The 57,671-nt window shown below is 62.5% G+C and carries 48 protein-coding genes (2 of these 48 running past the window's edge); 14 read left to right on the top strand and 34 right to left on the bottom strand.

The window, feature by feature from the left end; all coding sequences use genetic code 11:
• The 5 genes from AAEZ09_RS04870 to AAEZ09_RS04850 all read right to left on the bottom strand — a co-directional run.
• A protein-coding gene (locus tag AAEZ09_RS04870; protein ID WP_350598376.1) for a sigma-54-dependent transcriptional regulator crosses the window boundary here: on the bottom strand, positions 1-99 show its 5' end (the start). 1,329 nt of this gene lie to the left of the window's left edge; only the first 99 of its 1,428 coding nucleotides appear in the window; its start codon is at positions 97-99; the stop codon falls past the left edge of the window.
• Positions 68-1,558, bottom strand: coding sequence for a sensor histidine kinase (locus AAEZ09_RS04865; RefSeq protein ID WP_350598375.1), 1,491 nt, complete (start codon positions 1,556-1,558; stop codon positions 68-70). The genes AAEZ09_RS04870 and AAEZ09_RS04865 overlap by 32 nt, the downstream gene beginning before the upstream one ends.
• An 87-nt stretch (positions 1,559-1,645) precedes the next feature.
• Positions 1,646-2,674, bottom strand: a complete 1,029-nt coding sequence (locus AAEZ09_RS04860) for an SCO family protein (protein ID WP_350598373.1) — start codon at positions 2,672-2,674, stop codon at positions 1,646-1,648.
• Positions 2,671-5,409: a multicopper oxidase domain-containing protein gene (locus AAEZ09_RS04855; protein ID WP_502947565.1), complete on the bottom strand. Its 2,739-nt coding sequence runs from the start codon at positions 5,407-5,409 to the stop codon at positions 2,671-2,673. Before AAEZ09_RS04855 ends, AAEZ09_RS04860 begins: the two co-directional genes overlap by 4 nt.
• 253 nt (positions 5,410-5,662) lie before the next feature.
• On the bottom strand, positions 5,663-7,111 hold the full coding sequence (locus AAEZ09_RS04850; protein ID WP_350598369.1) for an ATP-binding protein: 1,449 nt from the start codon (positions 7,109-7,111) through the stop codon (positions 5,663-5,665).
• A 281-nt stretch (positions 7,112-7,392) separates the two neighbouring features.
• Between AAEZ09_RS04850 and AAEZ09_RS04845 the strand changes: the two genes are divergently transcribed.
• From AAEZ09_RS04845 to AAEZ09_RS04830, 4 genes are read left to right on the top strand one after another with little or no spacing between them, the layout of a single operon-like run.
• Entirely contained in the window at positions 7,393-8,739 is a 1,347-nt protein-coding gene (locus AAEZ09_RS04845; RefSeq protein WP_205893968.1) for a hypothetical protein, read from the top strand.
• A gap of 35 nt (positions 8,740-8,774) precedes the next feature.
• Positions 8,775-11,021 (top strand): Ig-like domain-containing protein, encoded by a 2,247-nt coding sequence (locus AAEZ09_RS04840; RefSeq protein ID WP_350598366.1) that lies wholly within the window; start codon positions 8,775-8,777, stop codon positions 11,019-11,021.
• A 60-nt stretch (positions 11,022-11,081) separates the two neighbouring features.
• Positions 11,082-11,543: a curlin gene (locus AAEZ09_RS04835; RefSeq protein ID WP_045058809.1), complete on the top strand. Its 462-nt coding sequence runs from the start codon at positions 11,082-11,084 to the stop codon at positions 11,541-11,543.
• A gap of 27 nt (positions 11,544-11,570) precedes the next feature.
• A complete protein-coding gene (locus tag AAEZ09_RS04830; RefSeq protein ID WP_350598364.1) occupies positions 11,571-13,019 on the top strand; it encodes a curlin in 1,449 nt (482 codons plus the stop codon).
• 439 nt (positions 13,020-13,458) lie between these two features.
• On the opposite strand, the gene AAEZ09_RS04825 is transcribed toward AAEZ09_RS04830, so the two are convergent.
• From AAEZ09_RS04825 to AAEZ09_RS04730, 20 genes are all read right to left on the bottom strand, one after another.
• The gene (locus AAEZ09_RS04825) at positions 13,459-14,325 is read right to left on the bottom strand and encodes a CsgG/HfaB family protein (RefSeq protein ID WP_045058811.1); all 867 of its coding nucleotides are present in this window, start codon (positions 14,323-14,325) and stop codon (positions 13,459-13,461) included.
• Positions 14,326-14,352: 27 nt separating this feature from the next.
• A complete protein-coding gene (locus AAEZ09_RS04820; RefSeq protein ID WP_045058812.1) occupies positions 14,353-14,787 on the bottom strand; it encodes a curli assembly protein CsgF in 435 nt (144 codons plus the stop codon).
• Complete coding sequence (gene csgE, locus AAEZ09_RS04815; RefSeq protein WP_350598362.1) at positions 14,784-15,176, bottom strand: curli production assembly/transport protein CsgE; 393 nt, start codon at positions 15,174-15,176, stop codon at positions 14,784-14,786. Before csgE ends, AAEZ09_RS04820 begins: the two co-directional genes overlap by 4 nt.
• Positions 15,173-15,712 (bottom strand): type II secretion system protein, encoded by a 540-nt coding sequence (locus AAEZ09_RS04810; protein ID WP_045058814.1) that lies wholly within the window; start codon positions 15,710-15,712, stop codon positions 15,173-15,175. The genes csgE and AAEZ09_RS04810 overlap by 4 nt, the downstream gene beginning before the upstream one ends.
• Complete coding sequence (locus AAEZ09_RS04805) at positions 15,687-16,061, bottom strand: type II secretion system protein (protein WP_045058815.1); 375 nt, start codon at positions 16,059-16,061, stop codon at positions 15,687-15,689. Before AAEZ09_RS04805 ends, AAEZ09_RS04810 begins: the two co-directional genes overlap by 26 nt.
• A gap of 4 nt (positions 16,062-16,065) precedes the next feature.
• Entirely contained in the window at positions 16,066-16,539 is a 474-nt protein-coding gene (locus AAEZ09_RS04800) for a type II secretion system protein (RefSeq protein ID WP_045058816.1), read from the bottom strand.
• Between the two features lie 2 nt (positions 16,540-16,541).
• Positions 16,542-18,374: a type II secretion system protein GspD gene (locus AAEZ09_RS04795; RefSeq protein ID WP_045058817.1), complete on the bottom strand. Its 1,833-nt coding sequence runs from the start codon at positions 18,372-18,374 to the stop codon at positions 16,542-16,544.
• Entirely contained in the window at positions 18,371-18,889 is a 519-nt protein-coding gene (locus tag AAEZ09_RS04790) for a hypothetical protein (RefSeq protein WP_045058818.1), read from the bottom strand. Before AAEZ09_RS04790 ends, AAEZ09_RS04795 begins: the two co-directional genes overlap by 4 nt.
• Positions 18,889-19,437: a GspMb/PilO family protein gene (locus AAEZ09_RS04785; RefSeq protein WP_045058819.1), complete on the bottom strand. Its 549-nt coding sequence runs from the start codon at positions 19,435-19,437 to the stop codon at positions 18,889-18,891. The genes AAEZ09_RS04790 and AAEZ09_RS04785 overlap by 1 nt, the downstream gene beginning before the upstream one ends.
• Positions 19,424-19,969 (bottom strand): PilN domain-containing protein, encoded by a 546-nt coding sequence (locus AAEZ09_RS04780; RefSeq protein WP_350598357.1) that lies wholly within the window; start codon positions 19,967-19,969, stop codon positions 19,424-19,426. Before AAEZ09_RS04780 ends, AAEZ09_RS04785 begins: the two co-directional genes overlap by 14 nt.
• Position 19,970: 1 nt before the next feature.
• Positions 19,971-20,774, bottom strand: a complete 804-nt coding sequence (locus AAEZ09_RS04775) for a hypothetical protein (protein WP_225568722.1) — start codon at positions 20,772-20,774, stop codon at positions 19,971-19,973.
• The gene (locus AAEZ09_RS04770) at positions 20,755-22,461 is read right to left on the bottom strand and encodes a GspE/PulE family protein (protein WP_350598355.1); all 1,707 of its coding nucleotides are present in this window, start codon (positions 22,459-22,461) and stop codon (positions 20,755-20,757) included. Before AAEZ09_RS04770 ends, AAEZ09_RS04775 begins: the two co-directional genes overlap by 20 nt.
• Before the next feature lie 82 nt (positions 22,462-22,543).
• On the bottom strand, positions 22,544-23,062 hold the full coding sequence (locus AAEZ09_RS04765) for a response regulator (RefSeq protein ID WP_045058823.1): 519 nt from the start codon (positions 23,060-23,062) through the stop codon (positions 22,544-22,546).
• A 232-nt stretch (positions 23,063-23,294) separates the two neighbouring features.
• Positions 23,295-24,248, bottom strand: a complete 954-nt coding sequence (locus AAEZ09_RS04760) for a peptidylprolyl isomerase (protein ID WP_350598354.1) — start codon at positions 24,246-24,248, stop codon at positions 23,295-23,297.
• Positions 24,249-24,261: 13 nt separating this feature from the next.
• Positions 24,262-25,812 carry a cytochrome c/ABC transporter substrate-binding protein gene (locus AAEZ09_RS04755; protein ID WP_045058825.1) on the bottom strand — a complete coding sequence of 517 codons (1,551 nt, stop codon included), beginning with the start codon at positions 25,810-25,812 and terminating at the stop codon, positions 24,262-24,264.
• A 9-nt stretch (positions 25,813-25,821) separates the two neighbouring features.
• On the bottom strand, positions 25,822-26,469 hold the full coding sequence (locus AAEZ09_RS04750) for an SCO family protein (protein WP_350598352.1): 648 nt from the start codon (positions 26,467-26,469) through the stop codon (positions 25,822-25,824).
• On the bottom strand, positions 26,466-27,122 hold the full coding sequence (locus tag AAEZ09_RS04745) for an SCO family protein (RefSeq protein WP_350598350.1): 657 nt from the start codon (positions 27,120-27,122) through the stop codon (positions 26,466-26,468). The genes AAEZ09_RS04750 and AAEZ09_RS04745 overlap by 4 nt, the downstream gene beginning before the upstream one ends.
• A gap of 13 nt (positions 27,123-27,135) precedes the next feature.
• On the bottom strand, positions 27,136-29,166 hold the full coding sequence (locus AAEZ09_RS04740) for a YncE family protein (RefSeq protein ID WP_350598349.1): 2,031 nt from the start codon (positions 29,164-29,166) through the stop codon (positions 27,136-27,138).
• Between the two features lie 116 nt (positions 29,167-29,282).
• Positions 29,283-35,117, bottom strand: a complete 5,835-nt coding sequence (mnxG, locus tag AAEZ09_RS04735) for a manganese-oxidizing multicopper oxidase MnxG (RefSeq protein WP_350598425.1) — start codon at positions 35,115-35,117, stop codon at positions 29,283-29,285.
• 203 nt (positions 35,118-35,320) lie between these two features.
• Entirely contained in the window at positions 35,321-35,932 is a 612-nt protein-coding gene (locus AAEZ09_RS04730) for a lytic transglycosylase domain-containing protein (RefSeq protein WP_502947563.1), read from the bottom strand.
• Positions 35,933-36,124: 192 nt separating this feature from the next.
• On the opposite strand from AAEZ09_RS04730, the gene gspG reads away from it, so the two are divergent.
• Genes gspG through AAEZ09_RS04715 form a run of 3 tightly spaced genes read left to right on the top strand, consistent with a single transcriptional unit; the run spans position 36,125 to position 38,361 of the window.
• Positions 36,125-36,574 (top strand): type II secretion system major pseudopilin GspG, encoded by a 450-nt coding sequence (gspG, locus tag AAEZ09_RS04725; RefSeq protein ID WP_205893978.1) that lies wholly within the window; start codon positions 36,125-36,127, stop codon positions 36,572-36,574.
• Positions 36,575-36,588: 14 nt separating this feature from the next.
• Positions 36,589-37,776 (top strand): type II secretion system F family protein, encoded by a 1,188-nt coding sequence (locus AAEZ09_RS04720; RefSeq protein WP_045058829.1) that lies wholly within the window; start codon positions 36,589-36,591, stop codon positions 37,774-37,776.
• Positions 37,777-37,803: 27 nt separating this feature from the next.
• The gene (locus AAEZ09_RS04715) at positions 37,804-38,361 is read left to right on the top strand and encodes a hypothetical protein (protein ID WP_350598347.1); all 558 of its coding nucleotides are present in this window, start codon (positions 37,804-37,806) and stop codon (positions 38,359-38,361) included.
• A 145-nt stretch (positions 38,362-38,506) separates the two neighbouring features.
• On the opposite strand, the gene AAEZ09_RS04710 is transcribed toward AAEZ09_RS04715, so the two are convergent.
• Complete coding sequence (locus AAEZ09_RS04710) at positions 38,507-39,403, bottom strand: LysR family transcriptional regulator (protein WP_350598345.1); 897 nt, start codon at positions 39,401-39,403, stop codon at positions 38,507-38,509.
• Positions 39,404-39,605: 202 nt separating this feature from the next.
• Between AAEZ09_RS04710 and AAEZ09_RS04705 the strand changes: the two genes are divergently transcribed.
• A complete protein-coding gene (locus AAEZ09_RS04705; RefSeq protein ID WP_350598344.1) occupies positions 39,606-40,625 on the top strand; it encodes an alpha/beta hydrolase in 1,020 nt (339 codons plus the stop codon).
• A gap of 131 nt (positions 40,626-40,756) precedes the next feature.
• Positions 40,757-42,190, top strand: a complete 1,434-nt coding sequence (locus AAEZ09_RS04700) for a mechanosensitive ion channel domain-containing protein (protein ID WP_350598341.1) — start codon at positions 40,757-40,759, stop codon at positions 42,188-42,190.
• Positions 42,191-42,253: 63 nt separating this feature from the next.
• Here the strand turns inward: AAEZ09_RS04700 and ycaC are convergent, their stop codons facing one another.
• The 4 genes from ycaC to AAEZ09_RS04680 all read right to left on the bottom strand — a co-directional run bounded on the left by ycaC (position 42,254) and on the right by AAEZ09_RS04680 (position 46,466).
• Positions 42,254-42,880, bottom strand: coding sequence for an isochorismate family cysteine hydrolase YcaC (gene ycaC / locus AAEZ09_RS04695; RefSeq protein WP_045061273.1), 627 nt, complete (start codon positions 42,878-42,880; stop codon positions 42,254-42,256).
• A 69-nt stretch (positions 42,881-42,949) separates the two neighbouring features.
• Complete coding sequence (locus AAEZ09_RS04690; protein WP_350598339.1) at positions 42,950-44,788, bottom strand: amidohydrolase; 1,839 nt, start codon at positions 44,786-44,788, stop codon at positions 42,950-42,952.
• On the bottom strand, positions 44,785-45,396 hold the full coding sequence (locus tag AAEZ09_RS04685; protein ID WP_205893717.1) for an antibiotic biosynthesis monooxygenase: 612 nt from the start codon (positions 45,394-45,396) through the stop codon (positions 44,785-44,787). Before AAEZ09_RS04685 ends, AAEZ09_RS04690 begins: the two co-directional genes overlap by 4 nt.
• Before the next feature lie 149 nt (positions 45,397-45,545).
• Positions 45,546-46,466: a LysR substrate-binding domain-containing protein gene (locus AAEZ09_RS04680; protein ID WP_045061270.1), complete on the bottom strand. Its 921-nt coding sequence runs from the start codon at positions 46,464-46,466 to the stop codon at positions 45,546-45,548.
• A 145-nt stretch (positions 46,467-46,611) separates the two neighbouring features.
• Between AAEZ09_RS04680 and AAEZ09_RS04675 the strand changes: the two genes are divergently transcribed.
• Complete coding sequence (locus AAEZ09_RS04675; protein WP_205893715.1) at positions 46,612-47,052, top strand: helix-turn-helix domain-containing protein; 441 nt, start codon at positions 46,612-46,614, stop codon at positions 47,050-47,052.
• Positions 47,053-47,237: 185 nt separating this feature from the next.
• Positions 47,238-50,036, top strand: a complete 2,799-nt coding sequence (locus AAEZ09_RS04670) for an ATP-binding protein (protein ID WP_350598337.1) — start codon at positions 47,238-47,240, stop codon at positions 50,034-50,036.
• Here AAEZ09_RS04670 and AAEZ09_RS04665 read toward each other — a convergent pair.
• Together AAEZ09_RS04665 and AAEZ09_RS04660 are read right to left on the bottom strand one after the other, a co-directional pair.
• Positions 50,010-51,485, bottom strand: coding sequence for an ATP-binding protein (locus AAEZ09_RS04665; protein ID WP_350598334.1), 1,476 nt, complete (start codon positions 51,483-51,485; stop codon positions 50,010-50,012). The genes AAEZ09_RS04670 and AAEZ09_RS04665 overlap by 27 nt on opposite strands.
• A gap of 147 nt (positions 51,486-51,632) precedes the next feature.
• Positions 51,633-52,583, bottom strand: coding sequence for a GlxA family transcriptional regulator (locus AAEZ09_RS04660; protein ID WP_205893712.1), 951 nt, complete (start codon positions 52,581-52,583; stop codon positions 51,633-51,635).
• A gap of 245 nt (positions 52,584-52,828) precedes the next feature.
• Between AAEZ09_RS04660 and AAEZ09_RS04655 the strand changes: the two genes are divergently transcribed.
• The 3 genes from AAEZ09_RS04655 (at position 52,829) to AAEZ09_RS04645 (ending at position 55,769) form a co-directional block, all read left to right on the top strand.
• Positions 52,829-53,551, top strand: a complete 723-nt coding sequence (locus tag AAEZ09_RS04655) for a pirin family protein (RefSeq protein WP_350598332.1) — start codon at positions 52,829-52,831, stop codon at positions 53,549-53,551.
• Positions 53,552-53,659: 108 nt separating this feature from the next.
• Positions 53,660-54,658 (top strand): NAD(P)H-quinone oxidoreductase, encoded by a 999-nt coding sequence (locus AAEZ09_RS04650; RefSeq protein ID WP_350598330.1) that lies wholly within the window; start codon positions 53,660-53,662, stop codon positions 54,656-54,658.
• A gap of 154 nt (positions 54,659-54,812) precedes the next feature.
• The gene (locus AAEZ09_RS04645) at positions 54,813-55,769 is read left to right on the top strand and encodes an alpha/beta hydrolase (protein ID WP_045061263.1); all 957 of its coding nucleotides are present in this window, start codon (positions 54,813-54,815) and stop codon (positions 55,767-55,769) included.
• 3 nt (positions 55,770-55,772) lie between these two features.
• On the opposite strand, the gene AAEZ09_RS04640 is transcribed toward AAEZ09_RS04645, so the two are convergent.
• Together AAEZ09_RS04640 and AAEZ09_RS04635 are read right to left on the bottom strand one after the other, a co-directional pair.
• Complete coding sequence (locus AAEZ09_RS04640; RefSeq protein ID WP_045061262.1) at positions 55,773-57,587, bottom strand: ABC transporter ATP-binding protein; 1,815 nt, start codon at positions 57,585-57,587, stop codon at positions 55,773-55,775.
• Positions 57,588-57,634: 47 nt separating this feature from the next.
• Positions 57,635-57,671, bottom strand: the end of a protein-coding gene (locus AAEZ09_RS04635) for a hypothetical protein (RefSeq protein WP_350598327.1). It continues 1,109 nt past the right edge of the window; 37 of the gene's 1,146 nt are visible here — the last part of the coding sequence; the start codon falls outside the window, past its right edge — the gene reads right to left on this strand; the stop codon is at positions 57,635-57,637.

The raw sequence follows: 57,671 nt of genomic DNA, 5'->3' as shown, positions 1-57,671 counted from the left end.
GTGGCAGACCGTGACCTCGAAGTCTTTGCGCTCCAGGTAGGTCTGAATATTCTCGGCGAGAAGTTCGTCATCCTCGACCAGCAGTATGCTGTGCTCCATATTCCCCTCCCGTTGCCACTTTGAAATTGAGACATACGCGGGTTCCTTCCAGCTCCCGACTGGTCAGTTCGACCGAGCCTTCGAAACGCTCCATTATTCTTTTGACCAGGGCCAGGCCCACGCCCAAACCGCCTTGCTTGGTAGTAAAAAACGGCTTGAAGACCATTTGCTGCTGCTGCGCGGTCATGCCTTTGCCGGTGTCGCTCAACGTCAGGCTCACCTGCCCCGGCTGCGACGAATCGAAGCCGATCGTCAGCACGCCGCCCTTGGGCATGGCCTCCAGGGCATTGGCAAACAGGCTATTGAGAATTTGCGTGAGGAGCACCCGCTGACTGACGACCGGTTCGATCAAGCGCGCAGTGAAGCGCACCTCGACGTTCGAACGCCGGATCAGCGGCTCAAAGGCGTTCAGCGTGTCCTCGACGGCGAGCAACAGGTCCACGGCTTCGGAGTCGTCATTGGCCGGGCGCAAGGACACCAGCAATTCGCGGACCCAGCGCGACATGCGATCGACCTGGCTGATGATGTCGCTTATGTTTTTCTGTGCACTCTGGCTGGCAATGTCCTGTGCCAGTTCGGCGCTGGAGCGGATGTTCGCCAGGGGATTGCGCAAGCTGTGCGCCACCGCGGACGACATCTCCCCCAGGGCTACGAAGGTCTCGTTGGCGATCAACAGTTTCTGCTGGGTTTGCAGCAGCCTGGCAGCGCGCCGCACGATCCAGAACAAGCCCAGGTAGATGGCCGCGCCGCCCAGTGCAGTGGCCAGCCAGATGGCCTTGAACCCACGCTGGATGCGCGCTACCAGGTCTACGGGCTCCTTGTAGATTTCCACCATGGCAATGACCTTGCTCCTGTCGGCGTTGAACATCGGGATGTAGTTCTCGACGAACAGATAAGCCGGCTCGCGCAGGAACCGCTGCTCGGGACGCTCATCATCGACCTCGTGATAGCTGGTGGACACCGCCTCCTTCATCATGAAGGATTCGTCCAGCTCTTCGTCACCGGTGATGCGCTCACCGATCAGGTCGGGGTTGGTCGACCACACCACCGTTCGATCCAGCGCAAAGACGTGGGCCAGCAGGATGTCCGGCAGGTGCTCCACGTGGTCGAGAAATTCAATGCGAGCCGCAGCGCGCTTCTCGGGGGGAACATCTGGATAAGCGTTGTCATCACGCGGGTCAAGCATCTCGCCCATGGTCCGGCGCGGATTGATCGAGGCATGGCGGATTTCAGCGTCACCGATGGCCTGGATGAATTGCGCAGTCAGCATGGAGTCACGCTCGATGCTCTCCTCGACCACAAAACGCGTGGAGATATAACCCAGGCCCAGGGCCACGGCGGCGATGATGACGAAGCTGCCCACGGAAAACCAACGCAGCAGATTGAACTGACCAGGCCAGCCCTCCCGCATTGCGGCCAAAGGCGGCGCAGATGCTTTTAATTGTTGTGGTCTGTGCATGGGCCTATCCCGCTCTACAGGGGCGCTTTCCCAATCAGTGTAGGTGGCAATCATTGCCTCCGACGGCCCAATGATGGTAAATCGCCGCTATTGTGTTTGTGCCGCCAGCGCCTGCTGGCGTTCGGTCTCTTGCGTCAGAAAATCAATCACCGCCTGGGCCGAGTTTTCATCCAGCCGCAGGTTGGGCATCGGGATTTTTTCGAAGCGTTCGAACAGCGCTGTGGCGATCGGGTCTCCCTCCGCCAGCATCCGGTCCGGCTCACGAATCCAGCGACTCAGCCAGGCCGGGTCGCGCTGGCGGGTCACGCCGATCAGGTCCGGCCCAATGCTGCGCATGCCAATGCCCTGGCCATCCTGCGGGCCAAGGCTGTGACACGAAGCACAGCGGGTGCGAAACAGTTCTTCACCGGTGCTCGGCGGGCGGATCTGCGGCGCGTCGGCATAACTTTGTTCAATGCTCGGCTGCTTCCAGTTCTGCAAGGTATTGGCCAGTTGATCCGCGAGGATCCACGGATTTTCAAAGGGCGAGGCCTTCATCCAGCGGCCGGTTTCCTGGTTGCCGACGATCAGGCTCAGGTTGTGGTCCTTGTTGCGGCCGTTATCGACGCCTTCGATGAACAGCCCGAGCTTGTGCCGAAGCTCGGTGACATCGTCGAATTCACCGGTCAGAAATTGCCAGCCCGGCCCGACCCTGAAGCGTTGCGCGTAGGCCTTGAGTACGGCGGGTGTGTCGCTTAGCGGATCGATGCTGATCGAATAGAAGAAGATGTCCTTGCCGACCCGATCCCCCAACAGCGTCTGCACCTGGCGCAGGCGCGCGGTTTCCAGCGGACAGGAATCGCTGCAAGAGGTGAAGATGAAGTTGATCACCACCACCTTGCCCTTGATCAGGTCGTCGAAGAAATGCACCTGCTGACCGTCCTGGTTGGTCAGCAGGGTGTTGGGGAAATAATCGCCGCCCCAGGGCGTCACCGAGCCATTCGTCGCGGACGCCGCCTCGTGTGCCAGCAGCAACCGGCTGGCCAGCACGCAGGTCACCAGCAGCAGCACCAGGTGCATGCCCAGGGCCCGGGAGCGCGGCGTGTACAGTGGCCGGTCGACCGGTAGGCGGTTCATTTTTTCACCGTCACTTGCGGGCCGAAACCGTCGCCGGTGCGGAAGGTTGGCAGTGCGGCGGAGTTGACATAACGCACTCCGTCCCAGCTTGGCAGTGGCGTCGGCATCAGCTGCAATTGCCCGGGTTTTTCCAGGTCCCAGCGCAGCAGCATGGAGTTGTCTTCGTGCTGGGTGTTGTGACAATGCTCCATGTAGGTGCCGCCGAACTCACGAAAGTTGATCGCAAACTCCACGCTGTCCAGGCCGTCGTTCTCCGAGCCGATACGGTACACGTCCTTGCGCGCCCATTTTTCCCATTCAGGCGGCGCCTTGCCACCGCGACTGAGAATGATCCCTTCCTCGAAGTGCACGTGCACCGGGTGGCTCCAGCCCTTGCCGCCGGCCTTGATATTCCACACTTCCAGAGTGCCGAAACCGCTGACTCCAGCGTCGGTAGGCCCGGTTTTAAGCTGGATCGAGGTATTCAGGCGCCGCGGGTCCATGTGGAAGCCGAAACCGCCATCGGTCTTGACCGTCCAGGGCGCGGCATCAGTGCCGTCCGAGCGGCCGTAGGTGAAGGTGCGGTGTCGGGCCTGGGCCAGCAGTACCTTGTCGGCGGCGTTGTCACGATGGATCTTCAGCGGAATCATCACCAAACCTTCCGCCTTGCCCGGCTTGGCCGGCTCGTAGGCTGCCGGGTCCATGGCCAGGTCCTGGCCGGTGTAGGCCTTGACGTTAAACTGGAGGATTTTGCCGACGCCCGGGTCACCCTTGTCCCACTGCGGCCCCTTGCTCGATTGTTTGAGCACCGCCAGGTATTTTTCCGACAGCACATCGCCAAGGGGGATTGGCTCATTCGGCCCCTTGCCGTCGTCGTGGGCCAGCAGGTTGACCACGAACAGCTTGTCCCCCGGCTTGATGCCGTTTTTCGCGAAGTTGACGATGATATCGAAACGCTCGGCGATGCCCTGGGTCGGCAGGATCGCATTGTGGTTCTGTTTATCGCCGTCGGCATCCAGGTCCATGCTGCCGTCAAAGGGCACGCTGTGCTCCATGATGTTGCCGTCGTTGGCAATCATGTGGAACGGCACCCGGCTGTAGGACACCCCGGAGTTTTTCGGCCCCTGGAACTCGCCGCTGCTGCCCTTGATTTCGCGCACGATGGCCAGCTTGAAGTAACGCGACACCGAGCCGTTGAGGACGCGCAAGCGATAGCTGCGGGCGCGTACATCGAGGGTGGGTTTCCACTGCCAGTTGACCAGGATCTGGTCGCCAAGGAAGCCGTCGGTGTTGAACGGGTTGAACCACAACTGGCCGGACTGATCCCAGGCCTTGTCGGCGATCACCAGGTTGACGTCGTAGTCGCGATTGCCCCACGGCAAGGCGCTGCCGCTGGGCAAGCGCAGGTTGACGCCGTCGTTGACCGACTCGTTGCCGCGGTCCAGGGCGCTGTAGTAGTTCATCATCGCCGCGTTGCCCTTGTAGACATTCTGCGCGGTGAAATCGAGCATGTGATCGTGGAACCAGTGGGTACTCATGGTTTCGCGCCAGTCGCCACGGATCTTGATCGTGCCGTGGTCGCAGGTCTTGCGGCTGGGGGCCAGGTCGTTGGTCCAGAGGGTCTCGCCCGGCGAGCAGGGGAACGCCGCGCGCGGATCCTGGGCGTCAGTGTTGATGCTGTCATAGCCGGCCAACTGGATCGGCCAGCGATAGTCGTAGTACTGGCCGGGGAAGAAGAATGCATTGGCATAGCCATCGCTTTCCGCTGGCGCGTGGCCGTTGTGTTCGTGGGTGCTGATGGTGTGCAGGCCGAAGCCCATGTTGGCCGCCGGGTCGATGGGCAGGCCGTTGTAGTGCCTCATCAGGACGGGCTGGCCGTAGCGAACCATCAACAACTTGGGCGGCAGGGTGCCGTCGAAGGTCCAGATCGAATTGTGGTTCTGCACCGGCATGTTCGGGTGAAAGCGCGGGTCGACGCCCTTGGCGGTGCCGTCGGTGGCCGGTACGCCGGCCACGTTGTGGTAGAGCCCACCGGGGCCGAACTCGCCCAGCGCATAACCATGCATCTGCCGGCTGTCACGCAGCCCGCCATTGACCCGGGCACCGGTCTGCACGGTCTTGTAGGCCAGTTGCGGGTAGAACTCGTTCCAGCGCTGGTGGGACCAGCCCTTTCCAGGCGGGCGCCCCTCCGCCGACGAGCCGATATGCCGGTTGAGGAAATATTCGATCTGCGCCTGCCAGGGGTTGCGGTCCACGACGTTGGCGAACTGACTGGGGAACGGTGTCAGCCCCGGTTGACGCAGGAAAGCATCGAGCGCGGCGCTCGGAGGCGCACTGCGCGCTGCACTGGCGGGGTCCTGTTGCGGCGCCGGGCCGATAGCCACGGGCGGAAACGGCAGGGGCGCCGCCGGTGTGGTCGGGTCGAGCTTTTCCGGGCCGAATTCTTCGAACAACAACAGTTGCTGGGTAAATGGCTGGGCGCCAAACAGTGGGCTGGGCTTGCCATTCGTGGGGTAGTTGAAACTGGTCTGCACCGTCGGCGGCAGGATGTTTTCCTGACGCGGCGTGTCGCGGCTGCCTTTAACGCCATCGGGCAAATCGAAGGAATCTTCGTTGGCCTCCGGCATGGTGAGGATCGCATTCAAGGCGCCGGCCCTGTCCTCGGGTTCGTCGTAATACGCCGAAGGGTCCGAGGGTTCGGGCTGTCGCTCGTCGTCGATCGGGCTGGCACGCAAGCAAGATGCACCCAGGGTCATCAGGAGGATGCCCACGGGCGTAAACCACTTGCAGGTTCGTTTGAAGGGGTACGTCGATTGCCTGTTCATCACCAGCCGCCTCACAGTCAGAAGGGGTACTGGTGGAGTTGCAAGGAGCTCGCCATATTTGTAACAGATTAATACAAAAGAACTAACGCCATTCAATACAATGGCTTAACAACATCAATGTGCCATGACTGACCGAAGTGACTGGGGAATGGCACCCGCTAGCGGGGAAAGTTCATCCCCAGGTTCAGGGAATCAGCTTGAACCACAGGCGCACGCTAGTGCCCTCGCCTTCCCGACTTTCCAGCTGCACCGAGCCGCCAAAACGCTCCATTATCCGCTTGACCAACACCAGCCCGACGCCAAGCCCGCCCTGCTTGGTGGTGAAAAACGGGCGGAAGGCCATGGTGCGTTGTTCGGCGTTCATCCCCTTGCCAGTGTCGCTGATTACCACGCTGACGCTGCGGGCATCACCGGGCTCCAGCCGCACGGTCAGGGTGCCCCCCTTGTCCATGGCTTCCAGGGCATTGGAGACGAGGCTGTTAAGTATCTGGTTGAGTTGCACCTGCTGACTGCGCACCATCGGCGTCTGTGTGGGCTCGAACACGACATTGATCTCGCCCTTGGCGATCTGCTGCTCGAACGCCGTCAGGCTGTCGTGCAACGCCGCTACCAGGTTCACCGGTTCCGCTTCTTCGCTCAGCGGGCGCAACGATTGCAGCAACTCGCGCACCCACTTCGACATGCGGTCGACCTGGCCGATGATGTCGTTGATGTTCTTGTGCGCCGCGCCAGTGTCGAACTCCAGGGCCAGCTCGGCGCTGGAACGTATGGTCGCCAGCGGGTTGCGTAGACTGTGGGCAACCGCCGAGGACATCTCTCCCAGGGCCACAAAGGTTTCATTGGTGATCAACTGCTTCTGCTGGGTCGCCAGCAGATTCGCCGCGCGCCGCACGATCCAGTAAAGCCCCAGGTAAATCAGCCCACCGCCCAGGGCCGTGGCCAGCCAGATCAGCAACAGGCCACGCTGCATGCGATCAATCAGGTCCTTGGGCTCCTTGTAGATCTCGACCATCGCCGTGACCTTGTCGCCGTCGGCATCGAACAATGGAATGTAGTTCTCGATAAAAATGTATTCCGGGGGAGTGACGAATTTCTGCTCCGTGCGGCTCTTGTCCACTTCGTGATAACTGGCGGACACGGGAATTCTGGAATTGAAGGCCTGGTCCAGGTCATCGTCGGTGTGGATGGTGGTGCCCATCAGGGACGGGTTGGTCGACCAGATCACCGTGCGGTCGGGGGCATAGATGTTGGCCAGAATCACGTCCGGCAAGTGCTCGATATGGTCGAGGAATTCGCCGCGGGCTTTGGCCCGGGCCAGAGGGTCGACGTCGGAAAAGTTGCGATCCTGACGCGGGTCAAGCAGCTCGCCCATGGTCCGCACATGCGGGATGGACACGTGGCGCACTTCGGCAGAAGCGATTGCCTGGATGAACTGCGAAGTCAGCAAGGCGTCACGCTGGACGCTTTCGGTAATCACGAAGCGTGTCGACACTGCCCCCAGGGCGATCGCCACCGTGCCGATCACCGCCATGCTGATCAGCGAAAACCAGCGCAGCAGGTTGAACGGCTGTTTGCGCGAGCCCAGGCGAACATCGCCCTGGTGGGACGCGAGTGTTTGAGTCGACCTGGCCATGGATAGCGTTCCGCACGAATTCCCCTATAGGGTTATAGCCCACCCGCCAATCTTTGCCCGATCCTGGGGGTGGCTGCCCCCCATTCCCCGCCGCCCCCATCTACCCCCAACTCTGGGGGCAGGGGCCCGATGGGATTTTGCGCAAGACGCCGCCCTCTCTCACCTGCACGCCCGTGCGCCGGGCCTATGCGGGGCATTTTCGCTTTCTGGTACGGAAGTTGCCGAAACCCCTCTCAACTGACCCATCCCCAGGGGACAGGTCTCCAATAGAGGGAATACTCATGCACCCTTTACTGTCCAAAACTGCGGCCGCCCTGGTCGTCAGTGCTCTGGCTCAAGGCGTCGCCCAGGCGGCGCTGTTTGCAGTCGATCCCGGACCCTATCTACCTGGCAACGGTGGCTTCGCCGCCTGGTATCAGGACACGCACGGTAGAACCCTCGACCTGTGCCTGTCCAAGGCGGTAAGTTCGCGGGTTCCCGGCGCGCCGGGCGCGCCGACCTACATGTGCAGCCTGCTGCCCACCCCCGGTGTGTTTGACGATGCGCAGCCCATCGTCTTCCCCAGCAACTTCCCGGACGAAGCCTTCTGGTTTACAGCCGACACGGCAATCGTCGACGCCGCACGGGGGATTAACCTGTCATTTGGCACGGCCATTGAAGCGGCCTTCGCTGCCGGAGACCCGATGGAAGGCGACCAGGTCAGCTTTGCCCGGGTGCGGATTCGCGTCGACGTGCCCCTCGCCGGCACCTACGTGATCACCCACCCCTATGGCGTCGATGTGTTCAACATCGACACCCCCGGGCGGCGTGCGATCAACATGACCCGGGACATCGGCATCGGCTCGCCAAAAACCTATGACGGCGCCCTCAAGGGCGATGTCGGGCCTTTCCTGCGCAGCGTCAACGGCCCCTACTCCGAGACCAACCCGCTGACCGGCAGCGCCGAACAGTTCGTCGGCGACCCCAACCTTACCGAAGCCGTAACCGGCAGCCCGTTCAACACCAACTTCGTGCGCATCGAAGGCCCTAACGGCCTGGACCTTCGTACAACGCTGTTTTCGATCTCGGGCAAACTGTCGACCGTGGTTCGCCCAACGCCCATGATCGCCCAGCGGAGTACCTACTCACGCACCGCCGGTGAAAGCGCGCCGGTGGCCCAGCAGGACGTGTTCGTAATGGCGCCACCGCCACCGGCGAGCGTGACCCTCTCCAGCAGCACCCCGGTCCTGAACCTGAGTGAAGCCGATACCACCGGCAACTGGTACGCGCAGTCGTCGGCCAACCCGACCTTGCCGACCACCTTGCAAGTGACCGCCGACAACCACCTGGCCATTCCCAGCAGCACGCCGACCACCCTGCCCATGGCTCTGACCGACCTCGTGGTGATCCAGCGGGCCGAGTACAGCCTGAGTTCCGGGCAACTGACCCTCGTAGCCTCCACCAGCGATGAAACCTCGCCGCCAGTGCTCACGGCAACGTCAGGCAGTGGTGCCGCTATCGGCGCCCTCAGCGGCGAAGGCGCGGTGAAAACCCTGGCCACCGGTATCTCGCCGATTCCACCGTCCCGGGTTCGTGTGACGTCATCCAATGGCGGCAGCGACACCGAAGAAGTGGTCATCGTGCAATGAACGCTCACATGCCCAGATCCTCATCAGGAGGCATCATGAACAATTGGCCACGCCTGGCGCTCAACGCCCTGGGACTGACTCTATCGCTGTCCGGCAGCGCGTTCGCGCAACTCGCCGCCGTCGACCCGGGCCCTTATACCTTTGCCACGGGGAAATTCCCCATGTGGTACCAGGACAACAATCAACTCTCGATGGAACTGTGCCAGTCCCGGGCCGCCAGCTCGCGAGTGCCGGCCTCGGTACCGCCGGCCTACATGTGCACCCTGCTGCCGGAACCGGGTATTTACGATGACACCCAACCCATGGTGTTCCCGGACAACTGGCCACCGGAAGCCTTCTGGTTTCTCGCCGAAACCGCAATCCCCGATAACGGCGCCGGCTATGGCGTAGACGCCTACGTGGCCGGGATCGAAGCGGCATTCGCTTCAGAGAACCCCATCGATGGCGACCAGCAAAGCTTTGCGCGGATTCGCATCCGGGTGAACATTCCCACGGCGGGTGTCTACACCATCACCCACCCTTACGGTGTGGAAACGGTCAACGTGACGGCGCCTGGCCGTCGTGCGATCAACATCACCCGCGACATCGGCATCGGCGCACCGGGCAATTTCACCGGTGCGGTGAATGGCGCCATCGGCCCATTCCTGCGCAGCATCAACGGCCCCTATACCGAGGTGAACCCGGACACTGGTGGCGTGGAAACCTTCGTCGGCGACCCGAACCTAACCGAGCAAGTCACCGGCAGCCCGAACGACACCAACTTCCTGCGGGTCACGGGGCCTGCGGGCACCATCCAGACCAACCTCTTCACCGTGGCAGGCAAGGTACTTGACGCTCGTGCGCAAACTCCGGTCGAGTTGGACCGCGCGACTTACCGGCGCACCACCTCAGGTGGCAGCAGCAACGTGCGCGTCGAAGTGTTCGCCAAGGCCGGCAACGGTTCGTCCCTGTGCTTCCGAGAAAGCGTGGCGCTGGTTCCTGGACCACCGCTGTCGCCCTGCCAGACCAGCCTGCTTGGGGACAACACCGGGCTATTCTTCGGTCAACGCCAGGCCATTGGGCCGGTGCCTCCGGTCATAGTGGTCACCGCCTCCAACCCGGCAGGCACTACCCGGCCGACAGCCGTATCGAGCAAGCTCACCGACGTGGTGAAAATCCAGACCGCACGCTACAACTGGTCTAACCACAGCCTGCTGATCGAGGCCACCTCCACCGATGAAGTGGCCATTCCGGACATGGTCGCGCAAGGCTACGGACGCCTGTCGAAATCAGGCACCCTGCAGAAAATCACCATTGCCGACCTGACTCAGCCGCCCGCCACGGTGACGGTAAAATCCGCGGCCGGCGGCAGTGACACCGAGCCAGTCGTGGTGGTCGGCAGCGCGCCGAACGCCGGCGAAAACCAGCCTCCGCTGGCCGTCGCCGACAGTGGCAGCACCAGCTTCGGCGTACCCATCACCCTCAACCTGCTGACCAACGACAGTGACCCCGACGGCAACGTGCCGCTGAGCATCACAGCGTTGACCCAACCGGCTGCGGGCCAGGGCACCGTGGCATTGAGCGGCGCAACTGCAGTGGTCTACACCCCCCCTGCGGTGGTCAATGCCCCGCTGACCACCACCTTCACCTACAAGGCCCAAGACATCAAAGGCCTGGCCTCGACCGCTCCGGCGACCGTGACCATCACCGTTGCGCCTAACCAGGCACCGGTGGCGGTGAACGACGCCATCGCCACCCTGGGCGTGGCAGTGCCGATCAACGTGCTGGCCAACGATACCGATCCGGAAGGCAACCTGCCCCTGGCAGTCGCCGGCTTCACCCAACCACCAGCAACTCGCGGCAGTGTCACCAGTAACGGCACGGTACTGACCTACACCCCACCGGCCACCGTGACCACGGCTTTCACCACGACCTTCACCTACACCGTCCGGGATAGCTTCGGTGCTGTCTCAGCGGCCCCGGCGACGGTCACCGTGCAAGTCTCGCCACGGCCTGCGGCGGAGAACTTCACAGTGACCACGGCCACGGTGTCGGCACGCTCCAACAACCGCTTCACCTGGGACTTTGCCGGCACCAGCTCGGTGATCACCGGCAACACCATCACCGTCCAGGTCAGCACCCCGACGGGGCTGGTGACCCTGGGTACCACCACGGTGCCGGTGACCGGTCGCTGGCGGTTGACGGTCAGCAACAGCACCACGGTGATCCCGTCGGCGAACCCGACAGCCACCATCACCTCGTCCCAGGGCACCGTGCGTACGGTGTCGGTGACGGCGAACTGAGCCCTCGCCCCGTCAACTCCTCGAGTTGACGGGGCGAGCCTCTTCTCACAGGACAACTCCATGAAAACGTCGACCGCCACCCTGCTCTGCCTGCTTCTGCTCTGCAGTGGCGCTGGTGCGCGCGCAGACGACCTGATGGACAACGACGACCTGGCCCCCGCCACCGACCTCGGCGAGCTGCCACCGCCGGTTGGCCAGCAGGCGCTGATCGACCAGAACGGCCAGGCCAACGTTGCGCTGCTGCAACAGAACGGCCAGTCGCTGCTCGGCAGCATCGTCCAGTCGGGCAGTAATCAGGAGGCGTTCATTCTTCAGCAAGGTAACGACCTGATGGCCCTGATCACCCAGCAAGGTTCGGGCAATAACGCCGGCATCACCCAGACCGGCAGCCACAACCGCGCGCAGATCTCCCAGAACGGCAACAACAACGACGCCACCATCGACCAGGCCGGCACGGGGCTTTCCAGCGCCGTCACCCAGTCGGGTAATGGCATGAGCGTTTCGGTCAAACAATATCGCTAAAGCACTGCACTACCCGGAGGTTTCATCATGTTCAAACTGACGCCCCTCACCGCCGCCATCCTGGTCATTGTCAGTGCCCAGGCCATGGCCGACGACAGTGTCTCGACCCAGAGACAATTCGGTGATGCCAACATCGCCAATGTGAAGCAGACCCAGGCCCCGTTCAGCACCGCAACCGAGCAGCAGTTCGGGCAGGGTAACGACGCGATGGCGGTGCAGGACACTGCAAGCAGTAGCATCGACCAGAATCAGGTCGGTGATTACAACGCCGGCTATGCCGAGCAACTGTTCGAGGACGGCAGCACCATCGTGCAACGGCAGGTGGGTACGTTCAACAACACCCATGCAAGCCAGTCTGTTGGCTTGACCGGCAACGAAGCGCTGCAACAGCAACAGGGTAACGGCAACTTTTCGTTCATTTACCAGGACAGCCAGCAAGGCGCCTCGGGCCAGACCTTTCAAAACGGTGACAGCAACGTGGCTTACATCGAACAGATGGAAGTGGGCGATGCGAATGTCGCCACCGTGGTGCAGTACGGCACCGCCAACTATGGGACCGCCGAACAGGTCGGTCACTCGGGAGGCCAAATTGCGATCAACCAGAATGGCGGCGACAACTATGCCTACGGCGATCAGCGCAGCGGCGTTGGCGGCACCGTGACCATCAGCCAGTTCGGCGACATGAACGGCAGTGAAGTCTGGCAGTTCGGTCAAGCCGCCAGCCAGGTTATCGTCGATCAATACGGGCAGGCCAACGAAGCCATCGTCGACCAGAGCTTTGGGCAAAACAACTACGCCCAGGTCGTGCAAGTCGGCGACCTCAACGCCCTCTACGCCGACCAGTTCGAATCCATCGGCTCGACCCTGGCGTTGTACCAACAAGGCAGCAACAACATCCACTTCACCTACCAGAGCGGCGACAGCCACGTACTCAATGCCAGCTCCGTAGGTAACGAGAACAAGGTCTACGCCAGCAACTGGAAAGGCCCACAATCCGGTGGCCAGTTCGGCACCAACCAGCGCGCCACCGTCAACCAGACCGGCAATGCCAACATCGCCAACTTCACCCAGACCGGCGCCGGTCACATCATGACCACCAACCAGAGCGGCCTGGGCAACAAGACCACGGTCAGCCAGGCCGAGTCCTACAACGAGCTGTACTTCGACCAGAACGGCACCGACAACATCCTCATCGCCGACCAGCGCGGCACCACCAACCTGATCCAGGGTTCCTCCACCGGCACCGGCAACAGCAGCGAGTTCGACCAGTCGGGCAGCGGCAACCAGGCATTCACCACGCAGATGTATGGCAGTGACAACCAGATCACCGTCAAACAGGCAGACAGCATGAACGTGGCATATGTGACCCAGGGCGGAACCGGGAACATTGCCAATGTTGATCAGAGCGGCGTGTCGCAGATGGCGACGGTGCAGCAGTTTGGGGGGGCTAACCAGGCGACTGTATTGCAGCAATAACTGATAGGGGGGTACCAAAACCGCGGCCTGAAGGTCGCGGTTTTTTTGCTTGCGCGGTTCTGGTCTGCCCCAAAATGTCGAACATCAATCATGACTTTTGGAGGGCAGACCATTCTCCAGGAGCTCAATGTAGGAGCTGAATGTAAGCACTGACTGTAGGAGCTGACCGTAGGAGCTGACGAGTGAAACGAGGCTGCGATCTTTTGATCTGGTTGAGCCACCACCAAGATCAAAAGATCGCAGCCTCGTTTCACTTGGCAGCTCCTACAGTTTGGTCGCGTAGGAGTCGCGTGTGCACTGCAAATTCGCGCGGGAGCAAGGCTTGCCCGCGATGGTCTTTGAGTTGAAAGATGTGTTGGCTGACACTCTGTCATCGCGGGTAAGGCTTGCTCCCACAGTACTGTGACTGTGGGGTCAGGGAAGACTGGGGCTGCTTCGGTTATTCTTCCTCGCCTTCCGGTACTACGCGGTTCTGCGACAGGTAGCGTTCCATGGTTTCGTTCTGTGGCGGTGCCGAGTTGTCGCCGGCGACCTGCCACATTTTGCGTTCAATGCCCTGGGACAACAGGTGGCCGACCGCCGATTCGATGGCCGACAACACGCACAACTGCGCCGGCTCGTTGGTGGTGTAGCCCACTTCGGCCTCGAGCAGTTTCTTGAACTCGATGAACTTGAACACTCCCGCACTGCGGGCCACGGAGTAGATGGTCTTGCTGGTCATCACGTTGGCCAGGACCTGGCCGCTGCGCACGTCCACCGCCCGCAGGTTGACGGTGACCTGGTCGACCCGATACTCGCGGGAGATGTCGATGCCCAGGTAACGGGCCCCTTCCCCGCCGCTGCGCACATTGGTGTCATAGGCGATGATGCCGCCTTCGAGCATCATGTTCGCCGCCTGCAACGGCGGCAGTTCCGCCTGGATGTTCATCGGCGTGTTCGGTTTCTTTTGCGAAGCGCGAATGATCTTGCGTTCGGTCAGCAGGTTCTGCAGCCCTTCACGCTCCAGCACCACGAACCAGCCGCTGGATTGCATGGCGTCCATCAGCATGCTCGCCGCACCCTGGGTCACGCTGGTGGAAAAGGAGCTGGCCGGGGTGGGTTTGTACTGCCCGGTCTGGTCGCGAAAACCGTAGACTACGGCCATCAAGCGGCCCTTGGGACGCGGCAGCTTCATTAAGTCGTAGTAGGTTGACGCCCTGGGTGTCAGGGTCGGGGTTTCGCTGTCCTGCTCGGCCGGCATCGGTTCGCGCAGGCTGCAACCCTGCAAGGCCGCCAACAGCATCCCTAGCACAATTATTTTTTTCATGTCCGTTACTCCCCATCAGTCCTTGGCTCAAGGAGCCAGGCCGTTCACCAGGATTTCCGAAATTTCGCCGGTCGCTCGGTCCGTCACTTCAATGGTCAGTGCGCCCGAGTCGTCGATGACGTTGACGATAAAAGCGTCGGTGGACAGGCTCCCCGCGTTGCCGGTGGAGATGTTGTCCAGCAACTGCCCCAGCAGGCGCGATTGCAACTGGCTGCTGAAGCGCTCGAGGGCCGAGGTGCCGGCGATCGCGGTGCGATCCTTGAGGTCCGGGTCGTCGTAGTCGTTCTGCGCCTGGGCGTTGTTAAGTAGCCAGGTGCCGTTCAGCGGGTTGCCGCCGAACGAGGGGTTGACCGGCGTGTACACCAGTTCAGTGGCCTGGACCACACCGCAACTGGTAATCCCGAGCAGCCACATGCCTGCCCACGCGAGGCCGCTGCGCTGCGAAAACAATGTCGTCTTCATAATTCGTCCCTCTCAAGGTCCGTGGTGTCTTGCAACAAGGCTTCCAGCTTGCGCTGGACAATCTGTCCGCGAACCCAGTCGGCGGCGTCATAAGCCTCGTCCTTGAGCTCCACGGTGTTCGGCGGTAGAAAGCGCCGGTAAACCAGTCTCTGTTGGTATTCCACGGTCACCAGGCTGCCCCAGCGTGCCGAAGGTCGTTCGCGTACCACCAGGTTGAAATCCATCGGGCTGGTGGCTCGCAGGCGTTCACTGAACGAGTAGTAGAATTCGTGGCCGATGTGCGAGATCGTGTCATCGACGATGAAGCCCATCATTTCGTCCTCTTCCCCTGCCGAGGCGAACGGCAGCACCAGCACCAGGGCCAAGGCGGCCAGCCATTGGCGGTTCATGGCTGCAACGCCCCGGGTGCGCTGGACTGACCTTTAGCCGGACCCGACGCGCCATCGAGGAAGGCTTTCTCGGCGACAAACTGCCAGTCCTTGTAACTGGCCATGCCGGTGAAGTCGGACCACTGGCTGGGGAAATCGACCTGTTTGAGCGGCTTGTCGGTAGACGGGCTGTTGAGGCCGGTGATGCGTCCATCGAAGCCCCGTTGCAGGCTCCACTCACCGCCGCCGATCGGGTCTGGATAGAGCTGGCGGATATGGTGCCTGGGCGTTGGAAAACGCTGGTCGTCCAACAGGTCCTCGAGCTCCTTGGGGTACTGCGCCAGGCCCGGCGAACTGCGGTAATAGCTGCGCAGCGCCTGTGCATATTGGGTGCCGACCCACAGCAGCTGTTTCTCGCGGTCACGTCGCGATGCGGTCGACCACAGCTCGCCGGCGCTGGCCAGGCCCATGCCCATGACCATGATCAGGAACAACACGCCCAGGTAGGTGAAACCGCCCTCTGCGGACGGCCTACCACTCGGAATAAAGGCTGCCATCACGTGCCCTCCCTGTGGCTCCACTCTTGATGTCGGCAACACCGCCCGCCACACCCTCCGGCGGCGCGACCATGACCCAGGCATCCTTGCGCTCGACGATCGGGTCCATCGGTGGGTTACGCAGGTAACGCTGCTCGACCAGTTGCTCGATGGAGTCGGGATAACGCCCGGTATCACCGTAATAGTGGTCCAGTGCCTCACGCATCGCCGACAGGCTCTGGCGCAGGGTGGTCTCTTTCGATGTTTCCAGGCTGTTGAAATAACGGGGCAAGGCAATGGTCATCAGGGTTGCGATGATTGCCATGACCACCATCAATTCCAGCAGGGTAAATCCCTTTTGCCGACGCATGATTTCACCACTCCCTATAGGCGACGCCGTTGAGTCCCTTGCCGCGAGCCTGGGAATAGACGTCAAAGACGTCCTCCCCCTCACGCGGGTTCTGGGCCGAACTGTCATAGGCGCGCAAACCCCAACCGCCCTCGTCGTCACGCTTGACCGACGCCAAAGGGTCGTGAGGAATGCGCCGTAAAAAGTAGAACTTGGCACCCTTGGCACTGCGCACATCGCGCACGCCTTCCACCAGCACTTGCAGGTTCGGTGGGTAGCCGCTGCTGTTCAGCGACTTCTCGATGTAGCCGGCATCGAATGCGCGCTTGTAGGCATCGATGGCATCGCGAATCTGGTACAGCGCGGTGCGCAGGTCCTGCTCTTTGCCCCGGCGCACCACGGTCTCGGTCAGCGGCGCGGCCATGCCGGCCAGCAGGCCGATCAGGGCCAGCGTCACCACGACTTCGATCAGGGTAAAACCGCGTTGCGAGGCGTTCATGATCAAGGCTTCTCGACGACGACACGGGTGGCGACCACCGGCGTGCCCATGGTTTCGGTGCGGATCGCGGTGTCCATCGAGCGGTCCGGGGCCTGGATGTGCATGCTGGTTTCGGTGCCGGTAGGGAACTCCATGTCCGAGGGGCTCTGATATGGCAGGTTGCGCACGATGCGCGGGGTGATGGACAGCACCAGCTCCGATTTGCTGACGTCGTCGCGGTTGCTGCCGAACAGGCGGCCCAGGCCTGGAATATCGCCAAGGCCGGGGATTTTGTTGCCGTTGCTGCCATGGTCATTGCGCACCAGCCCGGCGAGGATCTGCGTTTCGCCGTCGTGCAGGCGCAAGGTGGTCTGGGCATTACGGGTGTCAACCTGAACCGGGATGGTGCCCTGGCGGGTCGGTTCCAGCGGGGTCGCGTTGCTGACCTCCAGGGCGATCTTGATCGCCACTTCGTTGTTCAGGTGCACGATGGGCTGCACTTCGAGCTTGAGACCGACATCCAGGTAGGTCACGCTTTCGGTGATCACCGGGCCCTGGGTCGAAGGCACCGAAGTGGCGCTGATGATCGGCACGCGCTGGCCAATGTGGATGCGTGCCTGCTCGCGGTTGCTGACCCGAATCACCGGGCTGGCCAGGGTATTGATATCCTTGTCTTGGGCGTTGATCTTGGCTTGGGGCGAAGGCGAAATCGAGATCCGGCTGGAGTTGATGCCTCTGAGCTGGTCGAGCACCGACACCGCCTGGCCGTCACTGGTGAGCACGCCAAAGGTATTGGGCCACTGCAAGCCGAGATCGAGGATGCGCTGGCGAGCGACCTCCATGACTTCCACTTCCAGCACCACTTCGGGGTTGGATTGGTCTTGCGATTGCAGGAGTTTTTCCGCCATGCGAATCGCGTCTTCGCTGTCGCGCATGGTCAGGGTGTTGAGGCGTTCGTCGACGAACACGTCGCGGGTCTTGAGCATGGTCTTGATCATGTTCAGCGCGGTGTTGGCATCGATGCTGGTCAGGTAGAAAGTGCGCATCACCAGCTCTTGATAGTCCTTGAGCTTCTGCGGCGAGTCGGGGTAGATCAGCAGGGTGTTTTCGTTCACCACTTTCTGGTGCAGCTGGTTCTGTTGCAGCAGCAGTGCCACGGCGTCTTCGATGCGCACGTCACGCACGAAGATGGTGGCTTTCATGTCCGGGCGCAGGTCCTTGTCGAAGATGAAATTCAGCCCGGCGACCTGGGACAGCACTTCGAAAATGGTCTTGAGGTTGGCATCGCGAAACTCAAGGGTCACCGGCCGATCGAGGCGAGTACGCAACTGCGGGTACTGCACGACGTTGCGGCTCTGCACCAGGCGAATGCTGCTTTGCAGCTCCAGGGCGCCTTCGTTTTTCGGGTCCAGCTCGAGGATCTGCTTGACCTGGCGGTCGGCGGCGTAGATGTCGCCACGGCGCAGGTCGCCCCGGGCCAGCTCGAGTTTTTCATCCTGGCTGCGCATGTGTTCAAGCTGGCTCAGGGATTCCTGGGCGCGCCGGTTGTTCGGTTCGATGGTCAGTACCCGGCCATAGCCCATGCGGGCGGAGGCAAAATCACGCTGGGCGCGGTCCATGTCGGCCTGGGTCAGCAGCGCCGTCACCGCCCGGGCGCGGCTGCTGTTCAAGGCCAGGTGCAGCTCGGTATCACGAGGATTTTCGCGCAGGCCTTCCTCGATTCGGGCCAGGCCGGCTTCGTACTGTCCCGACTCAATCAGGTCGGATGCCTCCTGCTTGGCTACCTGCGCGGAACTGCACGCGGCCAATCCTGCACACAGGCAGACAAGGCTTATCAGCAAACGGGATCGGTTCATTGCGTGCTCCCCACAGACAGCGTCTGAGACAAATGCAAAGGCAGGTAAACGAAGCTCAGTTCCACATCGGAAATGCCCTCGATCCGCCACGTTTCGTCGATCACGTCCCCTTTGCGCACGACGTATATTTTTTCGCCGTTCTGCAGAAATACCTGCAGATCGGTACGGTCATCCAGCCTGCCAACGAACTGGAAAGGCATGGGCGGTGCGCTAGGGGCTTGCACCACCGGGGTGACGTTGACGGGTTGTTCGGTGACGACGGCGAGGGTCGGCGCCGCTTTCCAGCTGCGGGCGGCGAACAGGTCGCCGGCCGGGCTCAGGTCCTTGATCTGCACGGGTTTGCCAGCCGCGGGTGCAGCCGGCAAGGCGCCGCTAACCCTGGCTTTGGCCGGGCTGCCTACAACAGCGACGGTGTCGTCGCCCTCCTCAGTCGACTGGAAGAACTCGCTCCCCCAGGTGAGCGCTGCGGCAACCCCGAGGAATGCCAGCCAGCCCACTACGCGTTGGCTTTTCATCACGACCTCGACAGGTAAAGGGTCATGCGGATCCGCCCGGTGAGGTCGGTGTCGGCGATCTTCTTGCGCTGGAACTCCACGTCCTCTACCACCACGGCCGGCAGCTGGCCGAGCAAGGCGTGCAGGAAGCGCCGCAGTTGCGGATAGCTGCCGCGCACCGGCAGGAGGATCTGATAACGCGCCAGGTGGGTCTTGGGATCGATGCCCAGGGAGTATTCACCGCGGGCCAGGGTGATACGTTCCTGGGCGGCCAGGGCGTAGATCTTGTCGATGGCAACCGTTGCCTGGGGCTGTGACGGCAGCTTGCTGCGGAAGTCATCGAGCTGGCGCTGCGGCACCACTGGCGCAGCCACGCTGCCCTCTTCAACCTTGGCCAGGTATTCGCCGGCTTCCCGGGTCTGCTGGCTGAGCTGTTGCAGCGACTGCCAGTCCGGCAGCAAACCTGCCAGGCCATACACCAGCGCCAGCAGCACCAGGGCAATCCCGGCAAGCCCGGGCACACCGAGGCCTTGCAGGTATTCGTGGACGATCAATCTAGGGATTTGCATCGCCGATCTCCCAGGTAGCCGACAGGTTGAATTGCACCGGATGCTCCGGCACGTTGGCGACGATTTCGTGGCTCAGCAGCGACACATCGGACAGCTCGTCGCTGGCTTCGAGGCGCCGGTGGAAATCGAGCATCGCTTCCAGGTCCCGCGCTTCAGCAGTGATGCGTACCTGGCCCTTGCGAGCGTCGGGGGTCAGGGTCAGCAGGGCAATGTTGTCCCGGGGCATGCTTTCCAGGGTGGCGAACAGGTGTTCCCAGGGGCGGCGCAATTGCTGCGAGACCTTGCGCATTTCGGCCAGGTTTTGCGCCTGTTCGCGGATCTGCGCCGGGGTCAGGCTGAGCTTGGTACCCGTGTCGCCGGTCAGTACTCGCTGGGCCGTTTGCAGATGACCTTGCTGCTGGCTGGATTGGTCGCTGACGTGCTGGCCGAGCGCCACGCAAGTCAGCGCCAGTACCACGCCGGCGGCCAGCAGGCTCCAGCCCAAGGGACCGCAACGGCGACGTGGCTGGAAGTCGAGCATCAGGGCGCGCATGTCAGGCCACCGCCCGGGACATGACGTACAGGCTGTCGCGTACGGCTGTCCGGTCCTCTTCAAGGGTGCGCAGGTGAACACCCGGCACCTCGGGGTGCGAATCGATGCGTGCCGGCGCATGCAGGTAAACATTCAGCGGGCGGTCGCTGGTGGAGGCTTGCAGCTGGCTTTCACGACCGATCAGCGCCGCCAGTGCGGCATCGCTGTCACTGCTGCCCACCGAACGCACCGACGCCCAACGCCCTTCCCGCGCCACCAGCAACACGCTGCGCACCGGCTCGGCGACCACGAAGAGAAAATCGCCGGCGTCAAAGCTCGAATCGAAGTGATTAAAAGCGGCCATCAGGTAGGGCTGCACCGAGCGCAGCTTCAGGCCCCGGGCGCTGGCCAGCGTCCGCAGGCGCTCAAGCAGATCCTGCGGCAGCGCGGCAGCGATGCGGTCGTAACCCGCAGGCTCGGCCGACAACACCAGGTTCCAGGGCTGCGTCGGCACACCGTAAAGGTCTTCGAAGCACAGTTGGGCGAAGCCACGCAGTTCCTCGGGGCTGTTGATCTGATCGCTCCACGGCACCAGGCAGAAGCGGCTGAAGTGCCCCGACACGACCACGCTCAACTGCGCACCGGCAGCGGCATGTTCGCCCAGCAGGCGGTCCAGGGTTTCCAGAGCGACGGCCCAGGCATGGAAGCCTTCGTCGATGAAACCGACGCTGCCAAGCCACAGGGTGTCGCTGCCCTGGCGCCGGCCCAGGCCAACGCCACTGGCGCCGAGTACGGCGACAAAACGATCACGAGACAAAAGTGACACGATTGATCTCCTCGAGCGTGGTCCGCCCTTCCTGCACCAGTTCCAGGGCCGACTCGCGCAGCAGGCGCAAGCCACGTTTGCAGGCATGGGCCTTGATTTTCGAAATCGGCTGGCGCTCGACGATCATCTGCCGCAGTTCGTCGTCCAGGTGCAGCAGCTCGGCGATCGCGGTACGCCCGCGATACCCGGTGCCCCGGCAGTGGCCGCAGCCCTTGCCGTGCACGAAGTGGAAATCGGTCACCTGCTGCGGGTCGAGACCCGAGAGGTGCAGCTCGTCGTCAGTGGGAAAATGTGGCGCGCTGCAGCTGGCGCAGACCAGGCGGATCAGCCGTTGGGCCAGCACCGCGTTGAGCGCCGAAACCAGGCTATAGGGGTCGATTTCCATCTGGGTGAAACGGCCTATCACGTCGAATACGTTGTTGGCGTGGATGGTGGTGAACACCAGGTGCCCGGTGAGTGCCGATTGCACGGCGATCTGCGCAGTGTCCGGGTCACGGATTTCGCCGACCATGATCTTGTCCGGGTCGTGGCGCAGGATCGAGCGCAGCCCCCGGGCGAAGGTCAGGCCCTTCTTCTCGTTCACAGGAATCTGCAGCACCCCCGGCAGTTGATACTCCACCGGGTCTTCGATGGTGATGATCTTGTCCACGCCGTGGTTGATCTCGGTGATCATGGCGTAGAGCGTGGTGGTCTTGCCGCTGCCGGTGGGGCCGGTCACCAGCACCATGCCGTAGGGTTCGGCCGCCAGGCGGCGCAGTTGGCGCAGGGTTTCGTCTTCAAAGCCCAGGGCCTGCAACTGCACGCCACTGACCTTGTCGGCCAGGTCCTGTTTGTCCAGTACCCGCAGCACCGCGTCCTCGCCAAAAATGCTGGGCATGATCGACACCCGGAAGTCGATCTGCCGCCCGCTGATACCGATTTTGAAACGGCCATCCTGGGGCACGCGTTTTTCGCCGATGTCCAGTTCAGCCATAACCTTGACCCGCGAGAGCACCTGCTCGGCGAACTCAGTGCCCTGGATCTTGCTGATGTTGTTGAGCACGCCGTCGATGCGGTACTTGATCACCAGGCCGCTGCCGGTGGTGCCCAGGTGGATGTCGCTGGCGTGCATCTTCAGCGCGTCGTAAAGGGTAGAGTTGACCAGCTTGACCACGACGCTGGCGTCCTCGCTGATGCTGGTCAGGGACAGGCTCTGCAGCTTGTCGATTTCCACCCCTGAGTCGGCCTGGGCATTGAGCGATTCAACCGCATGGAAGCTTTCCTCGTGGCGGGCCAGGTAGGCCTTGAGGTCGTCGGCGTGCACCAGATAGAGCGGCGCGCCGTGCAGGCAGTCGTCGATCCAGGCCAGGCGCGCGCTGTCGAAGGGGTCGGCGAACACGCCAATGACCGTCTCTTCGTGACGCAGCAGGATAAATTCGCGCTTGAGGCATTGGGCCAGGGTGACCCGGTCGAATACCGGGGTGGCCTTGAATAGCGTGTCGGTGTCGAGCACCGGGTAATGCAGGGTGGTGCCCAGGCATTCGATAAACGGCATGGGGGCCAGTTCACACAACACCCCAAGCGCTTCCAGCACCCGTTCGCCGGAAGTGGCCGCGCGGGAGCGGGCCTGGGCCAGTTGTTCACTGGAAAAACGCGACGGTACGGTGTCCAACAGCGCCGGTTCTACGGCTAGGGATAGACGGTCCATGGCATGCTCTCCAACGCCGGGGGCTTTGAGCCCTGTCGACGCGGCGAGCAGTTACGGAGGTCCGGAACGACTTGTCGCGTCATTACTCCCCGGTGAGCAATTGTTCGTCGTCTGGTGCCATGGAGTTCGAGTTTCTTCGGCGATCCACCAGCACCCAGCTTCCGTCGTACAACTGCAGCGGGAAACTTTCGGTCCTGCTCTGGCGTCGTTCGACGAATCCTGTAGCAATGTTCGTTCGGCGCTCCATCCCCAGAAGGTCACAAACGGCCCGAGCCAGCTCCGCCAAAGGAAACGGCTTGAACAGGATGTGACTGACTCCAAGTTGCCGGGCCCGCTCACAGACTTCAGCGGTTGGGTGCCCTGTAATCAGTACACAATGACAATTCCTGTTCTGGCGGACTTGTTCGAGAACGTCAAAACCTTCCATATCGGGCAAGCGGTAATCGAACACCATCACATCGGGGGCAAAATCAGCGGCTTCGCCGATGGCTTTGGCACCGTCGTGTGCTATCCGGACTTCCAGCCCTTGCGCCTGCAGGTAATCCTGGAGGTTATGTGCGAGGAGCTGTTCGTCTTCAACAACCAGTACTTTGTTTAACAAGGTGGACTCCTTGTAACCGCAGGTCCGAATCTCGAACCTGGCAGAGTGCCGCCTCAATCAGGCTAACGCACACTTCATGCCAGACTCGGCGCGGAAGTTTTCACCACTGCATGTAGTTGATATTCATGAAAAACCTTTTTCGCCCGAGCACACCACCGCGAAGTGCCCCCCAAAGCCGGGGCAAGTGCACGGATTCACCCTGAAGCTTTTCCCCATTATTGGGGAACAATCTTCAATCGTCGTCAATCCGTTCAATTCGATTGCTCGAGCGCAACTTCGCAAGCACTTCGCCACGAATGGCAACCTGTTGCTTTCGAGCAAGGTAAGCCCTGACCATTTCCAGTCCCTGTTCTTCTGAGACATCGGCGGGCTCGCTGCGGTTCTGTAAATAAATGAGGTGCCAGCCCACCGGGGTGCGTACCGGCTCGCTGAGGTCACCAGGAGCCATGGCAAATGCTGTCGCTTCGAATTCAGGGAACATGCGGCCCTTGGGGAAATAGCCCAGGTCCCCGCCGCTGCTGGCGGAAGCATCCTCTGAAGCACTTTTGGCAATATTGGCAAATTCGGCACCGTTAACGATTTTCAACCGCATGTCTACTAAGCGTAGACGCGCTGCTTCAATTGTCGCGGTATCTGCGCCTTCAGGTACCTTCACCAGGATATGCCGCGCCTGTACTTCCTCGGGCCGGCCCATTTCGCTGCGGTGTTCCTCGTAAAAGGCCCGCACCGCTTTCTCGTCGGGCCCGGCCACCGTGGTCAGTTCGGCAAACACTTGTTGCGCCGCCATGTCACGCCGGGTGTACTCGACGAAGCTCGCTTCATCGAAACCGGCATCGTTCAGGCGCCGGGCGAACACCTCGGGGCCGCCGATGGCCTGGCGAGCCTGGTCGACCTGGCCCTGCACCTGTGCGTCGCTGATCACCACGCCGCGCTTGACGGCTTCCTGCCACAGCAGTTCCTTGTCGATCAGGGCATCCAGGGCCTTTTGCCGCAGTTGCTTGTAGGCCTTGGGATTGCGGATGCTGCCCAATGCCCGGCCCTGATCCTCTAGGAACTCGGCGAAATAGCGTTCGAGGCGAAACTCGGATATTTCCTCGCCATTAACCTTCGCCGCGATCGGGCCGGTGCTGGCGTAACTCACCGGCACCGACAGGGTCAGCAGGAGCAACCAGGTGTTGAGTTTCATGATGAACCTCCGTTCAGGGCATCGCTGCTATCGGTCTATAGGGCGCTACCAGGTAGAAACGCTGGTCAGGCAGATCCACGGTCACCACATGGGCGCCGCTCAGGCCCTGGCGGCGGCCAGGGCCAAAGCTGATCAAGGGCGTCAGCCCGGTATCGAAGTCATGCAGGCCTTCGAGGGCGTCGACCAGCTTCTCGCGGCTGGTGTCGCGCCCGGCCTGTTTCAGGCCCTCGCTGAGCAGGAGCATCGAGCTGTAGGCGCCCACTTGCAGCACCGCGTGCTGGCCGCCCAGGCCCTGGTTGGCGCGCACCTGCGTCAGGGCCAGGCGGCCAGCTACCGTCCAGTCGCTGGGCACAAACGGATACGCCAGGAATACTCGCCGGGAAAAACCACTGGGCACTTGCAGCAGGTCCCCCGCCACCTGGTTCGAGGTGGCGAACAGATACGGCACCTGCCCGGCCACCTGCAGGCGCTCGGCCAGGCGACTGAAACCGGCGCCGCCGCCCAGGTAAAACACCGAACGCGAGCCTAGCGGCACTTCTTCGCTGGCCGGGTCGTAGGCTTGCAGGCGTACTTTCTGCCAGGCGTGATCCTGCAGATACCGGCTCAGGTTCTGGGCCGCCAGGCGCTGGCCGGCTTCGTCCGGGTAAGTGATCAGCGTGGGCCCCTGCAGCACTTTGAGCTGTTCGGTGGCGTAGTCGGCCAGGGCGATCAGTTGCTCGCGCAAACCCGGCAAGGGCTCGAAAATCTGCCGGCTGGCCTGGGCTGTTCCCAGCAGCGACAAGGGACCGATCAGCGGCACGCCGGCGCGTTCCAGGCGAGTTGCCAGGTCTGCGTCCAGCGCCGGCACCAGGGGCGCGATCAGGGCGAATACCTGTTCCTGGTCGATCAGGCGATCCAGCGCCTGCTCGGCACTGGCGCGGTCCGGCCCCGGGTCGAGAATGGTCAGGCGCAGCTGCCGGCCGTGGATGCCGCCGGCTTCGTTGATACGCGCCACACTGCCCTTGAGCACCGCCGCGACGGTGGTGCCCTCCTCGCTCAACGGCCCGGAACCTGGCAACAGCGTACCCAGGTGCACGGTGGCCGGGTCGAGGCCGGGGTCGCGGTCTTCGGCCACGCGCTTGAGATAGGCGGTAAGGTTGCGCTGATCGTTCATCGACAGGACAAACCTGGGCATCGCCGGGTCGAGTCGATTGTCGCCGGGGTCGCGGCCTTCCTGAATGGCTTTGGCCAGGCTGGCATCGGTATAGGCCGGATAGTCGCGGCCGTTGACCTGCTGCTGACCATAGGTGCTGCTGAGACGCGGCCAACTCAAATCCGGCGGTCGCACCCCGCCTTCGGGTCGTCCCACGCCGTCGGCGCCATGGCAATTGGCGCACGGCAGGCTGGTGGCGGGCAACAGCATGCCCGCCGCCCCGACTCGCGCCATGATGGGCTCGCCACTGGCCGACAGCCCCTCGCGATACAGCCGTTTACCGGCACTTTCGCTGGGGGTGAGCGGCAGCGCCTGGACGCCGAGGTGCACACCGCAAAGAAGCAGCAGGCTGAGGACAAGGGACGTTTTCATGGCGCGCGCTCAACGGCCGACCAGGGGCATTGTCAGCAACTGCAAGCGCTGGGCAATGGCGGCGGCCGGGGCATCGGGGCGGATCTTGCTCCAGCGCTTGTTGGCCACGTCACCGACGATCAGCTGCGTGGAATGCTGTTCCGGGGTGGGCACGATCTGGCCGATGCGCCCCAGTACCAGGTCCATCTGGGCCTTGTCGCCCGTCAGAAAAAGCCAGTGGGGGTCTTCTACCCCTTGTTTCAAGGTGTAAGCCTTGAGTACCGCCGGGGTGTCCCGCAGCGGATCACTGGTAAGGGAGATAAAGGTGATGCCCTCCGCCTTGTCGCCCAGGACCTCGCGAACTTCCTTGAGTTTTTGGGTGATCAGCGGACAGGCATCATTGCAACTGGTGAAAATCACGTTGAGCAGCACCACCCGGTTTTGCAGCGCATCGCTGTAGAATCGCAGGGTCTGGCCATTCTGGTCCTGCAACGGGGTGTCGGTGAACCAGGTTTTGGCGTCGCGCGTGCCGCTGGCCGGTTGCGCGGCGGGCGTGGCGGGCGTGGCGGGGTTGGCAGGGTTGGCAGGTGCGGGTTCCTGGTGGCCCTCATGGGCGAGCGCCAGCGAACTGAAAATGCCCAGGCACAGGCTCAAGGCAATGCGGTTGAAAGTCCTCATGGGTGCTGCTCCATGGCGATGGCGGTGTGTTTGGCGTGGGCATTACGTTCGCCGCTGAGTTTTTCCACTTCGCGGGTGAGCACGGCCGGGTCGGTGAAACCGTAGTAGCGGGTCCAGTGCCGGCTGTTGCCATCGCCCACCAGAATCAGCGGCGCGTGGCTTTTCAAGTCGCCATTGAACGTGCCCAGGCCCTTGAGGGTTTCGGCGACCGACTGGGTCGAGCCGGTGAGCCAGCTCCAGCCGGGGCCGTTCTGGAACGAGCGGGCGTACTCATTCAGCCGCTTGGCATCGTCGCGTTGCGGGTCGATGCTGATCGACACCAGCTGCACCTCGGTGCCGACCCGCGCGCCGAGTTGCTTCTGCACCTTGCCCATGATCGACGACACCACCGGACAAACCGTGGTGCAACTGGTGTAGATGAAACTCATGACCACGATCTTGTTGCTCACCAGGTCTGGTTCCAGGCGCACTGCTTTGCCGGTCTGGTCCACCAGGGCGACGTCGGCGAACTTCACCTGGGCACTTTCAGAGGTAGCACTTCTGGCGGGCATGTCATGGCCGGCGTGTTCATCCGCCGAGTGGGCCATGGCCTGGCCGATACCGGCAGCCAGCAGGCCCAACGTCAGCAGTGTGCAGGGTACGAATCGATTCATGTCCATATCCTCTTCAGTGTGCAGCGCCCGGGACCACCCGGACGCTGGCAAAGGTCTTGTCGTCAAAACTCGCGCCTAGGGACGCCGCACGCACGTGCAGGTACCAGGCGCCGCTCTGGTCGAGGGTTACCGGTGCTTCGTACACGCCGTTGCCCACTTCCAGCGCCGCTACGGTCTGGGTCTTGGATGACGGCGCGCGGAAGTAGCGCACTTTCACGTCCTTGACCCCGCTGCGCTCGGTCTTCTGCTTGCCCTGAACGATACGAAAGCGCACGACATAGGAGTCGCCCAGGTCGGCGGTGGATTTATCGAGCATGAATTCCACTTTGGGCACGCCAGCGTGCCGGGCAACCTTGTCGTTGGGCTCTACCAGCGCGGTGAAGCAGTGGATGATGTTCGGCTGGTTGAGCAGGAAGGCCACGTCGAAACGACCAGCAAGCGGCAGTTTGATGCGTGCGCTGTAAAGCCCCGGTTCGTCCTCGCGCAGGCTGCGATTGATGACCAGCGCCGCCCGTGCCACCTGCCCGCGATTGGGGTAGCCGGACATCGGCGCGTTCATGCCTTCGGCGTAGAAGTAGGTGGTGTTGTCGACCGGGTTGACCACGAACACTGCGTTGTCATCGCGCGACACCGCCAGGCTCGACGCCAGTGGCAGGTCGCCCGCCAGGCGCGGAGCCTGGGGGCCGGCTTCGAAACCCTGGGTGATCGGCTTGCGACCCTCGCCCAGGGAAGCCAGGTTGATCATGGTGACCTTGGCCGAGGCCAGGCCGCGAATGTAGGCGTAGGCCTTGGTGAACACCACTTGGAACGGTTCGGCGGAAACGTCCAGGTCATGGATCAGCGAGTTGGTCGCTGCGTCGATCACCGAGGCCTGGTTCTCCAGGGTATTGAGTACGATGGCGAAGCGTCCATCGCTGCTGAACCCCATCGGGCCCAGGCCCTGCTTGAGCTGGATCACCCGGCGCACGGCCAGGCTGGCGCTGTCGATGACCGTGACCGTGCCGTCCTTGCCGTCGGCGACATACACCGCCTGGGACAACGGCGAGTAGGCCACGGACAACGGGTGCGAACCGGTCTTGAGCTGCTTGCTGAGGGTCAGGGTGGCAATGTCGATGATGCTTACGGTGCCGTCATCGCGGTTGCTGACGAAAGCCTGGCGGCTGTCCTTGCTGAAGGCGATTTCGTGGTGCCCGGCGCCGGTGGCCAGGTGCTTGAGCGGTTTCAGGCTGCGTGCGTCGATCACCGTCACGCCGGACTCCTCGGCGCTCTTGGCGTTGTTGCCGACCCACAGCAGGCGCTCATCGGGCTGCAGCGCCACGCGCACCGGGTTGCTGCCGGCGGCGACCGAGTCGATGACCTTGAATTGCTCGCTGTCGATCACGGCGACTTCGCCGGCCGTGGGCATCGAGACGAACACTCGTTTATTGTCCTTCGGGGTGACCCAGTCCATCGGTGGTTGTTTGATGTCGATGCGCGCCATGGTGCTGGTGATGCCCCCCACCGAGACCGAGGGATCGACCACCATGACGCTGGCATCGCGGTTCATCACCAGCAGGAAGTAGCTGTTGAGGTCAAGCAAGGGCCGTGCGCCGATGCTCGATTTGAGGAACACCCCGACCCGGGATTTGCAGCTGCGTTCGCGGCCCTGGGCCTTGTCCGCCGCCACGGTTTCCGGGTCGAGCCAGGCCCCCGGGGCCACGCCGGCCAGGGGTTGGCCGGAAGCGCTGTCGGTGATCCGGAATCGCACGTCGGCAAATTCACCTTCGCGCAGCACACCGTCTGCGGCCAAGGGGCGAACCTGCATTGCCACCGACACGCCGTCACGTTCGAGGATCTGCTGGCCGTCTTCAGCAGTGCTAGTCGCGACCAGACTCTGGCTGGCGGGCTGAGCCGCCTTGGCGGGCGGACTGGCGTTGGCAGACCAGGTATTTGGCAGCGCGATCTGGCTGAGCATGTCTGGCGGCATGGTCTTCCACACCCCCAGCCAGACCAGCGCCACCCCGACAACCAATGCACCTGCGATGACCTTGATGTTCCTGTTCATTCCCCTCTCCCCTTACAGATCTGTGCCTGCCTGTGCACTGTTGCTCTTGCTTATGCAGCGGACCCACCCTGGTGTTGAGGGTGTGGCCCATGACTCCATCGCGAGCAAGCTCGCTCCTACTGGGCTGGCGGCGCCGGTTCCGGTTCGTTGGTCACCCGCAGCAATCCCCACAAGCCGGAGGTATTGCCGTAGGCGCCGTAGTCGCGGTACAGGTAGTCACCCGGTATGGCGTTACTGCCCCCGGCACTTGGGTGCATGAAGCTGAAGTGCGCGGCCGGCAGGATGCTTTCCCGGGCGCCGATGTACATCGACATCGGGTTGTAGCCGAACCGCACCGAACCCACGCCCGGGGTACCCATCGGATAGCCACCGGTATCGCTCTTCTCCGACTGGAACGGGTTGACCGACCACACGTGGCCATCCAGCTGAAAGGTCGTGCCACGGCTGCCACCGGTTGGCAACAGGATGTGCGTACGGAACGGTTGCCCCGGTTTTGCATAGAGCACCGGTGTCTGTGGATCGCCGCCGATCAGCGCATTGCTGTAGGCCATGTGCGCGTTAGGCACGTCGCCGTAGCCGGCACCACCGGCGTGACCGAAGGGTGCATCCGGCGCCAGCCCGAAGCGGAACCACAGCGGCTCGGCCTTGTAGTTGATAGCCATGCTCGAGTTGTCCTGCGGATCGTTCGGCACCCCGAATCCTTCGGCCGCAATGCCTTCCACCGGCCGACCGTTGGCCCAGCGCATGTTCAAGGCTTTCTGCCAGACCATCGCAAAGTCGCGGTATACCGCCTGCCCTGGCGCCGTAACCGTGGCGTTGGTCTTGCGGGCGTCTTCGACCCAGGTCGCGCCGATCGGCAGGATGGACATTGCCCCACCCAGGCCTTTCTGCCCTTGCTTGATCACGTCCGCCGGGGTGATGTTCAGGCCGCCGAACTCCACCGCCGTAGCGTTGATGTTGTCGACACTACGACCCAGTTGCGTCACCGGCTTGCCCTCACGCTCCAGGTGCCCGGCGTAGTACTGGTAGGTACGAGTCGGGTAGGCTCCGGTATTGCCGACCCGTGGTGGCACGGTCTGGATCGGGTTGGCGCCGACGTTGACACCGTCGGACTTGGTGATGTCGTACGCCAGCAGCTGGGCATGCAGGCCCACATGGCTGGACGGCCGGATCAGGTTGTTGCTGAAGATGGTCGAGCCCTGGCCACTGTTGCGATCACGCTTGACCAGGCCTTGCACCGCAGCAGTCTGGGTCAGGTCGGGCATGACCAGCGGCAGGCGGTTTTCCAGGGTGACGTTGATGCAGTCACCCGCCGCCGCACGCAATACCAGCGGCTCTACCGGTACGCCGGGTTTGAGCTTGCCGGTGTTCGGGTCGAGGTCGGACTTGCGCACGTACAGGATGGCGGTCGGGTCATGCAGCGGCCCGCTTTGCCCACCGATGGTGATGGTTTCGCCATCTTCAGGATCGGTCACCGTGACCTGCGGGATGTTGACCGTCCGCGAGTTGAACACCAGGGTGCCGCCCGCCGGATTCAACGGCCCGCCGACGTGCTGGCCGAGGCCGGCAGGATCGCCGATGGTCAGGTTCAACGGGTTGCGCAGGATGTCATTGGCCAGCGCCGCGACCACTTCATAGTTGCGTTGCACGGTCGGCCGGGTGCCGATGCCGCTTGGGTTGGCGCTGATCCGTGGGCAGGAACCTTCGTAGGCCACGGTGTTGCGCATGCCCGCCGGTTTCGGGTTGTTCGGCAAGGCGAACAGGTCGCTGCGCTGGGCGGTGTAGTTGCGCATAACACCCCAGATACCGTTCCAGTAACCCTCGATGGAGGCATCCATGGAGTACAGGTAGTCACCCGTGGTTGCCGCCGAACTGGAGAGTATCGATACCGGTGCGTTGAAACCCATCTGCTCGGAGATGCCGACCATTTGCGAGGCGCGCCAGCCGGAGTTGGAGCTCATGCCGAAGCCGGAACCGCTCTGCAGCCATTTCACCCCGTGCAGGGTCACGTTGTGCTCCTCCTCATGGCCACCGGCATGCAGGCGCAGCCGTACGTTGTCACCGGTATAGGTGCGCAACATCGGGGTGAACGGGTCGCCAGGTTCGGCGCCGCCACGGTTGATGTGCGGTGGGAACAGCGTGGTGCCGCCGGTTGGGCCGGTCGCCGAGGTGACCAGGTTGGGCGGCAGGTTCATCGCAGCGATGGCACGGTCGGTACGGCTTTGCATGGCGTACGCGAGGTCGCCCCCCAGGCCGTCCGCCTGCATGCCGCGCTTACCGTCAGGGCCGAGTTTGTTCGGGTCATACACCCGCAACGCCAATGGCTCGTTGCGATAGTTGACGACGAACATGCCTGGGTCATCCACCGAGATTGCCTGCGGACACGGCCGGGTCGGGCAGCCTGGGACCATGCCGCCCTGCACTTCGATGATGCCGTCCAGCAGGTTGCTGGCGTTGTTGCGCACAGGCGGGTTGATGGCGTAGCGGAAGCTGTCCGCAGTGGCCGGGAACGCCGTCGGGTTGGGCACGCCATTGGGGCCGGCGCCCACGTACACACCGGCTTCATAGGCGTGCTGGAAGTCGCTGTACTCAAGGAAGAACTCGCGGAAACTGTCGTTCTTGCCGTCGCCGTCCAGGTCGCCGGTGGACACCACTGCTTGCCACGAAGTCGGCCCGCCGTCTTGCCGAGCGCCGCTGTACAGCTGCTCGCCGGTCTCGCCGTGAAACCAGGTGGAGCCGGCAGGTTCAGCCAGTACGGTGGCGTACAGGCCAATCTGTTGGTGAGTCGATGGGCCGAGGTGGTCGTGGGTGAAGATGGTCCCCAGGCCACGGTCGACGCCTTTGGTATTAACCACCGGATCGACGAACCAGCGCTGCATTGCCGTCCGTGCACCGACCCAGTCCGCCCGACCGTATTGACCGAAAAACGGATGGTTCTTGGCTTTCGGGCAGGCCGGCGTGCCGTCACGCGGATCGGCGCCCAGGCACTGGTTGAATTCGCGAATGGCGTGGATACGCTCCTGCACGGCGCCTGGGGAGAGCACGCCATCTTCGTAGTTCCAGCCGTTGGCCGAGCCGTCGGCCGCCGTCAGGTCCCATTTCGGCAGGTGGATATGCTGGCCGATCACGTCGGTTGGGGTGCGCACCTGATAATCGTCCATCTCATAGGTGGCCGGCACCAGGTTGGTTTGCTGGTACTGCACGCAGTCGAACGTGTTCATGCGCATTACCAGAGGCTCTGGTGGCCGCTGCTTGGTGATCACCGGCCAGGCGTCTTCCCACAGGGCCAGAATGCGCGCTTGCGGGAAGTGGTAACCGACCTTGTTGTACACCGCATCGAACTGGATGTTCGCGGCTTTGTAGACCCTTGGACGGTCGGCAGTGAAGGTCGACGAACCGGTGTAGGACATGCCGTCGATACGCTCGCCGCTGGCAAACTCGCCAGTACCGGCGCTGCTGGTCAGGCGTTTTTGCCGGTCGTCCATGCAGGGTTCGTAATAAGGCGCGCCGGCAATGGGCAAGGCGCCATTGGTGCGGAAGGCTCGCGCCACGATCTGGTTGCCTGGCAGCAACGCGTAGCTTGGGTGGTCTTTCTTGGCATGGAAGGCCATCGCTGCCTGTTCCACCTCAGTGCCCTCTTCCGGCATGTAGATGGGTTTGGCGCGGGTCACTTCCTTGGAGAAATCCAGCGAGGTGGTGATGGTGTTTGCTTCACCGCCAGCAGAAAAGCCGTCCAGCGAATGCCGGCCCAGGCCGCCATCCCAGCCACCGGATTGCGCCGGGTCGAGGTTGGCCCACAGTGAATTGCCGCTGGTTTTCAAGGCCTGGGCCTTGGCTGCATCAAGCATGTCCAGGGGTGGGGTCGGTGGGCGTTGGCCGACCGACGTTTCCATGCCGCCGATCCAGAATGGGTAGCCAGGGTTTTTCAGGCTGCCATCGGCATTGCGGTTGGCTTCGCTGCGATCCACCAGGGCCAGCGAACCGATGGCCTGGGCACCACCGGTGCCACCTTGGTGGTCATCATCGTCGTCTTCTTCATCGTCATCGTCGTGACCGGCCACCAGGGTTTCACCGATTTTCGGCACGACCGCGACCTTGCCTGGCATCGGCGCCATAGCCTTGCCGGGCAGCGGCACTACCGCTGGAATCGGGGTACCGGCGATGATCTCGCCATCAGGCAGGGCCCGGGCACCCGCCGCGGGTTTACCGCTACGCAGGGCATAGGGTTCGCTGTGGTAACCGTCGTCGCCTTGTTGCGAGACTTCGAGTTTGGTGCCTTCTTCAAACACGTCATGCACCCGCCACATGGCCCACATGCCCTGGGCAAAGTGCGGGTAGAAGTGGCAGTGATAGATCGCATCGCCGGCCACGCGGTTGCGGTTGCCGGAACCACCGTTGGCGATTTCATAGGTGTAGCCGGCGCCCGGGCCAATGCCCTGGGCATCCACGTAGTCGGAGTTGTCGTCATTGGGGTTGAACAGCCACTGGTGCCCGTGCAGGTGGAAAATGTGCTGCTCGTGACCGTTGTGGGTGTTGCGGAATTTCACGAAGTCGCCGATGTAGCTGTGGTTGACGTTGGACGGCTCAGACGGGTACAGCGCCATGGTGGCCTTGACCCCGATCTGGTCGGCGCGCGGGGTTTCCCCGGGACGAATGTTTTCCAGGCCGGCGTTGGCCGGCACATCCACCAGCATCGCCACGTCGCCGACGGTGTGCGAGCTGAGGAAGAACTCTTCGTAGGCGCAGGACAGGCAATCGTGCATCGGCCCGACGCCCAGGCGGTTGGCGACCACTTCGGCGCCCATGCCGCCGGAGCCATAGTTGATCATGAACGAATCGCGAGTCGGTTCCAGCACGTGGGCCATCACCGGGTCTGCCCAGTAAGCGGGGAATGCCTGGGTGGCCGCGGTTTCATCCTGGAATTGCGAGGCGAAATCGCGGAACGGTTCCAGCCGGTTGGGCAGCGCCGGGTTGCGTTTGCCAATGGCTTCCAGGGGGTAGGTCGAAGGCGGGAAGCTGCCGTCGGCGTTGCTGCCCATGACGATCGCGTCACTCTCGCTGGAAATGATTTCGCTGCCGTCGACCATATTGATAATCGGCGTGCCGGCCTTGCCTTCACGGATCCACGGCTCGCGCTGCGGGTAGCGTGCCTGGTAATCAACGATCGGTTGTCCGGTCGGTGTACGCCCGGTGCTGGCCAGGCGCATCTCTTCTTCCGTCACGGTGTTGCGATAGGAGCGGCCGCCCTTGGGCACTACCACCACTTCGCCGAACAGGCCATTGGCGACGTTACCGGCAGCGCCTTCACCACCGAAGGTGGCGCCACGGCTGCTGGCGGCGAAAGCGCCTTCGCGTTCGGCATACAAGGTATAGGAGCGGCTTGCGCCGGGGGCGACCAGGGTGTTGGCATTGCGGCCGGTATAGGAGGAAATGTCGTCGATACTGTTAACCGCCTGCATGCCGTTAACCTGGAAGCCGACATGGCGGTCCGTGACCTGCTCGTCGACCTTGAAGTCATCGACTGCACCAATTTCAACTTCGCCTTCGATTTCTCCTTCTTCTTCCTCCCCGCCGTCATGACGGCCGGGGTTGGCTTGATAGGCCAGCAGGTTCTGCAGGTTGATGGTCAGGCAATCACCGGCTGCCACGCGCAGCACCAGGGGCCGCGGACGCTTGTCGGGCCGCAGCGAGACCTTACCTGGCACTGCCGTGCCACCCTGGGCCAGTGATCTGTTGTGGTCGTCGACCACATCGCGGCGCAGGGCGAACATCATGCCGTTGACGTTCTGTGCGCCGAGTCGGTTGAACATCAGCGGCTGGTCCAGCGCCACGACGTTTGCCACCAGATTGCGCTCGCAGCGCAGAGCGGCCTGGGCCGCTTCCAGGCCGAACATCGGCACCAGAAACAGCAGCAGATTAAGCAGGTGATGAGCGTTGGGTTTGCCGGTCATGATCACGGGCCTCGGTGGGGTGCTCATTGGGAATACGTCTCGTCAAAAATCACTTCAGCAATCGCCATGCCATAAAACTTTTTGTTATTTTTCAGAAGGTTATACGGACGATTTGATAAGTCGGGGGAAATCCCCCACCCATTCCCCGGTTTGCGGGTTAACCGATGCCTGTCGGTATTCCCCACAATTGGGGAATCCCCCAATCACAGCGGAGCATCCACGGCCAGCCCCTGCAGACGCCGGTATTGGCGCAGGACGCTGGGCACATAGCGCTGGGTTTCGGCGAACGGCGGGATCACTCCGCCACGGCTGATCACTGCCTGTGGCCCGGCGTTGTAGGCCGCCACGGCGAGGGCGATGTCGTTGTCAAACAGGGTCATCAGGCGCTTGAGGTATTTGGCCCCGCCCTGAATGTTCGCCTTGGGGTCGTAGACATCCTTGACCCCCAGCTCCCGGGCGGTGTCGGGCATCAACTGCATCAACCCGCCCGCGCCTTTGGGCGAGGTGGCGCCGGAGTTGTAGCTGGACTCGGCCTGGATCACCGCATGCAACAGCGCCGCCGGTAACTGGTTGGCTGTGGCCGCTGCCGACACCAGTTCGGCATAGGGCCGCGCGGCAATCATCTGCGGCTGCTGGTCGAGGCTGACCTGGGCCACCTCAGGCTCACGGATCACCCGTTCATAGTGGCGGCCGGGACGGTGGACGTTGGACAGGACGTAGCTGCCCTTGGCGTCGACGGAAATGAACACATCGGCGTGCGCGAACCCGGCCAGCAACAGCACGCCCAGCAGTCCCGCAGTGAATGACTTGATCATTGGTACCTCCCCTGACCTGCCCCGAAAAATGGGGGTAATGCCCCAATGACAAGTCGTGAACCAGACGTACGCAAGCACCGTGCCGTAACTGTAAAGCCCCTTATTACGGGGGTTGCAGGGCAATGACCGGGCCTGTGCATGGCAATTGCATAAGGCTTTCGCGCGACCCTTCCGTCTATGTGTGAGGTCATCATGAAACAGCGTCAGTGCTGTATTGCGCGTAGCTATACCCCCCGAGCTCAGCGCGGGTTCACCCTGCTCGAATTGCTGGTGGTGCTGGTGGTGCTTGGCCTGTTGGCCGGCATCGTCGCGCCGAAGTACTTTGCCCAGCTCGGCCGCTCGGAAGTGAAAGTGGCCAAGGCGCAGATTGAAGGCCTGGGCAAGGCGCTGGACTTGTACCGCCTGGAGGTCGGGCATTACCCCTCGACCGAACAAGGCTTGCAGGCGCTGGTGACCGCGCCCAGCGATGAAACCCGCTGGACCGGCCCCTACCTGCAGAAAAAACTGCCCCAGGATCCGTGGGGACGTAATTACAACTACCGCTACCCCGGGGAAAACGGCGAGTACGACCTGCTGTCCATGGGCAAGGACGGCCAACCTGGCGGCGAAGGCGAAAACGCCGAAGTCACCAGTTGGCAATGACGGGAGTGGCGACCATGCGGTTTCATCTCAAGGCAGTGGGAAAGGCCGGCGTCGTGTCGGTGACCGTCGAGGCCCAGGGCGACAGCGAGGCGCGGCGCATGGTCGAGGACCAGGGCTTGCGCGTCGTCAGCCTGCAGGCCGACCGGCGCTGGCAAGCGCTGCGCCTGCACAAACGCGAAACCTTCAACCTGGTGTTGTTCAGCCAGGAGCTGACCACGCTGCTCAATGCCGGCCTGCCACTGATCGATGCACTGGAAAGCCTGGCGGAAAAAGAAAACGCGCCCCAGGCTCGCAAAACCTTGAGCGAGCTGGTGCGCTTGCTCTACGAGGGCAAATCCTTCTCCCAGGCATTGGGCCAGTTGTCTGCGGTTTTCCCGCCTCTCTACGTCGCCTTGGTACAGTCCAGCGAGAAGACCGGCGCCGTGGGTGATGCACTGGGTCGGTATGTCAGCTATCGCCAGCGCATGGACGAGGTTCGCCAGAAGATCGTCAGCGCTTCGATCTACCCTATGCTATTGCTGGTGGTAGGAGGTGGCGTGGTGTTATTCCTGATGGGCTACGTGGTGCCTCGCTTCAGCCTGGTGTTCGAGGGGCTGGGGTCGAACCTGCCGTGGTTGTCCCAGGTGCTGATGAGTTGCGGGATGTTCCTGCATGCGCATCAGGGTGAATTTTTCGGTGCCCTGGTGGCCATCGTCGTCGCCCTCGCCTTTCTCCAGCGCCAGCCGGCCTTTCGTCGTGGCGTCGATCGCGTGATCGAACGACTGCCGGCGGTTCATCAACGTATTTTCATGTACGAACTGGCACGCTTCTACCGCTCCCTGGGCATTCTGCTGCAGGGCGGTATCCCGCTGGTCACCGCCATGGGCATGGTCCGCGGCCTGCTCACCGTGCCCTCCCGCGTACGCCTGGACCAGGCCTGCGAACGGGTACGCGAGGGTCAATCGCTGTCCGCCGCGCTGGAGCTCAATCACCTGGTGACACCCGTGTCCCTGCGCTTGCTGCGTGCAGGCGAACAGTCCGGCAACCTCGGGCAGATGATGGAACGCAGCGCCGACTTCTATGACGAAGAAATCAGCCGCTGGATCGAATGGTTTGTACGACTGTTCGAACCGCTGCTCATGACGTTCATTGGCCTGTTGATCGGGGTGATCGTGATCCTGATGTACATCCCCATCTTCGAACTGGCCTCGAGTATTCACTGATACACCCACAACAAGACGGAGATCGATATGCACATGAAGAAGCTTTTGCTCGCAGTGGCTATTGGCGCAGTTCTGTCGGCATCGACTGTACTGGTTCCCGATGGATTGTCCGGGATGTCCAGCGCTCAGGCTAAGGATGGTGGTGGTGGCGGAGGAAGTGGTGGCGGCGGTGGCGGTGGCGGTGGCGGTAATGGTGGTGGCGGCAGTGGCGGAGGAAATGGCGGTGGTCATGGCGGCGGCAGCGGCGGCGGTAATGGTGGTGGCGGCAGCAGTGGCGGCAACGGCGGCAGTCATGGCGGCAGCGGCAGCGGCAGCGGCGGTAACAGTGGCAGCGGCCACAGCGGCAGCGACCATGGTTCGGGTCATTCCGGCAACTCCGCGTCATCCTCGTCCGGACGCAGTGGCACCCATAACGAGCCAGGTGACGACCACGGCGTGCACCGCGCCGGCGAAGTAGGCGACGACCACGGCGTACACCGCGCCGGCGAAGTCGGCGACGACCACGGCGTGCACAGCGCCGGCGAAGTCGGTGACGACCATGGCGTGCACGTCGGCGGCGAGCCAGGCGACGACAAACGATCCTGACAGAAACCGATCCTGTGGGAGCAAAGCTTGCTCGCGATGGTCGTCAACGATAACGCGGGAAAACCTGCAACCGCGTCTTCACGATACGATCCTGCAATCCGTTGATCTTGTTTGCCCTACAGGAAAACAAGATCAACGCCCCCCCCTAGACAACCCCCTCGGCGCTATCCAGTCGCTCACGCAAAAACCCGATCAACGCCTGCACCGGCCTTGACCCCTGGCGATGCTGTGGATACACCGCCGACAACGTCAAAGCATCTGGACAAAACTCATCCAGCACCGGCACCAGCCTGCCCTCCCGCAACGCCGCATCGACGATAAACGTCGGCAGATAGGTGATCCCCATCCCGGCAATCGCCGCATCCCTGAGCAATTCCCCGTTATTGACCCGCATGCGCCCGGTGACATTCACCGACAACGGCTTGCCCGGCCCCTCGAAGCGCCATTGCACCTGGCGACCGTGGCCGTAAGGCAGGCAATCATGGGCGTGCAACTCCTCCGGCCTGAGCGGCGTGCCGCGCTCCTCAAGGTACGCCGGGCTGGCGCAATATACGCGCCGGATCGAGGCGATACGCCGGGCAATCAGCGTTGAGTCTTCCAGTGTCCCGATGCGCAGCGCCAGGTCGTAGCCCTCACCGAGCAGGTCCACCGGCCGGTCACTCAGGTCCACCTCGACCGTGACCTCGCGGTAGCGCTGCAGGAACAGCGGCAGCAAACACCCCAGGTGCGCCAGTGCAAAGGACAAAGGCGCACTCACGCGGATAGTGCCGCGTGGCTCCGTGGTCTGGCCGGCAATGCCCTGCTCCACCTGCTCGACCTCACCCAAAAGGCGCAGGGCCGACTCGTAGTAGCTCTGACCCAGGGGCGTGACATCCAGGCGCCGGGTGGAACGGTTGAGCAACCGTACGCCCAGGCGCTCTTCGAGTTGCATCAACCGACGGCTGACGAACTGCTTGGACAAGCCCAATTGATCGGCCGCAGCCGTGAAGCTGCCGGAATCCATGACCTGGCAGAAAATGCGCATATCTTCGAAAGGGTTCATTGTCACTTCCTGGTTGACAGTCAAGCACTTTATAGCCGCTTTTTCCCTTTTTGACATCCTATTAATCTGTGCTCACCCCGGACATGCAGGCGCTGCCGGAGGCTGCGATCTTTTGATTCTGGGTGGTGAAAACCAGGATCAAAAGATCGCAGCCTTCGGCAGCTCCTACGGACCGTATTTCCCAACGAAAAGGAATTACTTCATGAACATCGTCACCCAATCCCTGACCGCTTCCCTCCTCGCCCTCGCCCTCGGTAATGCCTTCGCTGCGGGCAGCCCAGGCGTTGAACACAACACCCAGGCCTTTCTCGAAGCCCTCGCGGCAGGTGGCGGCAAGCCCCTCGAACAGTTGAGCCCCAAGGATGCCCGGGCAGTTCTGACCGGCGCACAGAATTCGGTGAAGGTCGATGTGTCGGGTATCGCCGTCAGCGACCGGGCGATCAAGGTCGACGGGCAGACCATCAACCTGAAAATCGTCCGTCCGGAAAAGCTTAAAGGTGAGTTGCCGGTGTTCATGTTCTTCCACGGTGGCGGTTGGGTTTTGGGGGATTATCCAACTCACCAGCGACTGATCCGCGATCTCGTGGTGGGCTCCGGTGCCGTTGCGGTCTATGTCGACTACACGCCGTCCCCGGAAGCGCACTACCCGACCGCGATCAACCAGGCCTACGCTGCCACCCGCTGGGTCGCCGAGCACGGCAAGGACATCGGCGTCGACGGCAAACGCCTCGCCGTGGCTGGCAACAGCGTCGGCGGCAACATGGCGGCGGTCGTGGCCTTGATGGCAAAAGAACAGAAAGCACCGGCCCTGCGCTTCCAGCTGCTGATGTGGCCAGTGACCAACGCCGCTTTCGACAGCGGCTCGTACCAGCAATTTGCCGAGGGCCACTTCCTGACCAAGGGCATGATGAACTGGTTCTGGGACAGCTACACCACCAACCCCGCTGAGCGCGCGCAGATCCACGCCTCGCCATTGCAGGCCAGCGCCGAACAGCTCAAGGGTTTGCCGGCCGCGCTGGTACAGACCGCCGAGTTCGACGTGCTGCGCGATGAAGGTGAAGCCTATGCCCGTCACCTGGACGCGGCCGGGGTGCCGGTCACGGCGGTGCGATACAACGGGATGATTCATGACTTCGGGCTGTTGAACCCGCTGAGCCAGATCCCGGAGGTGCAAGCGGCGGTGCGGCAGGCGGCGCTGGAATTGAAGACTCATCTGAATTGAGGATGTACCTTCTGCGATTTTCGTAGGCGCCCAGCTTGCCGGCGATAGCGATCGGGAATACGCCATCGCCAGCAAGCCGGCGGCTACGAAAAGCGGTTTCGCATTATCAGTCCAGCCTTCCGGAGTTCTCCATGTCCTTTGTCCTTGCCCACCTGTTGTCATTGAGTGCCGTGCTGCTGGTGATCGACACCTTGCTCTGGCACTTCGCGCCATTCAAGCATCGCGTTGTGCGTGTCGGCGTGCGCCTGGGGCTGTTCATGGGGTTCAGCGCGCTGATCATCAATGCCGGTGTCAGCCCGTTGCAGGCTCCGTTGTTTGCTGACGATAGCGTGCTGCAGTTGGGCGCAACGGCCCTGGGTATTCTCTGGTGGCTATACGCGGCGCGGGTGTTGACCGAGGTCATCGGCCTGGTGCTGGTGCGGCGCATCGGCCACAGCGGACGTTTGCTGCAGGACGTGATTGGCGCCCTGGTGTTCCTGATCACCATCGTCGCAGCGGCGGGTTATGTGCTGGAGCTGCCGGTGAAAGGCTTGCTGGCGACTTCCGGGGTGGTGGCAATCGTAGTCGGCCTGGCGTTGCAAAGCACCTTGAGCGATGTGTTCTCCGGGATCGTGCTCAACACCACCAAACCCTATCAGGTCGATGACTGGATCATGATCGACGGCGTGGAAGGCAAGGTGCTCGATATCGACTGGCGCGCCACCCACCTGTTGACCAGTGCTGGCAGCACGGCAGTAGTGCCGAACTCGGTGGCGGCGAAGGCGAAAATCGTCAACTTGAGCCGGCCGAGCAACATGCACGGCGTGTCGATCAGCATCCAGGTGCCCAATCATATCCGTCCGCGCCGCGTGCTGGATGCCCTGGATCGCACCCTGCAAGGCAGCAGCAGCCTGCTGCTCAATCCGGCGCCGAAAGCCGTGCTCAAGGAAGCTGGCGAATCCATGTCGGAGTACGTCGCCAGCGGCTTCATTGCCGAGTTGGGCAAGAAGAGTGAGGTGCGCAACCAACTGTTCGACCTGGCTCATCGACACCTTGAGGCGGCGGGGATTTCCCGTCAGCTCGACGGCGTGATCGAACCCACTACCCGGGCCCGGGCGTTGCTGGATGAAGTCAAAGTCTTCCGCTCCCTGAGTGACGCAGAACGCGACGAAATGGCACGCTCGATGGTTGCGCAGCAATACGCCGCAGGTCAGGTGGTACTGGAACTGGGCGATGTGCCGGACAGCCTGATGGTGATTGCCACCGGTGTCGTCAGTGCCAGCGTACCCGATGGCAGTGAGCACACCGAAGCCGGGCGCATGGGCCCGAGCGAGGTGATGGGCGAGCAGAGCATCCTCACGGACTCACCGTCCCAGGCCACGTTCACCACGTTGACTTCGTGCATCATTTACCGGATCGACAAGTCCCTGGCCCGCCAATGCATGGAGGCGCGTGTGGAAGTGGGTCAGGCGTTGAATAAATTGCAGGCGGTGCGCCAGCAGAACAGCCGGTTGGCGCTGATGGCCAAGCCGGCGCCAATCCGCAAAGGCGGGTTTCTGGGGTGGTTGCAAAAACGTCAAGGCTGACGCAAGAAACAGTGGAAGCGGGGTTGCCCGCTCCCACAGGCAATCGGTGTTGGCTGAAAATGCTTACTTCGAGCTCAGCACCGAATAGCTGTTCATCAGGTTGCGGTAGTTGGGAATGCGCGGCGACAGCAGGTTGGCCAGGCCTTCCATGTCGTTGCGCCAGTCACCCTGCAGCTCACAAGCCACCGAGAACCAGTTGACCAGTTGCGCGCCAGCGGCAGCCATGCGGGCCCAAGCGGCTTGCTGGACGGTTTCGTTGAAAGTGCCGGAAGCGTCGGTCACCACGAACACTTCAAAACCTTCCGCCAGCGCCGAGAGCGTCGGGAAAGTCACGCAAACATCGGTCACGACGCCGGCGATGATCAGTTGCTTGCGCCCGGTGGCCTTGACCGCCTTGACGAAGTCTTCGTTATCCCACGCATTGATCTGGCCAGGACGAGGAATGTACGGCGCGTCCGGAAATTGCTCCTTGAGCTCTGGAACCATCGGGCCGTTCGGGCCATTCTCGAAGCTGGTGGTGAGGATGGTCGGCAGTTTGAAGAACTTGGCCACGTCGCCCAGGGCCAGCACGTTGTTCTTGAACTCGTTCGGCGAGAAATCCTGGACCAGCGAGATCAGACCGGTCTGGTGGTCGACCAGCAGCACCACGGCGTCATCTTTGTTCAGGCGCTTGTAGGGAACATTGCTCATGTGAAACTCCTCGTTGGATGGGCATTACGTGCCGCGTCGAAGGGGAATTCGGCGCAGCGTGGATAGTCGTCAGAACGCGAAACACGAGCAGCCGAAGGCGCCCCAAAAGCCGGCAAAATCACTCACCGGAGCGTTCGACAAACGCGCCCGGTCGTGGCTATGGGCATGCACGCCACAGGGTCCGCTGCAGTGATGCACCTGGGCCTGGATTGGCGAGGTCGGGCGCCAGTGGCCGGGGACCTTAACCACCGGAGACCAGTCGGGCAGCACCGGCACGCTCGCCGGGCCAAGTTTTTCAAAGTCACCGGCGGCATACACCACCTTGCCGCCGACCACGGTCAACACCGACTCGATCCACTTGATGGCTTCTTCATCAACGCTGAAAAAATCCGCACTCAGGGCGGCCAGGTCAGCCAGTTGGCCGACCTTGATCATGCCTTTCTTGCCCTGCTCGGAGGAGAACCAGGCGCTGCCATGGGTGAACAGTTCGAGCGCGGTCTGCCGGGAGAGGCCTTCGCTGTGCAACTCCAGGCCACCGACGGTGCGACCGCTGACCATCCAGTACAGCGAGGTCCAGGGATTGTAGCTGGACACCCTCGTCGCGTCGGTGCCGGCGCCGACCGGTACGCCTTCAGCAAGCATGCGTTTGATCGGCGGCGTGGCTTCGGCGGCTTTGGCACCGTAACGCTCGACGAAATACTCGCCCTGAAAGGCCATGCGATCCTGAATCGCAATACCGCCGCCCAGCGCCCTCACCCGCTCGATGTTGTGCGGGGTAATCGTTTCGGCGTGATCGAAGAACCATGGCAAGGCGTTGAATGGAATGTCGCGGTTGACCTTCTCGAACACGTCGAGCATGCGGCTGATGGATTCGTTGTAGGTGGCGTGCAGACGAAACGGCCAGCGTTGCTCGACGAGGTGGCGTACCACCGGCTCGAGTTCATCTTCCATGGTCTGCGACAGGTCCGGACGCGGCTCGAGAAAGTCCTCGAAGTCGGCTGCCGAAAACACCAGCATCTCGCCGGCACCGTTGTGTCGCAGGAAGTCGTCGCCCTGGTGCAGGGTCACGCTGCTGGTCCAGTTCTTGAAGTCGGTGAGTTCTTCCTTGGGCTTCTGGGTGAAGAGGTTGTAGGCGATGCGGATGGTCAGTTGCTGATCCTTCGCCAACTGCTCGATCACCTGATAGTCGTCCGGGTAGTTCTGGAAACCGCCGCCGGCATCGATCGCACTGGTCAGGCCGAGGCGGTTGAGTTCGCGCATGAACTGGCGAGTCGAGTTGACCTGATACTCCAGCGGCAGCTTCGGCCCCTTGGCCAGGGTCGAGTAAAGGATCATCGCATTGGGACGCGCCACCAGCATGCCGGTCGGCTCACCGTTGGCATCCCGGACAATCTCGCCACCTGGCGGATTCGGCGTATTGCGGGTGTAGCCGGCCACTCGCAGGGCGGCACGGTTGAGCAAGGCGCGGTCGTACAGGTGCAGCACGAACACTGGCGTGTCCGGCGCGGCCTGGTTGAGTTCTTCCAGGGTCGGCATGCGCTTCTCGGCGAACTGGAATTCGTTCCAGCCGCCCACCACCCGGACCCACTGCGGGGTCGGTGTACGGTCCGCCTGCTCCTTGAGCATGCGCAAGGCATCGGCCACCGAGGGCACGCCTTCCCAACGCAGCTCAAGGTTGTAGTTCAGGCCACCACGGATCAGGTGCAGGTGCGAGTCGTTGAGCCCCGGAATGACGCAGCGGCCCTTGAGATCGACGACCTGGGTGTGTGCACCGCGCAGGGCCATGGCCTGGGCATCGGTGCCGACGGCGATGAAACGGCCTTCGCTGATGGCCACGGCACTGGCGCGCGGGTTCTCCCGGTCGACGGTATGAAATTGGCCGTTGAACAGAATCAGATCGGCGTTCATGGGTTTTCCTTGGGCTCGGAGGTGGGAGACAGCCAGGGCGCGAACAGCCGCGTCGCCATCGGCATGAACAGGTACACCACCGAGACGACGATGGTGAGGGTGATCAGGAACGTGGCCACCACGTAGTTGGAGAGCAAGGGGTGGAGTTGCAGCAGTGGCCCCCAGATCAATGGCACCAGCAGGGTGTGCGGCAGAATGACCAGCAACGTCACCACGGCCTGCTTCCAGCGTGGCGGTGGTGGTGAGGCGGCGTCGGCCTGGGTGAACCAGAATTCGTTGACCGGGTTGACCTCGGTCTGGTCACCGTCTGCCAGCATGGGAGTGGCTTCGTTGACCAGCGCCCGCCGTTGCGGCGAATCGAGCCAGCGCTGCATGGCTTCGGTGGAGCAGAAGCGCAACACGCAGGTGTACAGGTCAAGACCGGCGTTCTTGCCGCGCATCACGTCCACGCCCAGATGCCCATCCTGCTGTCCGGCGATAGTGACGATGTTGCGCAACCAGGCTTCGTAGGGCACTTCAAAACCGGCCTTGACCCGGTGTTTGATCACCAGGGTCACGACTTCTTCGAAGCCGCGCGCGGGAGTGTGACGTGTGGTGGGTTCAGACATGGCGCAAAGCTCCGCACAATCGACCATTGAACGCCAGATGTCCTGGCCGGCAATAAGAGAATGGTGCAGGGAGTTTTGCGCAGGGAATTGGATGTATGTGCTGTTCTGGCTTGCTGAGCTCCCCGGTGAAGATTCCAGGGGTATGGAGGTTATGCCTCTATTGGAAGCGGCCGTGACATGAAATCGCTGATCCGCGAGCGAAGCCAGCGTTCTGCCGGATCGTTGTCGTGCACCCCGCTCCAGGCCATGGAGAGCTGCGCCGCCTCGATCGGAAATGGCGGGTCCTCGGCTCGCAGGGCGCAGCCTTCGACCAGTGCGCAGGCCGCGTAATCCGGAACGGTTGCAATCATCTCGGTACCGGCCAGCAAGGCGCGCAGGCCGCTGAATTGCGGCACGCCCAGGACCACCCGACGATTGCGGCCGATCTTGGCCAGGTCCAGGTCAATGTTGCCGCTCAGGTCCCCGGAAAACGAGACCATGGCATGAGGCCGCTCGCAGTACTCATCCAGGGTCAGCGCGCCTGGCCGTTTGTCTGCACGCAGCACTTTGCAGGGAATATCGCGCAGGGTCTTGCGCTTGGCGTTGGCCGGCAGATCAGTGGTGTAGCTCACCCCGACGGAGATCTCACCTGAAGCCAGCAGCGCCGGCATCAACAGGTAATTCGCCCGGCGTACCACCACGATGATGCCTGGCGCCTCCTCGCGAAGGCGCGTCAGCAGTGAAGGAAACAAGCCGAACTCGGCATCGTCTGACAGCCCGATGCGAAACACATCGCAGCTGCTCGCCGGATCGAACTCCTTGGCTCGGCTGACTGCGCCAGAGATGGTGTCCATCGCCGGTTGCAACTCCTTGAGAATCGCGAGTGCGCGGGCAGTGGGTTCCATGCTCCGGCCGTTGCGCAGCAACAACGGATCGTCAAACAGGTCACGCAACCGTCCCAGTGCGGCACTCACTGCCGGCTGTCCCATGAACAGTTTTTCAGCGACGCGAGTCAGGTTCTTTTCGAACATCAAGGCCTCGAAAATCACCAGCAGGTTCATATCGACTCGGCGCAGATCGTTACGGTTCATGGGTCACGATTCCCTGAAGGGTGAACTCTCGATTGTGGCTGATTTTTTTCCAGGCTGCCTGGTGTTAGCACGCAATTAACAACGATTAACTCGCCACGCAGAGCCTCCCGTCCAAGAATGCGGTGTACCAACCCGGATATTGCTTATGGCTCAATCTCAGCAAACTATCGCCTGCGCGCCCATCGTCGAACCGCGCAAGAAGAATACTGGCGGCCTGATCCCGTGGCGTGAAAGCCTGGCCAAGCAGTTGATCCTCGACCGTTTGAGCGAGACCGTCGAAGTCGCCGACCTGGCGCGTGCATGCGCCCTGTCGCGCAGCCATTTCTCCCGCGCGTTCAAGTGCAGCACCGGTCTATCACCCCAGGACTGGATTCGCCAGCAACGCCTCGCCCGCGCCAAGCAACTGATCCAGAGCACCGACATGACACTGACGCAAATCAGCCTGGAATGCGGCTTCTGCGACCAGGCGCATTTTTGCCATATCTTCACCCGCAGCGAGGGCATCAATCCGTTCGCGTGGCGATGCCGGATGGTGCGGTCCCTGACCAACCTCAAGCCTGGATCAATGCCGGTCTGTCAGGGTTGAGCCGCTCGTTGCGAGTCTCGGTCACGCCATAGAGTGTCCGAATCGAATCGCGATGGCGTCGAGTTAAACGCCGTTAATTCTGCACCGCAAAGCGCACTCGCCCGGCGTACCGTTGCGTTGACGCGCAAACCTCTGGAATATGCTCGCAAACTGCGTACCAGACGCACGCAAGCAGGAGTGAGCGCGTGACCCTTTCCCCCGAACTGGCCATCCATTTCGGCCCCTACCGGATCTACCCCGGCCAGCGCCTGGTGCTGGAGGGCGACCAGCCGTTGCGGCTGGGCCGACGCGCCCTGGATATCCTGTTGATCCTGCTGCAACACGCCGGCAACGTGGTCAGCAAGCAGGTGTTGATCGCCGGGGTGTGGCCCGACAGCGTGGTGGAAGACATCAACCTGCGGGTCCATATGGCTGCGTTGCGCAAAGCCCTGGGCGACGGCCAGACCGGGCAGCGCTACATCATCACGGTTGCGCAGCGTGGCTATAGCTTTGTCGCGCCCTATTCGATGCAGGCCTTCGAGCAACATCCGGCGCCTGCCGCAGTCGAACGCAGCCGCCACAACCTGCCCGTGCGGCGCACCCGCCTGATCGGTCGCCAAGCTCTGGTCGAGCGCCTGGTGACACAACTGTCGCGCCAGCGTTTTATCACCCTCGTCGGCCCCGGCGGCATCGGCAAGACCACCGTCGCCCTGCGCGTCGCCGAGCAATTGATCGGGCAATACCGCGATGGCATTCGCCTGCTGGACCTGGCGCCGATAAACGACCCTTCGATGATCACCACGCACCTGGCCACCCTGCTCGACCTGTCCGTGCACGACACCGAGCCAATGGGCAGCCTGGTGAACTTCCTGAGCGAGCGGCAGATGCTGTTGGTGATCGACAACTGCGAACACCTGGTCGACGCCGTTGCCCTGCTCTGCGAAAACATTCTGCGTGGTGCGCCCAACGTGCACATCCTGGCCACCAGCCGCGAGGGCCTGCGGGCCGAGGGCGAGTTCGTGCAGCGCCTGGAGTCGCTGGACTGCCCGCCGCCCTCCACGGTGCTGGACCGCGCCCAGGCGCTGAGCTTTTCCGCGCTGCAACTGTTCGTCGAACGGGCCATGGCCAGCCACGACAGTTTCGAGCTGCACGATGCGCAATTGCCGGTGCTGGTCGAAATTTGCCAACGACTCGACGGCATCCCGCTGGCTATTGAACTGGCAGCGGCGCAGGTTGGCCGCTTTGGCTTGAGCGGCCTGCTGACCCAGCTGCAGGGCAGTTTTCGCCTGCTGGCCCACGGCAGTGACCTGACCCTGGCCCGCCATCAGACCTTGCGCGCCACCCTGGACTGGAGCTTTGAACTGTTAAGCCCCTGCGAGCAGGTGTGCCTGCGCCGACTCGGCGTATTTCGCGGCGGCTTCACCATGGCCTCAGCCGCAGCGGTGATCGTGGGCGAACACATCGAGCCAGATGAAGTGTTTGCTTCGATCACCCAACTGGTGGCCAAGTCATTGCTCAACGTGGAAGTCGGCGACGAAGAGGTGTTCTACCGCCTGCTCGATCTCACCCGCGGCTATGCCCAGGAAAAACTCGAACAGGCCGGTGATCTGCTGGACACCCGCGCCCGGCACGGCGCACGGTGCCTGGCCCTGATGCAACAGGCCCGGACCGACTGGGAGTTGATTCCGACCAGCCGGTGGATCGAGCGCTATGCCCGCAGCGTGGCGGACATCCGCTGCGCCCTCGATTGGGGGTTGCATGCCACCGGCCGCCAGGCGCTGGCGATCAGCCTGGCGGCGGCTTCCACGCCGCTGTGGCAGGAGCTGTCACTGCTCAAGGAACACGGCGCCTACGTGCGCAAGGCGCTGGCATTGCTCGACGCAGATCCGCAGCCCTGCCCGCAACTGAAGATGAGCCTCAACCTTGCACTCGGCAGTTCCTGCTATCACACCCAGGGCGGCACTGCCGAGACCATCAAAGCGTTCGTCAGCGCCAGGAACCTGGCCAGGGCGAGCAATGACGTGGCCGGGGAATTGCGCGCGGTATCGGGGTACATGGCGGTCAACCTCAGTTGCGGCAATTATCAGATGGCCCTGGAGCAAAGCCAGCAATTCGACCGCCTCGGCCGCCACGGTGACCCGCTGCTGGACTTGAGCGCGCACCGCCTGCGGGTGCTCGCCCTGCACTTTGTGGGCAATCAGCGCATGGCCCGGGTCAACGCCGAAGAGGTGATCCAGCGCATGGCACAGAGCGGGCACCTCAACCGTTTCACTCATGGTTTTGGCGTGCAATACGACCAGAGCGTGGCGGCGCTGACGATTCTGGCGCGCATCCTCTGGGTCCAGGGTCAGCCCGAACAAGCCTGGCGTACGGCCCGGCAGGCGCTGGACGTAGCGCTGCAGATCAATCACGGCACGTCCATCTGCTACACCCTGGCGCTCGCCGGCTGCCTGATCGCGCACTACAACGGCGATACTTGCAGCGCCCGTGAACTGTTGCAACTGCTGCTGCAGCAAGCGCAGAAACACTCGGTGCTGCTGTTCTACAACTGGGCGCGCGAGTATGCGCAGGTGATCGCCCTCGACACAGCACCGACTGGCGCGCCGGCAGGTTCCGGGTTGATCCGCGAGATCATGCTCACGCTGGATGCCGGGCTGATCGATGAAGCACTGGTGCTGCGGGCGGAGACCGGGATGGCCGGTTGGTGTACGGCGGAAATCATGCGCGCCAGGGCTGGTACCTTGCTGGTGGGCAATGATTCAGACGAAGCGGCGCGCGAGGTCGAGGCGCTACTGATCAGGGCGCTGAATGTGGCGAGAAACCAGGGTGCCCTGGCCTGGGAACTGCGCAGCGCCACCGCCCTGGCGCAACTCTGGCAGCGTCTGGGACGACCGCTGCAGGCGCAGGAACTGCTCGCGCCCGTTTACGCGCGTTTCACCGAGGGCTTCGCCACACCGGACCTGCAAAAAGCGCGACGTTTACTCGACAACCTCCAGCACGCTTGACTCACGCCGGGCGCGGCGGATGTGATGGCCGTAGCGCACCTCGAACAAGCGCAGGCAACCGCTGTGCGCAAGCTTCTCCAGCGCATAGCTGCGAGTAGTGTGCAGCAAGCGATACCGCGCGCTGCCGTTGACCTGTTCCAGCGACAGCAGCGATTTGGCCACCAGCCCCTCCAGCAGCGTCAGCAATTGCGCGGGACGCAGCACCGCGCAGCTGATCACGCCGATGGCCGCCTCGAGGGTGAACGACATCTTGAAAACGGCCAGGCGCTGCAGCACCGTCTGCTCGCGGTTGCTGAGCTTGTCGTAGCTCCAGTCCAGAGCCGCCTTGAGGGTCTGATGGCGCGGCACCGCAGTACGCCGGCCCTGGGTCAACAGCTGGAAGCAATTGTCGAGCTGGGCCTGCAATCCCACCAACGCCAAGGCATCGATTTGCGCCGCAGCGAGTTCAATGGCCAGGGGCAAACCATCCAGGCGGCGACAGATTTCACGCAAGGCCTTGAGGTCTTGTTCGCGCAGGGTAAAACCTTGCTGACGCGCCCGCGCCCGGCTGACAAACAACTGCACCGCCGAATAGCCCATCACCTGCTCGACGCTGTGCAGCGCGGACACCGGTGGAACGACCAGTGGTGCCACGCGCTGGACGGTTTCACCGGCGGCCTTCAGGGGTTCGCGACTGGTGACCAGGATCGATAACCGTGGTGCGCCCAGTAGCAGCGCCTCGACCAGGTGACGACAGCGTTCGAGCACGTGCTCGCAGTTATCCAGCACCAGCAGGGCATGCCGCGCCTTTAGCGCCTCGAGGGTCGAGCCAACTTCCAGACCAAGGCTTCGCAGCACATGATCGACCACTCGCGTCGGATCATCGAGGGTGGAAAAATCCACCCGCCACACGCCGTCCCGATAGTGCTGCAACAACAGCTCGGCCACCCGCAGCGCGACCGTGGTCTTGCCAATGCCGCCGGCGCCGACCAGCGTCAGCTGACGCCGGACCGGCAACTGCCGCACCAGGCTGCCGACCACCGAGTCCCGGCCGGTTACCGGGGTCAGCCGGGCGGGCAAGTTGTGCTGGGGTGGCAGGCAAGTTTCAAGGGCAACTAGCGTGCTCGCCGGCCCCTGCACCACTGGCGCGACAAAACAGTAGCCCTTCTGGGGAACATTGATGATGTAGCTCAGGCCGTTCTGCCCATCGCCCAGGGCCCGGCGCAAGGCGGCAATGTGCACCCGCAGGTTGATTTCCTCGACCACCGAAGTGGGCCACACCCGGGCGATCAACTGCTCTTTGCTCACCACTGTGCCCGCTTGCTCGACCAGTAGCTGCAGGAGGTCCAGGGCGCGACCGCCCATGCGCAGCGCCACCTCGCCGTCCAGGATCAGGCGTTGTTGCAGGTAGAAGGCATAGGGCCCGAAGTGCAGCACCGTATCGCTGTGCAAATCTCTGAGACTGTTCATGCCGTTTACATGCTGAAACCCGACCCTGCGGATTCCCGCATCTCCAGTGCAATTAGTTCTCATCTATCTTGGCAGGCATTGGTGACAGCACAACTGCGGCGATGGGAGTGTCACGGCCATCCGGGTGCGCGGGACGGACAATCAGCCTCAGCTGAACTGCTCGCGGTACTGAGTGGGGGTCAGGCCGAGCTTTTCACTGAACAGAAACCGCATGTGCCGCACGCTGCCGAAACCACTTTTGAAGGCGATGGTCTTGAGTGGCAAGTCACTGGTTTCCAACAGGTTTCTCGCGTGATCGATGCGCGCACGCTGAAGGAATTCCATGGGCGTCATGCCCACTTCCCGGGCGAACACCCTGGCGAAATGCCGCGGGCTCATGGCCGCCAGGCTGGCCATGCCATCAATGCTGAAAGGCTGGTCGAGGTGTTCCAGCACATGGTTCTGCACCCGGGTGATGGCCGTTTCCTGCGGCGCCACGGCGGCCATCAAAGGACTGAATTGTGCCTGCCCACCCTGGCGCTTCATCACCACCAGCAACACCTTGGCCACGTCCTGGGCGACTTTCTTGCCGTGGTCGGCGGCAACCACCGAAAGCGCCAGGTCGATACCGGCCGTCACGCCACCGGAGGTGATGAGATTGCGGTCCTGCACGTAGATCTGATCGGTCTCGACCGTCGCCTTGGGGAAGCCCTTGATCAGCCGCTCGGTGTAGTGCCAGTGGGTGGTCACCCGATAGCCGTCGAGCAGGCCCGCATGGCCAAGCACAAAGGCACCTGTACAGATCGAGCCGTACTGGCCGGCCCGGGCTGTCGCGGCCGGCAGCCAGGCGAGTAACGAGGGGTGCCTTTCGTTGTAGGCGCCGGGGCCGCCGGGGACCAGCAGCAGGTCATAGCTGTCAAAGGCCTGGTCGATGTGCAGATCGGCGCTGAGGCTGACGCCGTTGGACGCACGCAGCGGGCCGGGTTCGGTACCGATGGTGGTGAGTACGTAGGCGTGCTCGGCTGCCAGATAACGATTGGCGATGGAAAACACCTCCATGGGGCCGGCCATGTCGAGCAGGAGGAAATCGGGGAACAGCACCATTGCCACGGTTTTCATGGGATCAATATCACTGGGGTCATGGAAAGACACACCTTCCCCTGTAGGAGCAAAGCTGGGTCTCGGGTGGTGGGCATTATGACCAGGTTCAGCCTGGATGTCGGGCGGGAAAAGGTGATCATCCGCACATTACTGTCAACCTGTAAGCGACAGTATTTCAATTTTCACCTACTTATTGCATCGAGTAGTAACCATTAACCTTCTCCTCACTCGGACGAATCACCGTCCCTCCAGGAGAATTCATCATGCTGACCCTTCGCAAAGCCACTGATCGCGGCATGGCCAATCACGGTTGGTTGAAGTCGTTCCATACCTTTTCGTTTGCCAGCTACCGCAACCCGAAAGAGCAGGGATTTTCCGACCTGCTGGTGATCAACGATGACCGCGTGGCGGCCGGGAAAGGTTTCGGCCAGCACCCGCACCGCGACATGGAGATTTTCTCCTATGTGCTCGAAGGCGCACTGGAGCACAAGGACACTCTGGGCACCGGCTCGGTGATTCGTCCCGGTGACGTGCAATTGATGAGCGCGGGCAGTGGTGTTGCACACAGTGAGTACAACCACTCAAGTACCCGCCCGGTGCACTTTCTGCAAATCTGGATCGTGCCCGATGTCGCCGGGGCCAAACCACGCTACCAACAGGAGCACTTCAGTACCCAGAAAAAACGCGGGCGCCTGCAGCTGATCATTACGCCGGACGGTAGCAACGGCTCGCTGAAGGTGCACCAGGATGCGCGGGTGTACGCGGCACTGATCGACGGCGAGGAAAGCGCCACCCTGGAGCTTGCAGCCAACCGCTATGCCTATGTGCATGTGGCGAGCGGCAGTGTCGAGCTTAATGGCCTGCGGTTGCAGGAAGGCGATGGGGTGCGGGTGCGTAATGAGCAGGTGTTGATGTTGAGCAATGGTGTAGATGCTGAGGTGCTGGTGTTTGATTTGCGGGCGCAGGAGTTGCCGGAGATGCCGTGACGGCAATAGGGTTAAAAGATCGCAGCCTCGTTTCTCTCGACAGCTCCTACAGTAAAACCGTGAAAAAAATGGTCTTATCCATTACATCCTTAAAAACAGGCCACTGCCATGCCCCTGCCACAGACCATGACCCTCATTGAAATCACCCAGCCTGGCGGCCCCGAAGTGTTGCAGCCGCGTCAGGAAGCGCTGCCTGTGGCAGCCGCCGGCGAAGTGCTGATCCGCGTTCACGCAGCCGGGGTCAACCGTCCCGATGTCATTCAACGCACGGGCAAATACCCGATGAAGCCTGGAATGAGCCCGATTCCTGGCCTGGAAGTGGCGGGAGAAGTAGTCGCGATCGGCGCAGGGGTCAACGAGTTCATCGTCGGTGACAGGGTCTGCGCCCTGACCAATGGCGGCGGCTATGCCCAATATTGTGTGGCGCCGGCCAGCCAGACCCTGCCTATTCCCGACGGCATGGACTGGATTCACGCGGCCGCCGTTCCGGAAACGTTTTTCACGGTGTGGGCCAACCTGTTCGACATCGGCGGCGCCAGCAAGGGCCAGCGTGCGCTAATTCATGGCGGCACCAGCGGGATCGGCACCACCGCCCTCATGCTGTGTCGCGAGTTCGGGGTCAAGGCGTTCGCCACGGCGGGTAGCGAGGACAAATGCGCGGCAATACGCCAGCTGGGCGCCGAGGCGATCAACTATCGTGACCAGGACTTCGTCCAGGTCATTCAGGACAAGACAGCCGGCCAAGGCGTAAATGTGATTCTCGATATCATGGGCGGCTCGTACCTGAACCAGAACATCGCGGCACTGGGCATGGACGGTCGCCTGGTGATGCTGGGTTTCCTGGGAGGCGCCAAAGCCAACGAAGTCGACCTGATGGCGATCCTCGGCAAGCGCGCAACCATCACCGGCTCGCTGATGCGTTCGCGCACCCGCGAGGAAAAGGCCTCGATTGCCGAACAGTTGCGCGAGTACGTCTGGCCGGTATTGTCCGCCGGGCGGTGCGTGCCGATGATCGACAAGGTCTTCGCACTGGCCGACGCATCCCAGGCGCATGCACGGATGGAGGCTGGTGATCACATTGGCAAGATCGTGTTGCAGGTGGCTTGATATTCCAATAGCGCATCAATCCACGTTCCCCTGCAGCAGCAAGTTCGCTCCTGCAGGGATGTGTGGGCAGTTGACGGCTGTCGATATTTTTCCCGCCTGCGCCACGCATCTGTTAAAACCCGAACTTCAGTTTTTTTGATGGTAAACGACCGTTATGCGCTCTTCCCTCCTCCCCCTGCTGCGCCGCCGTTGGCTCTCGCTGATGTGCATGGCTGTGCTGATTGTCGGCTTGCCGGTGGGTTGCGGGGTGCTCCAGCACAAGGAGCGCGAGTTGCTGTTTCGCATCGAACCGGGGACCGCCGGTTGGTACCGGGGCCTGCCCAAGGACGTTCAGGAGTTTGACATCAAGCCCTCCGGTTTCAAGGCTGGGCAATCCCTGCATGCCTGGTGGTGGCCGGCGGCGCGCCGCGATGCGCCGTCAATCCTGTACCTGCACGGTGTGCGCTGGAACCTGACCGGCCAGGCGTTTCGCATCGAGCAACTGCGCGCCATGGGCTATTCGGTGCTGGCCATCGACTACCGCGGCTTTGGCCAGAGCAAGGGCGACCTGCCTTCTGAAGCCAGTGTCTACGAAGATGCACGTGCGGCCTGGGAGCGGTTTGCGGCGATGCAGCCCGACGCCAGCAAACGCCTGATCTACGGGCATTCCCTGGGTGGTGCGGTGGCCGTTGACCTGGCTGCCGACCTGGCTGCCCAGGCAAAAAAGAACCGCGCCCCGGTGCCCGTGCGTGGCCTGGTGATCGAGTCCACCTTCACGTCACTGGGGGATGCGGTCGCCCAGGTGGCCGATAACAATTTGCCGGTGAAGTGGTTGCCGGTGCGCTGGCTGCTGTCGCAGAAATTCGATTCAATCGACAAGATCGTCGACATCGACATGCCGTTGCTGGTGGTTCACGGCCTGGCCGACCCTTTCATGCCGTCGCGCTTCAGCCAGCAGCTGTTCAACGCCGCCAATGAACCCAAGCGCCTGCTGCTGATCCCCGGTGGCACGCATAACAACAGCATGAGCCTGGGCGGTGCGCAGTACCGCCAGGCGCTGGAAAGCCTGATGAAAACCACTCCAGCGCAGGTGGCCGGCCCTGCCGTCGGCCGGGCTGCACACGATTCCTGAGGCTCAGCGGTAACCCTGGGCCTGCAGCTGGAAGAGCTGCGCATAGCGTCCTTCGGCCGCCACCAGGCTGGTGTGATCGCCGCGTTCGAGTATCCGCCCCTGTTCGAGCACGATGATGTGGTCGGCATTGCGCACGCTTGAAAACCGGTGGGAAATCAGCAGGGTCATGCGCCCTTCGGTGTGTTCGCTGAAGTGCTGGAACACCGCTGCTTCCGCCGCAGGGTCGAGTGCCGAGGTCGGCTCGTCGAGGATTAGGATATCGGCGTCGCGGCGCATGTAGGCGCGGGACAAGGCGATTTTCTGCCACTGCCCGCCGGACAGTTCCTGCCCCCCGGCAAACCAGCGCCCCAGTTGCGTCGCATAACCGCGGTCCAGCTGTTCGATGAACGGCGCGGCCATGCCTTCAGTGGCGGCTGCCTGCCAACGCGGTTCATCGTTGAAGGCCCGGGTATCGCCCACCCCGATGTTTTCCCCCACGGTGAACTGGTAGCGGATGTAGTCCTGGAAAATGACCCCGATGCGCCGTCGCAGTGCCTGTTCTTCCCACGCTTGCAGATCGCTGCCGTCAAGCAGGATGCGCCCCTGGTCCGGGCGATACAGACGGGTCAGCAGCTTGATCAGCGTGGTCTTGCCTGAACCGTTTTCCCCTACCAGCGCGACGCTGTGGCCCGGCACCAGGTGCAGGTCGATGCCTTCCAGGGCCGCGCGACTCGCCCCGGGATAGCGAAAACCGACATTCTCGAAGCGCAAGCCATCGCCAGGCGCCTCGCCCTCGGTCAAATGACCACTGTCGGCCACCACCGGTTCGCCCAGGTATTCGTAAAGGCTCGACAGGTACAGGCCGTCCTCGTAAAGGCCACTGATGGCGCTGAGGCTGCTGCTCACCGCCGACTGCCCCTGCTTGAACAACACCAGGTACATGGTCATCTGGCCCAGGGTGATGCTGCCGTGAACGGTGTCGACCACCACCCAGGCGTAGGCCAGGTAAAACGCCGCGGTACCCAACAATCCAAGGACAAAACCCCAGCCATCCCGGCGCAGAGTCAAGCGCCGATCCTCGGCGTAAAGACGGGCGAACGTGTCGCGATAGCGCTGCAACAACAGGGGCGCGAAGCCGAACAGCTTGACCTCCTTGATGTAAGCCTCGTGGGACAGCAGGGTCTCAATGTAATTCTGCTGGCGACTTTCCGGCGCGCGACGGGTGAATAACCGGAAAGCATCCCCGGAAAAATGCGCCTCGGCAAAAAACACCGGCAACGCCCCCACCACCAGCAGCGCCAGGGCCCACGGCGAGAAATGCACCAGCAGCACGCCGAAGCTGATCAGCATGATCAGATTCTGGATCAGCCCCAGCGACTTCATCACCAGCGCCAGCGGCCGGGTGGACGCCTCGCGTCGCACGCGCACCAGCTTGTCGTAGAACTCGGAGTTTTCGAATTGCACCAGGGACAGGGTCTGGGCTTTCTCCAGGATCATCGTGTTGACCTTCTGCCCCAACTGCACCCGCAACAGCGACTGCTGGACCGACAGCGCCCGCTGGGTCGCGGACAACAGGGCGAGCACACCCGCCTCGAACAACACGTAACGCACCACTGGCCACAAGGGTGCACTGCCCTGCTGGGCATGCAACTGCATGGCGAAGACCACCGCATCGACAATGCGCTGGCCCAGCCATGCGGCAAGCGCCGGCAGTATGCCGGCGATCAGGGTGGCGATCACCAGGCCGATAAACAGTGCGCGGGAGGTGCCCCAGACCAGAAGCAAGGCGCGTCGGGCCTGGTCGAGCAAGGAGGTGACGCGATTCAGGGCAACTGGCATGCGGTGCTGGATCCGGCGTAGTGATGGCGTGAGTGCGCCATGTTACTTCAGCCAGGGGTCGGGGCGGTCACTGCAACAGCCGCA

Source organism: Pseudomonas sp. 65/3-MNA-CIBAN-0223, from assembly GCF_040310425.1.
GTDB lineage: Bacteria > Pseudomonadota > Gammaproteobacteria > Pseudomonadales > Pseudomonadaceae > Aquipseudomonas > Aquipseudomonas gregormendelii.
The sequence above is the reverse complement of the archived record's forward strand: the minus strand, read 5'-3'. Positions and strand labels throughout refer to the sequence as shown.

Coding starts and splice junctions, on each gene's coding strand:
- AAEZ09_RS04865 (WP_350598375.1), bottom strand. CDS start 1,558: ATGCACAGACCACAACAATTAAAAGCATCTGCGCCGCCTTTGGCCGCA.
- AAEZ09_RS04860 (WP_350598373.1), bottom strand. CDS start 2,674: ATGAACCGCCTACCGGTCGACCGGCCACTGTACACGCCGCGCTCCCGG.
- AAEZ09_RS04855 (WP_502947565.1), bottom strand. CDS start 5,409: ATGACCCTGGGTGCATCTTGCTTGCGTGCCAGCCCGATCGACGACGAG.
- AAEZ09_RS04850 (WP_350598369.1), bottom strand. CDS start 7,111: ATGGCCAGGTCGACTCAAACACTCGCGTCCCACCAGGGCGATGTTCGC.
- AAEZ09_RS04845 (WP_205893968.1), top strand. CDS start 7,393: ATGCACCCTTTACTGTCCAAAACTGCGGCCGCCCTGGTCGTCAGTGCT.
- AAEZ09_RS04840 (WP_350598366.1), top strand. CDS start 8,775: ATGAACAATTGGCCACGCCTGGCGCTCAACGCCCTGGGACTGACTCTA.
- AAEZ09_RS04835 (WP_045058809.1), top strand. CDS start 11,082: ATGAAAACGTCGACCGCCACCCTGCTCTGCCTGCTTCTGCTCTGCAGT.
- AAEZ09_RS04830 (WP_350598364.1), top strand. CDS start 11,571: ATGTTCAAACTGACGCCCCTCACCGCCGCCATCCTGGTCATTGTCAGT.
- AAEZ09_RS04825 (WP_045058811.1), bottom strand. CDS start 14,325: ATGAAAAAAATAATTGTGCTAGGGATGCTGTTGGCGGCCTTGCAGGGT.
- AAEZ09_RS04820 (WP_045058812.1), bottom strand. CDS start 14,787: ATGAAGACGACATTGTTTTCGCAGCGCAGCGGCCTCGCGTGGGCAGGC.
- csgE (WP_350598362.1), bottom strand. CDS start 15,176: ATGAACCGCCAATGGCTGGCCGCCTTGGCCCTGGTGCTGGTGCTGCCG.
- AAEZ09_RS04810 (WP_045058814.1), bottom strand. CDS start 15,712: ATGGCAGCCTTTATTCCGAGTGGTAGGCCGTCCGCAGAGGGCGGTTTC.
- AAEZ09_RS04805 (WP_045058815.1), bottom strand. CDS start 16,061: ATGCGTCGGCAAAAGGGATTTACCCTGCTGGAATTGATGGTGGTCATG.
- AAEZ09_RS04800 (WP_045058816.1), bottom strand. CDS start 16,539: ATGAACGCCTCGCAACGCGGTTTTACCCTGATCGAAGTCGTGGTGACG.
- AAEZ09_RS04795 (WP_045058817.1), bottom strand. CDS start 18,374: ATGAACCGATCCCGTTTGCTGATAAGCCTTGTCTGCCTGTGTGCAGGA.
- AAEZ09_RS04790 (WP_045058818.1), bottom strand. CDS start 18,889: ATGAAAAGCCAACGCGTAGTGGGCTGGCTGGCATTCCTCGGGGTTGCC.
- AAEZ09_RS04785 (WP_045058819.1), bottom strand. CDS start 19,437: ATGCAAATCCCTAGATTGATCGTCCACGAATACCTGCAAGGCCTCGGT.
- AAEZ09_RS04780 (WP_350598357.1), bottom strand. CDS start 19,969: ATGCGCGCCCTGATGCTCGACTTCCAGCCACGTCGCCGTTGCGGTCCC.
- AAEZ09_RS04770 (WP_350598355.1), bottom strand. CDS start 22,461: ATGGACCGTCTATCCCTAGCCGTAGAACCGGCGCTGTTGGACACCGTA.
- AAEZ09_RS04760 (WP_350598354.1), bottom strand. CDS start 24,248: ATGAAACTCAACACCTGGTTGCTCCTGCTGACCCTGTCGGTGCCGGTG.
- AAEZ09_RS04755 (WP_045058825.1), bottom strand. CDS start 25,812: ATGAAAACGTCCCTTGTCCTCAGCCTGCTGCTTCTTTGCGGTGTGCAC.
- AAEZ09_RS04750 (WP_350598352.1), bottom strand. CDS start 26,469: ATGAGGACTTTCAACCGCATTGCCTTGAGCCTGTGCCTGGGCATTTTC.
- AAEZ09_RS04745 (WP_350598350.1), bottom strand. CDS start 27,122: ATGAATCGATTCGTACCCTGCACACTGCTGACGTTGGGCCTGCTGGCT.
- AAEZ09_RS04740 (WP_350598349.1), bottom strand. CDS start 29,166: ATGAACAGGAACATCAAGGTCATCGCAGGTGCATTGGTTGTCGGGGTG.
- mnxG (WP_350598425.1), bottom strand. CDS start 35,117: ATGACCGGCAAACCCAACGCTCATCACCTGCTTAATCTGCTGCTGTTT.
- AAEZ09_RS04730 (WP_502947563.1), bottom strand. CDS start 35,932: ATGATCAAGTCATTCACTGCGGGACTGCTGGGCGTGCTGTTGCTGGCC.
- gspG (WP_205893978.1), top strand. CDS start 36,125: ATGAAACAGCGTCAGTGCTGTATTGCGCGTAGCTATACCCCCCGAGCT.
- AAEZ09_RS04720 (WP_045058829.1), top strand. CDS start 36,589: ATGCGGTTTCATCTCAAGGCAGTGGGAAAGGCCGGCGTCGTGTCGGTG.
- AAEZ09_RS04715 (WP_350598347.1), top strand. CDS start 37,804: ATGCACATGAAGAAGCTTTTGCTCGCAGTGGCTATTGGCGCAGTTCTG.
- AAEZ09_RS04710 (WP_350598345.1), bottom strand. CDS start 39,403: ATGAACCCTTTCGAAGATATGCGCATTTTCTGCCAGGTCATGGATTCC.
- AAEZ09_RS04705 (WP_350598344.1), top strand. CDS start 39,606: ATGAACATCGTCACCCAATCCCTGACCGCTTCCCTCCTCGCCCTCGCC.
- AAEZ09_RS04700 (WP_350598341.1), top strand. CDS start 40,757: ATGTCCTTTGTCCTTGCCCACCTGTTGTCATTGAGTGCCGTGCTGCTG.
- ycaC (WP_045061273.1), bottom strand. CDS start 42,880: ATGAGCAATGTTCCCTACAAGCGCCTGAACAAAGATGACGCCGTGGTG.
- AAEZ09_RS04690 (WP_350598339.1), bottom strand. CDS start 44,788: ATGAACGCCGATCTGATTCTGTTCAACGGCCAATTTCATACCGTCGAC.
- AAEZ09_RS04685 (WP_205893717.1), bottom strand. CDS start 45,396: ATGTCTGAACCCACCACACGTCACACTCCCGCGCGCGGCTTCGAAGAA.
- AAEZ09_RS04680 (WP_045061270.1), bottom strand. CDS start 46,466: ATGAACCGTAACGATCTGCGCCGAGTCGATATGAACCTGCTGGTGATT.
- AAEZ09_RS04675 (WP_205893715.1), top strand. CDS start 46,612: ATGGCTCAATCTCAGCAAACTATCGCCTGCGCGCCCATCGTCGAACCG.
- AAEZ09_RS04665 (WP_350598334.1), bottom strand. CDS start 51,485: ATGAACAGTCTCAGAGATTTGCACAGCGATACGGTGCTGCACTTCGGG.
- AAEZ09_RS04660 (WP_205893712.1), bottom strand. CDS start 52,583: ATGAAAACCGTGGCAATGGTGCTGTTCCCCGATTTCCTCCTGCTCGAC.
- AAEZ09_RS04655 (WP_350598332.1), top strand. CDS start 52,829: ATGCTGACCCTTCGCAAAGCCACTGATCGCGGCATGGCCAATCACGGT.
- AAEZ09_RS04650 (WP_350598330.1), top strand. CDS start 53,660: ATGCCCCTGCCACAGACCATGACCCTCATTGAAATCACCCAGCCTGGC.
- AAEZ09_RS04645 (WP_045061263.1), top strand. CDS start 54,813: ATGCGCTCTTCCCTCCTCCCCCTGCTGCGCCGCCGTTGGCTCTCGCTG.
- AAEZ09_RS04640 (WP_045061262.1), bottom strand. CDS start 57,587: ATGCCAGTTGCCCTGAATCGCGTCACCTCCTTGCTCGACCAGGCCCGA.